The 57671-nt window shown below is 74.3% G+C and carries 40 protein-coding genes (1 of these 40 running past the window's edge); 20 read left to right on the top strand and 20 right to left on the bottom strand.

Features of this window, described 5'->3' with window-relative positions; all coding sequences use genetic code 11:
* The 8 genes from AC0B61_RS17570 to AC0B61_RS17535 all read left to right on the top strand — a co-directional run.
* A protein-coding gene (locus AC0B61_RS17570) for an ABC transporter substrate-binding protein (protein ID WP_471741568.1) crosses the window boundary here: on the top strand, positions 1 to 1136 show its 3' portion. It extends 157 nt beyond the left edge of the window; only the last 1136 of its 1293 coding nucleotides appear in the window; the start codon falls outside the window, past its left edge; its stop codon occupies positions 1134 to 1136.
* Positions 1133 to 2053 carry a carbohydrate ABC transporter permease gene (locus AC0B61_RS17565; RefSeq protein ID WP_471741567.1) on the top strand — a complete coding sequence of 307 codons (921 nt, stop codon included), beginning with the start codon at positions 1133 to 1135 and terminating at the stop codon, positions 2051 to 2053. The genes AC0B61_RS17570 and AC0B61_RS17565 overlap by 4 nt, the downstream gene beginning before the upstream one ends.
* Positions 2054 to 2098: 45 nt before the next feature.
* Positions 2099 to 2917: a carbohydrate ABC transporter permease gene (locus AC0B61_RS17560; RefSeq protein ID WP_471741566.1), complete on the top strand. Its 819-nt coding sequence runs from the start codon at positions 2099 to 2101 to the stop codon at positions 2915 to 2917.
* A 23-nt stretch (positions 2918 to 2940) separates the two neighbouring features.
* Positions 2941 to 5346 (top strand): beta-xylosidase/alpha-l-arabinosidase, encoded by a 2406-nt coding sequence (locus AC0B61_RS17555; protein ID WP_471741565.1) that lies wholly within the window; start codon positions 2941 to 2943, stop codon positions 5344 to 5346.
* Positions 5347 to 5469: 123 nt separating this feature from the next.
* A complete protein-coding gene (locus AC0B61_RS17550) occupies positions 5470 to 7764 on the top strand; it encodes an ATP-binding SpoIIE family protein phosphatase (protein WP_471741564.1) in 2295 nt (764 codons plus the stop codon).
* A gap of 170 nt (positions 7765 to 7934) precedes the next feature.
* The gene (locus tag AC0B61_RS17545) at positions 7935 to 8639 is read left to right on the top strand and encodes a FadR/GntR family transcriptional regulator (protein ID WP_471741563.1); all 705 of its coding nucleotides are present in this window, start codon (positions 7935 to 7937) and stop codon (positions 8637 to 8639) included.
* 113 nt (positions 8640 to 8752) lie between these two features.
* Positions 8753 to 9646, top strand: a complete 894-nt coding sequence (locus AC0B61_RS17540; RefSeq protein WP_471741562.1) for an amidohydrolase family protein — start codon at positions 8753 to 8755, stop codon at positions 9644 to 9646.
* Positions 9647 to 9758: 112 nt separating this feature from the next.
* On the top strand, positions 9759 to 12242 hold the full coding sequence (locus AC0B61_RS17535; protein WP_471741561.1) for a glycoside hydrolase family 95 protein: 2484 nt from the start codon (positions 9759 to 9761) through the stop codon (positions 12240 to 12242).
* 13 nt (positions 12243 to 12255) lie between these two features.
* On the opposite strand, the gene AC0B61_RS17530 is transcribed toward AC0B61_RS17535, so the two are convergent.
* From AC0B61_RS17530 to AC0B61_RS17495, 8 genes are all read right to left on the bottom strand, one after another.
* Complete coding sequence (locus AC0B61_RS17530) at positions 12256 to 12756, bottom strand: universal stress protein (protein WP_471741560.1); 501 nt, start codon at positions 12754 to 12756, stop codon at positions 12256 to 12258.
* A 49-nt stretch (positions 12757 to 12805) separates the two neighbouring features.
* Entirely contained in the window at positions 12806 to 14062 is a 1257-nt protein-coding gene (locus AC0B61_RS17525) for an SLC13 family permease (RefSeq protein WP_471741748.1), read from the bottom strand.
* Positions 14063 to 14217: 155 nt separating this feature from the next.
* Positions 14218 to 15339: a lactonase family protein gene (locus tag AC0B61_RS17520; RefSeq protein WP_471741559.1), complete on the bottom strand. Its 1122-nt coding sequence runs from the start codon at positions 15337 to 15339 to the stop codon at positions 14218 to 14220.
* Positions 15340 to 15531: 192 nt separating this feature from the next.
* Positions 15532 to 16491: a Gfo/Idh/MocA family protein gene (locus tag AC0B61_RS17515; RefSeq protein WP_471741558.1), complete on the bottom strand. Its 960-nt coding sequence runs from the start codon at positions 16489 to 16491 to the stop codon at positions 15532 to 15534.
* 1 nt (position 16492) lies between these two features.
* Complete coding sequence (locus tag AC0B61_RS17510; RefSeq protein WP_471741557.1) at positions 16493 to 17899, bottom strand: amylo-alpha-1,6-glucosidase; 1407 nt, start codon at positions 17897 to 17899, stop codon at positions 16493 to 16495.
* Positions 17886 to 19160, bottom strand: coding sequence for an MFS transporter (locus AC0B61_RS17505; RefSeq protein WP_471741556.1), 1275 nt, complete (start codon positions 19158 to 19160; stop codon positions 17886 to 17888). The genes AC0B61_RS17510 and AC0B61_RS17505 overlap by 14 nt, the downstream gene beginning before the upstream one ends.
* Positions 19157 to 20416: a zinc-dependent alcohol dehydrogenase gene (locus AC0B61_RS17500; protein ID WP_471741555.1), complete on the bottom strand. Its 1260-nt coding sequence runs from the start codon at positions 20414 to 20416 to the stop codon at positions 19157 to 19159. The genes AC0B61_RS17505 and AC0B61_RS17500 overlap by 4 nt, the downstream gene beginning before the upstream one ends.
* A 208-nt stretch (positions 20417 to 20624) precedes the next feature.
* A complete protein-coding gene (locus AC0B61_RS17495) occupies positions 20625 to 21338 on the bottom strand; it encodes a GntR family transcriptional regulator (protein ID WP_471741553.1) in 714 nt (237 codons plus the stop codon).
* Positions 21339 to 21595: 257 nt separating this feature from the next.
* Here AC0B61_RS17495 and deoC point away from each other — a divergent pair, with 257 nt between their 5' ends.
* Entirely contained in the window at positions 21596 to 22288 is a 693-nt protein-coding gene (gene deoC, locus AC0B61_RS17490; RefSeq protein WP_471741552.1) for a deoxyribose-phosphate aldolase, read from the top strand.
* 36 nt (positions 22289 to 22324) lie between these two features.
* On the opposite strand, the gene AC0B61_RS17485 is transcribed toward deoC, so the two are convergent.
* The 3 genes from AC0B61_RS17485 to AC0B61_RS17475 all read right to left on the bottom strand — a co-directional run bounded on the left by AC0B61_RS17485 (position 22325) and on the right by AC0B61_RS17475 (position 27495).
* Complete coding sequence (locus AC0B61_RS17485; protein ID WP_471741747.1) at positions 22325 to 23752, bottom strand: GH1 family beta-glucosidase; 1428 nt, start codon at positions 23750 to 23752, stop codon at positions 22325 to 22327.
* A 278-nt stretch (positions 23753 to 24030) separates the two neighbouring features.
* On the bottom strand, positions 24031 to 25857 hold the full coding sequence (locus AC0B61_RS17480) for a glycoside hydrolase family 6 protein (protein WP_471741551.1): 1827 nt from the start codon (positions 25855 to 25857) through the stop codon (positions 24031 to 24033).
* Positions 25858 to 25923: 66 nt separating this feature from the next.
* The gene (locus tag AC0B61_RS17475; RefSeq protein ID WP_471741550.1) at positions 25924 to 27495 is read right to left on the bottom strand and encodes a cellulase family glycosylhydrolase; all 1572 of its coding nucleotides are present in this window, start codon (positions 27493 to 27495) and stop codon (positions 25924 to 25926) included.
* 395 nt (positions 27496 to 27890) lie between these two features.
* Here AC0B61_RS17475 and AC0B61_RS17470 point away from each other — a divergent pair, with 395 nt between their 5' ends.
* The gene (locus AC0B61_RS17470; protein WP_471741549.1) at positions 27891 to 28529 is read left to right on the top strand and encodes an ATP-dependent Clp protease proteolytic subunit; all 639 of its coding nucleotides are present in this window, start codon (positions 27891 to 27893) and stop codon (positions 28527 to 28529) included.
* 1 nt (position 28530) lies between these two features.
* Complete coding sequence (locus tag AC0B61_RS17465) at positions 28531 to 29133, top strand: ClpP family protease (RefSeq protein WP_471741548.1); 603 nt, start codon at positions 28531 to 28533, stop codon at positions 29131 to 29133.
* 85 nt (positions 29134 to 29218) lie between these two features.
* Here the strand turns inward: AC0B61_RS17465 and AC0B61_RS17460 are convergent, their stop codons facing one another.
* Positions 29219 to 29674 carry a helix-turn-helix domain-containing protein gene (locus tag AC0B61_RS17460; RefSeq protein ID WP_471741547.1) on the bottom strand — a complete coding sequence of 152 codons (456 nt, stop codon included), beginning with the start codon at positions 29672 to 29674 and terminating at the stop codon, positions 29219 to 29221.
* Between the two features lie 206 nt (positions 29675 to 29880).
* Here AC0B61_RS17460 and AC0B61_RS17455 point away from each other — a divergent pair, with 206 nt between their 5' ends.
* A complete protein-coding gene (locus AC0B61_RS17455; protein ID WP_471741546.1) occupies positions 29881 to 30141 on the top strand; it encodes a GlsB/YeaQ/YmgE family stress response membrane protein in 261 nt (86 codons plus the stop codon).
* 27 nt (positions 30142 to 30168) lie between these two features.
* Here AC0B61_RS17455 and AC0B61_RS17450 read toward each other — a convergent pair whose 3' ends face one another.
* Both AC0B61_RS17450 and AC0B61_RS17445 read right to left on the bottom strand, forming a co-directional pair.
* A complete protein-coding gene (locus AC0B61_RS17450; protein ID WP_471741545.1) occupies positions 30169 to 31668 on the bottom strand; it encodes an FAD-binding oxidoreductase in 1500 nt (499 codons plus the stop codon).
* A 513-nt stretch (positions 31669 to 32181) separates the two neighbouring features.
* Positions 32182 to 33615, bottom strand: coding sequence for an amidase family protein (locus AC0B61_RS17445; RefSeq protein WP_471741544.1), 1434 nt, complete (start codon positions 33613 to 33615; stop codon positions 32182 to 32184).
* A gap of 261 nt (positions 33616 to 33876) precedes the next feature.
* On the opposite strand from AC0B61_RS17445, the gene AC0B61_RS17440 reads away from it, so the two are divergent.
* The gene (locus AC0B61_RS17440) at positions 33877 to 34710 is read left to right on the top strand and encodes a nuclear transport factor 2 family protein (protein ID WP_471741543.1); all 834 of its coding nucleotides are present in this window, start codon (positions 33877 to 33879) and stop codon (positions 34708 to 34710) included.
* A gap of 88 nt (positions 34711 to 34798) precedes the next feature.
* On the opposite strand, the gene AC0B61_RS17435 is transcribed toward AC0B61_RS17440, so the two are convergent.
* Both AC0B61_RS17435 and AC0B61_RS17430 read right to left on the bottom strand, forming a co-directional pair.
* Positions 34799 to 36265: a sensor histidine kinase gene (locus AC0B61_RS17435; protein ID WP_471741542.1), complete on the bottom strand. Its 1467-nt coding sequence runs from the start codon at positions 36263 to 36265 to the stop codon at positions 34799 to 34801.
* The gene (locus tag AC0B61_RS17430; protein ID WP_471741541.1) at positions 36258 to 36935 is read right to left on the bottom strand and encodes a response regulator transcription factor; all 678 of its coding nucleotides are present in this window, start codon (positions 36933 to 36935) and stop codon (positions 36258 to 36260) included. The genes AC0B61_RS17435 and AC0B61_RS17430 overlap by 8 nt, the downstream gene beginning before the upstream one ends.
* Positions 36936 to 37076: 141 nt before the next feature.
* Here AC0B61_RS17430 and AC0B61_RS17425 point away from each other — a divergent pair, with 141 nt between their 5' ends.
* The 3 genes from AC0B61_RS17425 (at position 37077) to AC0B61_RS17415 (ending at position 39444) form a co-directional block, all read left to right on the top strand.
* The gene (locus AC0B61_RS17425) at positions 37077 to 37688 is read left to right on the top strand and encodes a hypothetical protein (protein ID WP_471741540.1); all 612 of its coding nucleotides are present in this window, start codon (positions 37077 to 37079) and stop codon (positions 37686 to 37688) included.
* A gap of 71 nt (positions 37689 to 37759) precedes the next feature.
* Positions 37760 to 38542 carry a COG4705 family protein gene (locus AC0B61_RS17420; protein ID WP_471741746.1) on the top strand — a complete coding sequence of 261 codons (783 nt, stop codon included), beginning with the start codon at positions 37760 to 37762 and terminating at the stop codon, positions 38540 to 38542.
* Positions 38543 to 38694: 152 nt separating this feature from the next.
* Positions 38695 to 39444 (top strand): STAS domain-containing protein, encoded by a 750-nt coding sequence (locus AC0B61_RS17415; RefSeq protein ID WP_471741745.1) that lies wholly within the window; start codon positions 38695 to 38697, stop codon positions 39442 to 39444.
* 29 nt (positions 39445 to 39473) lie between these two features.
* Here the strand turns inward: AC0B61_RS17415 and AC0B61_RS17410 are convergent, their stop codons facing one another.
* Positions 39474 to 40691, bottom strand: a complete 1218-nt coding sequence (locus AC0B61_RS17410; protein ID WP_471741539.1) for a PP2C family protein-serine/threonine phosphatase — start codon at positions 40689 to 40691, stop codon at positions 39474 to 39476.
* A gap of 279 nt (positions 40692 to 40970) precedes the next feature.
* Between AC0B61_RS17410 and AC0B61_RS17405 the strand changes: the two genes are divergently transcribed.
* Both AC0B61_RS17405 and AC0B61_RS17400 read left to right on the top strand, forming a co-directional pair.
* The gene (locus AC0B61_RS17405; protein WP_471741538.1) at positions 40971 to 41534 is read left to right on the top strand and encodes a papain-like cysteine protease family protein; all 564 of its coding nucleotides are present in this window, start codon (positions 40971 to 40973) and stop codon (positions 41532 to 41534) included.
* Between the two features lie 10 nt (positions 41535 to 41544).
* Entirely contained in the window at positions 41545 to 42414 is an 870-nt protein-coding gene (locus AC0B61_RS17400) for an LPXTG cell wall anchor domain-containing protein (RefSeq protein ID WP_471741537.1), read from the top strand.
* A 148-nt stretch (positions 42415 to 42562) separates the two neighbouring features.
* Here AC0B61_RS17400 and AC0B61_RS17395 read toward each other — a convergent pair whose 3' ends face one another.
* Positions 42563 to 43153: an NADPH-dependent FMN reductase gene (locus tag AC0B61_RS17395; protein ID WP_471741536.1), complete on the bottom strand. Its 591-nt coding sequence runs from the start codon at positions 43151 to 43153 to the stop codon at positions 42563 to 42565.
* Between the two features lie 245 nt (positions 43154 to 43398).
* Here AC0B61_RS17395 and AC0B61_RS17390 point away from each other — a divergent pair, with 245 nt between their 5' ends.
* Positions 43399 to 44586 (top strand): acyl-CoA dehydrogenase family protein, encoded by a 1188-nt coding sequence (locus tag AC0B61_RS17390; RefSeq protein ID WP_471741535.1) that lies wholly within the window; start codon positions 43399 to 43401, stop codon positions 44584 to 44586.
* A gap of 113 nt (positions 44587 to 44699) precedes the next feature.
* Here the strand turns inward: AC0B61_RS17390 and AC0B61_RS17385 are convergent, their stop codons facing one another.
* Both AC0B61_RS17385 and ccrA read right to left on the bottom strand, forming a co-directional pair.
* Entirely contained in the window at positions 44700 to 46868 is a 2169-nt protein-coding gene (locus tag AC0B61_RS17385; protein ID WP_471741534.1) for an aspartate aminotransferase family protein, read from the bottom strand.
* A gap of 31 nt (positions 46869 to 46899) precedes the next feature.
* The gene (gene ccrA / locus AC0B61_RS17380; protein WP_471741533.1) at positions 46900 to 48249 is read right to left on the bottom strand and encodes a crotonyl-CoA carboxylase/reductase; all 1350 of its coding nucleotides are present in this window, start codon (positions 48247 to 48249) and stop codon (positions 46900 to 46902) included.
* A gap of 135 nt (positions 48250 to 48384) precedes the next feature.
* On the opposite strand from ccrA, the gene AC0B61_RS17375 reads away from it, so the two are divergent.
* Positions 48385 to 57671, top strand: a 9287-nt coding sequence (locus AC0B61_RS17375) for a type I polyketide synthase (protein WP_471741532.1), incomplete at its 3' end; no start/stop codon positions are given.

Raw genomic sequence — 57671 nt, 5'->3', positions numbered from 1 at the left:
TCGAGACCTTCAACAAGACCTCCAAGGTCAAGGCGGTGCTCGACACCGTCCCCGGCGCGGACTACCAGCAGAAGCTGCAGACCGTGATCAACACCCCGCGGGCCCCGGACGTCTTCTTCAACTGGGGCGGCGGCTCCATCCAGCCGTTCGTCAAGGCCGACCTGCTGCTTCCGCTGGACGACTTCATCGCCAAGGACCCGGGCCTGAAGGACAACTTCCTGCCCTCGGTGTTCAACTCGGCGGTGGTGGACGGCAAACCGTACGGCGTGCCGATGCGCGGCACCCAGCCGGTGCTGCTGTTCCACAACAAGAAGGTGCTCGCGGACGCCGGCCTCACCCCGCCGAAGACCTGGGACGACCTGCTCGCCGCCACCAGGGCGTTGAAGGCCAAGGGCCTCACCCCGATCGCGCTCGGCGGCGGCGACCAGTGGCCCACCCTGATGTGGTTCGAGTACCTGTACGACCGGATCGCCGGCCCCGGTCTGTTCCAGCGGGCGCTGGGCGGTGACCGCGAGGCCTGGGCGAGCGAGGACAGCCGCAAGGCGCTGGCCGCCCTCAAACAGCTGGTCGACGCCGGGGCGTTCGGGACCAACGCCGACTCCGTGAAGTTCACCGACGGCGGCTCCCCGGCCCTGGTCGCCAAGGGCAGGGCCGCCTTCGAGCTGATGGGCTCCTGGTACTACTCCACCCAGCAGGACGCCAACCCCGACTTCGCCGCGTCCGGCCTCGGCTACACCGGCTTCCCGGCCCTGAGCGGCGGCAAGGGCGACGCGGCCGCCGTGGTCGGCAACACCAACAACTTCTACTCGGTGCTGAAGAAGACCAAGCACCAGGAGGCCGCCGCGGCATTCCTCAAGCTGATGTACTCCGACGAGTTCGTGAAGGCCCAGCTCGCCATCGGGAACCTGCCGACCACCACCAGCACCGCCGACTTCCTCGACCTCTCGGCCAGTCCCGCGTACTCCAAGGCCCAGTACGAACTGGTCAAGGCCGCGCCCTCGTTCCAGCTCTCCTGGGACCAGGCCTACCCGCCGAGCGCCATGACCCCGATGCACACCGCCGTCCAGCAGTTCTTCGGCGGCAGGATCGACGCCGACGGCTTCATCAAGGCCATGCAGGCCTTGCCGACCTCATGACGCGCGGTTCGCGGCCCGGAACACGGCCCGGTTCGCGGCCCGGTACGGGGGTGACCCGCCCGGGCTTCGTCTGGGCGGCGCCCGCGGCGGTGTTCTTCACACTGTTCGCGGTCCTGCCGCTGCTGCTGGTCGTCGTGCTCTCCTTCACCAGCTGGGACGGCATCGGCGAGCCGCGCTTCAACGGCCTCGCCAACTGGACCGCCCTGATCCACGACCCGGTGATGGTCCAGTCCGTCTGGACCACCCTGCTGCTCACCGTGCTCGGCGTGGCGACCCAGACACCGATCAGCATCCTGCTCGGCGTCTGGGCCGCCGGGCAGCAGCGCAACCGGGCCGTGCTCTCGGCGATCTACTTCGTGCCGCTGCTGCTCTCGGCGACCGCCGTCTCGGTGGTGTGGCGGGCCGTCCTCGACCCCAACTTCGGCGTCCCGGCCCAACTCACCTGGCTGTTCGGCGACGGCAACCTGCTCGGCAGCAGGAGCGGCGCGATCGGGGTGCTGACCTTCGTCGGCGTGTGGCAGTTCACCCCGCTGCACGCGCTGATCTACCAGGGCGGCGCCCGGGCCATCCCGCCGGTGCTCTACCAGGCGGCCGCCGTCGACGGGGCGGGCACCGTCCGCCAGTTCTTCCACATCACCCTGCCGCAGCTGCGCAACACCGTCATCACCTCGGTGATCCTGATGGTGGTCGGCGGCCTGACCACCTTCGACACGGTGCTGATCCTCACCCAGGGCGGCCCCGGCACGGACACCACCGTCACCGCCTACTACATGTACCAGAAGGCCTTCAAGGGCTTCGACTTCGGCACCGGATCGGCCATCGCGCTGGTCCTGGTGGTGGTCGCCACCCTGATCTCGCTCGCGGTGGTCCGGATCTCCGGCTACGACCGGATGCGCGGCACGGCGGAGGGCCTGTGACGAGAACGACGGAGGGCCCGTGACGAGAGAGACGGAGGGCCCGTGATGCGCCGGCGCCCCAACCACCTGGCCGGGATCGGCTCCCTGCTGTGGCTGCTGCTGGTCGGCCTGCCGCTGTACGTGCTGCTGATCGCCACCTTCCGCACCCGCTCTGACTACTCCACCGGGGGCCCGCTGACGCTGCCCGCCCAGTGGACCCTGCAGAACTACCTGACCGACTTCTCCAACGGCTTCGGCCGGGACTTCCTCAACACCCTGACCGTCACCGTCGGCGTGGTCGCCATCGTGCTGCTGGTCGTCCCCCCGCTCGCCTACGCCATCGTGCGCGCCCGCGGCCGGGCCACCGGCTGGGTGTTCCGGCTGTTCCTGCTGGGCCTGGCGATCCCCGCCCAGGCGGTGATCGTGCCGATGTTCTACGTCATCAGCAAGACCGGCCTGTACGACCACCTGATCGGCGTCATCCTCCCGACCGCCGCCTTCTGCCTGCCGGTCTGCACCCTCGTCCTGACCGGCGCCATGCGCGACATCAGCCCCGAGCTGTACGAGGCGATGGCGGTCGACGGCGCCTCCCCGGCACGGGTGTTCCGCCGGCTCGTACTGCCGCTGTCCAAGGGCGGCCTGTCCTCGATCGTGGTCTTCGCCGCCCTCCAGGCCTGGAACGGATTCCTCTTCCCGTTGATCCTCACCCAGTCCGACTCCGCCAAGGTCATCACCCTCGGCCTGTACGAGTTCCAGACCGAACACGGCGTGGACGTGCCCGGACTGCTCAGTGCCGTGGTGCTTTCCATGCTCCCCGTCTTCGTCGTCTACCTGTTCGCTCGCCGGGCCCTGGTCCAGGGCCTGATGGGAGTGGGAGGAAAGTGAACCACCGTCAGAATCACGCGACCGTGCCCGAGTCCCTGCCGGAGCCGGCACCCGCCTGGCGGGACACCGCGCTGGCCCCGGAGGCCAGGGCGGACGCCCTGATCGCGGCGATGACCCTGCGGGAGAAGACCGCCCAACTGGTCGGCGTCTGGGTGGGTGCCAGTGACGAGGGCGGCGAAGTCGCCCCGCACCAGCACGAGATGGAACCGCCGCCCGACCTCGACACCCTCCTGCCGCACGGCCTCGGCCAGTTGACCCGCCCGTTCGGCACCGCCCCGGTCGACCCGGCGCTCGGCGCGCTCTCCCTGCTGCGCACCCAGCGGCGGATCGCCGCCGCCAACCGCTTCGGCATCCCGGCCCTCGCCCACGAGGAGTGCCTGGCCGGCTTCGCCGCCTGGGGCGCCACCGCCTACCCCGTGCCACTGTCCTGGGGCGCCACCTTCAACCCCGAGCTGGTCCGGACGATGGCCGCCGCCATCGGGCGCGACCTGCGGGCCGTCGGCGTGCACCAGGGCCTCGCCCCGGTGCTCGACGTGGTCCGCGACGCCCGCTGGGGGCGGGTCGAGGAGACGATCGGGGAGGACCCGTACCTGGTCGGCACCGTCGCCACCGCCTACGTGCAGGGCCTGGAGTCGGCCGGGATCGTCGCCACCCTCAAGCACTTCGCCGGGTACTCGGCCTCCCGCGCCGGACGCAACCTCGCCCCCGTCTCGATGGGCCCGCGCGAGCGCGCCGACGTCATCCTGCCGCCCTTCGAGATGGCCGTCCGCGAAGGCCGCCCCCGCTCGGTCATGCACGCCTACACCGACACCGACGGCCTGCCCTCCGCCGCCGACGAGGCCCTGCTCACCGGACTGCTCCGGGACACCTGGGGGTTCACCGGCACGGTCGTCGCCGACTACTTCGGCATCGCCTTCCTCAAGACCCTGCACGGCGTGGCCGAGGACTGGTCCGCCGCCGCCGCCCTGGCCCTGGATAGCGGAGTCGACGTCGAGCTGCCCACCGTGAACACCTTCGGGCAGCCGCTGCTCGACGCCGTCGCGGCGGGCACCGTCCCGGAGGAGCTGATCGACCGGGCCCTGCGCCGCGTCCTCGCGCAGAAAGCCGGGCTGGGGCTGCTGGACGCGGACTGGAACCCGGTGCCCGCCGCCCTCGCCGATGTCGATTCCCCTACCGGCGCCGACCCGGGCGACCCCGAGGCGCTGCGCGGCCTGGTCGACCTCGACCGGCCCGCCAACCGCGCCATCGCCGCCGAACTCGCCGAGCAGGCCGTGGTCCTGCTGCGCAACGACGGCCTGCTGCCGCTGCACCGCCCCGCCCGGATCGCCCTGATCGGCCCGAACGCCGACGAACCCACCGCCGTGCTCGGCTGCTACTCCTTTCCCGTGCACGTCGGCTCCCAGCACCCGAAGGTCCCGCTCGGCATCGAACTCCACACCCTGCGCGAGGCGTTGGCCGCCGAGTTCCCCGGCAGCGAGCTGCGGACGGTGCGCGGTGTGACGGTCGACGGCGAGGACACCGACGGCATCGCGGAGGCGGTCCTGGCCGCCCGGCAGGCCGACGTCGTGGTCCTCGCCCTCGGCGACCGGGCCGGGCTCTTCGGACGCGGCACCAGTGGCGAGGGCTGCGACGCCGCCTCGCTCGAACTACCCGGCCGACAGGCGCAGTTGCTGGAGGCCCTGCTGGACACCGGGACACCGGTGGTGCTCACCCTGCTGGCCGGACGGCCGTACGCGCTCGGGCGCGCGGCCGCCGAGGCGGCAGGGATCGTCCAGTGCTTCTTCCCCGGTGAGGAGGGCACCCGGGCCCTCGCGGGCGTGCTCAGCGGGCGGGTCAACCCGTCCGGACGGCTGCCGGTCTCCGTCCCCGCGCACCCCGCCGTCCAGCCGTCCACGTACCTGGCCGCCCGGCTGGCCCAGGCCGGCGACGTCTCCAGCACCGATCCGACACCCGCCTTCGGCTTCGGACACGGGCTCGGCTACAGCGAGTTCACCTGGTCGGGCCTCGCGGCGGACGTTACCGAGACCGGCACCGACGGCGAGTTCCGGCTCGCCTTCGAGGTGCGCAACACCGGCGCGCGGGCAGGCACCGAAGTCGTGCAGTGCTACCTGCACGACCCGGTGGCCGCGGTGGTGCAGCCGGTGCAGCGGCTGATCGGCTACCGGCGGATCCCGCTGGAAGCCGGAGCCGGCTGCCGGGTGGAGCTGACGATCCCCGCCGACCTGGCCTCGTTCACCGGTCGCGACGGCCGGCGGATCGTCGAACCCGGCGCGCTCGACCTGCGGATCTCCGCCTCCAGCACCGACGCCCGCTTCACCGTGCCGCTGCGCCTCACCGGCCCGGTCCGCCCGCTCGACCACACCCGCCGACTCCACCCGACCGTCACCGTCCAGGACCTTCCACCCCGGTCAGCGGCCGTGGACCGCTGACCGGACGGCCCCCACCGCCCGCTTCTCGACCGGGGCGCGGGTGGTGGGGGCCGGACCTACGCTGGAACCAGGCGCCGGAATCCCGTTCCGGCGCGGACGGCTGCCCGGACGGAGGCGTGGCGCGTGGATTCGGCCGGCAATCAGGACGCACCCACGGCCGTTGTCGTGGTCGACCCGGACGGCACGGTGAGCGGCTGGAGCGAAGGCGGGCGGCTGCTGCTGGGCTGGACGGCGGAGGAGACCGTCGGACGCCCCGTGACCGACCTGCTGATCGACCCCCCGCCCGGGTTCCCCGAGAACAGCTTCCCCGACGGCGGCGTTCCCAGGGGCGGCACTCCCGGGGGCGGCGTTTCCGAGGACGGCGTCCCCGAGGGCGGCGATACCGGCCCCGACCCCACGAGCCTGATCACCCTGCGTCACCGGGACGGCTCCGCGGTGGACGCGGTGGTGACGGCGCACGACCTGCACGGCACCGGCGGCCGGGTGCTGGGCCGCGTCGTCACCGTCCAGCGCTGGGGGCGACGTCCGGTGATCGCCGACCGGGCCTTCGAGCAGTGCCCGTTCGCCCTGGGCGTCTACGACCCCGAGCTGCGGTTCCTGTGGGTCAACGCCGCCGCCTGCCGGGTGATGGCGCACTCGGAGGACCAGGTGCTCGGCGAGAAGTACCGCGAGCTGTTCCCCGAACTGGACGACAAGGCGTACACCGACCGGCTCTCCGAGGTGGCCCGGACGGGCGAGCCCGCGCGTCTGATCACCGTCTTCCGCCCGCTGGGCAGTGCCTACGCCAACGCCTGGGCCACCGCCGCGTTCGCCGTCGCCGGCACGATCGTGCTCGGCCGCGCCGCCCGGCACGACGGGAAGCAGGCCGCGGACCGGCGGCCCGGGCCCGCGACGCCGGTCCACTACGCCTCCGGGTCCATCGCCGCCCGCTGCATGGCCACCGGCCGGTCCATGGTGCAGCTCGCCGCCGCCCCCGACCAGGGCGGCGAATGGGCCTTCGGCCCCGGGCTCGCCGCCGACTCCGCCCACTGGCCGCCGGGCACCCCGCTGATCGACCAGTCCATCGCCGCCCAGGGGCTGACCGGCCGGATCACCGTGCCGCTGCTGGCGCGCGGCGCCCTGCTCGGCGTCGTCGCCTTCGCCCGCCGGGACCGACCCGAGGCCTTCACCGCCGACGACCTGATCCTCGCCGAGGAACTGGCCGCCAAGGCCGCCGTCGCCATCGACAACGCCCGCCGCTACACGCGCGAGCACACGACCGCGCTGACCCTGCAACGCAGCCTGCTCCCGCAGCGGCTGCCCAGCCACGAGGCGGTCGAGGCGGCCTCCGGCTACCTGCCCGCCGGGGCCGGTGCGGGCGTGGGCGGTGACTGGTTCGACGTCATCCCGCTGTCCGGCGCCCGCGTCGCCCTGGTCGTCGGCGACGTCGTCGGCCACGGCCTGCACGCCTCGGCCAGCATGGGCCGGCTGCGCACGGCCGTCCGTACGCTGGCCGACGTGGACCTGCCGCCGGACGAACTGCTGACCCACCTGGACGACCTGGTCCTCCACCTGTCCGGCGACCGCCGGCCCGAAAGCGGCTTCGAGTCGACCGGCGAGGCCGGCGCCACCTGCCTGTACGCCGTCTACGACCCGGTGGCGCGGCGCTGCGCACTGGCGAGCGCGGGCCATCCGCTGCCGCTCGTCATCCTGCCGGACGGCACCAGCACCCCGGTCCTGGCGCAGCCGGGGCCGCCGCTCGGCGTCGGCGGGCTGCCGTTCGAGGCGGCCGAGTTCGAGCTGCCCGAGGGCAGCCTGCTCGCCCTCTACACCAACGGGCTCGTGGGGAGCCGCGGCCACGACGCCGAGCAGGGGACCGCCGAACTGCTCAAGATCCTGACCAGGCCGGTCACTCCACCCGTCACACCATCGGCCGCCGCACCGGCCACCGCCCCCTCCGCCGCACTGCAGGCGCTCTGCGACGCGGCGATGGAGGCCATGCTCCCCGATCACCGCACCGACGACGCCGCCCTGCTGCTCGCCCGCACCCGCGCGCTGGACCCGGACCACGTCGCCGACTGGGACATCGAACCCGACTTCGCCCAGGTGCCGCACGCCCGGCAGCTGGCCACCGACCGACTGCTCGCCTGGGGCCTGGAGGCGGCGGCGTTCGTCACGGAGCTGGTCGTCAGCGAGCTGGTCACCAACGCCATCAAGTACGGCGAGCCGCCGATCAGGCTGCGGCTGATCCGCAACACCTCGCTGATCTGCGAGGTCTCCGACGCCAGCGACACCACCCCACACCTACGCCGGGCGCGTGCCTTCGACGAGGGCGGCCGCGGTCTGATGCTCGTCGCCCAGCTCACCCAGGGCTGGGGCACCCGGCACGGCACCCACGGCAAGACGATCTGGTGCGCACAGACCATCGGTCTGATGTAGGCGACGACCGTGGACGGCGACAGCCTTCGTCCGTCCTTCGGCCCATACATGGGATGGATTTCTCGCGGCAAGTGGTGAGGGTCTGACCAAGAGCCAGGTCGCAGTCGATGCCCGTCGGAAAGGACGGCAAATGCCTTCCAGGACATGGGATCTCCTGCTACGTTGACGCCGTGTCGCTGACTGACAAGGCCATCGCCCGCATCCGCCGGGTGATCCGGGACGGCGAACTTCCCCCGGGATCGAAGCTGCCCCCCGAGCAGCAACTCGCGGCCGAGCTCGGCCTGTCACGCAACCTGATGCGCGAGGCGGTCAAGACGCTCGTCGTCGCCCGGGTCCTGGAGATCCGGCGCGGCGACGGCACCTACGTGACCAGCCTGGCGCCCGGCCTGCTGCTGGAAGGGCTGGGCGGCGCGGTCGAACTGCTGCAGGGCGACACCGTCCTGGAGCTCACCGAGGTGCGCAGGCTCTTCGAGCCGGCCGCCACCGGACTGGCCGCCACCCGCATCACCGACGAGGACCTCGCCGAGGTGGGCCGGCAGCTGTCGGCCATGCGGGACGCCCGGGACGACGTGGAACGCCTGACCCACCACGACGCGGCCTTCCACCGGGCGGTGATCCACGCCACCGGCAACGAGACCCTGGCCACGCTGCTGGAGCACATCTCCGGCCGCACCCTGAACGCCCGGATCCGGCGCGGACAGGTCGACGCCGAGGCCGCCGACCGCACCATCGCCGAGCACGAGGCGATCCACGACGCCCTCGCGGCCCGCGACTCCGATCTCGCCCGGGCCGCCGCCCTGATGCACGTCCACACCACCGAGCGCTGGCTCCGCGACCAGCTGGCCGGGGGAGCGCGGATCCCCGTCGGCCCGTAGGGCCCCCGTGCCCGGCGGGCCAAGCGCACCCGGCGCACCCGACGTGCCCGGCGCACCCGGCGCACCCGGCGTTCCTGACGCACCGTCAACCACCCAGTGAGGAGCGATCGCGCGTGATAGTCGACGCGCACCACCACGTATGGGAGTTGGGCCGTCGCCCGCAGAACTGGCTGGACGCACCGGAGTCGGCCGCCATCCGGCGGGACTTCCGTCCGGCCGACCTCGCCCCCCACGCCCGGGCGGCAGGCATCGACCGCACGGTCCTGGTGCAGGTCCTGCCGGACCTCGCCGAGACCCGGGAGTTCCTCGCTCTGGCCGCCGCCGAACCGCTGGTCGCCGGCGTCGTCGGCTGGGTCGACCTCACCTCGCCCGGGATCGCCGACACCCTCGCCGACCTGCGGCAGGGGCCGGGCGGCGACCGGCTCGTCGGCGTACGCCACCTGGTCCAGGGCGAGACCGACCCGGCCTGGCTCGCCCGTCCCGACGTCCGGCGCGCACTGCGCGCGGTCGGCGACGCCGGGCTCTGCTACGACCTGCTCGTCCTGCCCCACCAACTCCCCGCCGCCATCGAGGCCGTACGGGCCCTGCCGGACCAGCCGTTCGTCCTCGACCACCTCGCCAAGCCGCCGATCGCGCGCGGCGAGCCGGAACCGTGGGCCGGACGGCTGCGTGAACTGGCCCGCGAGCCCAACGTCTTCTGCAAGCTCTCCGGCCTGGTCGCGGAGGCCCGCCGGGACGGCTGGACCGTCGCCGATCTGCGCCCCTACGCCGAGACCGCCCTCGACGCCTTCGGGCCCGACCGCGTCATGTTCGGCTCCGACTGGCCGGTCTGCCTGCTGGCCGCCTCGTACGGGCAAGCCGTCGCTGCCGCCGAGGAGTTGACGAGCGGACTGGAACCACGCGAGCGCGCACAGGTCTTCGGCGGCACGGCGGCCCGGGCGTACGGGCTGCCCGAGCCGGCACCGGCCGGCCCGGCGGAGGCGCCGACAGGCCGGTCCGCCGGCTGAGGATCCCGGCTGCCCGTACCGCCCCCTGACCGCATTCCTCCGGCCCGCCCACCTCAGTGCCGGGCCCCGCCCTCCCCATGCCCCCCGCGACCCCCGCGACAGGAGAGACGCTGTGCCCACCGACACCCACCGGTCCCCTGAGGAGACGCTCTGGTACCGGCGCCCCGCCGACGGCTTCCTGGAGGCGCTGCCGCTCGGCAACGGACGGTTAGGCGCCATGACGTACGGCGGTGTCCCCACCGAGCGGATCGAGCTCAACGCGGACACCCTGTGGTCCGGCGGGCCCGGCCCCCGGGACCGCGCCGCCGCCGAGCACCTGGCCGCCCTGCGGACAGCGGTGTTACGCGACCGCGACCACGCCCGGGCCCACGCGATAGCCGCCACCCACTTCCCCGGCCCCGGCGTCGAGGGGTACCAGCCGTTGGCCACCCTGCTACTGACCTTCCCGCCGGGCGCGGCGGATGACCCCGCCGACTACCGGCGCGCGCTGCGCCTCGACGAGGCCGTGCACACCGTGGAGTTCACGGTCGGGGGAGTGCACTACCAGCGGGAGAGCTTCGTCTCCGCCCCGGCGGGCGTGCTGGTCGTCCGCCTCCGGACGGACACCCCCGGTGCCCTCTCCTTCCGCGCCGGCCTCACGACCCCCCACCCCGCCGCGCGCCCGGCGTTCGACCCCGCGACCGGCACCCTGTCGATCGACGGCCGCGTCCCCACCCAGCTCCCCCCTCGGGACCAGGACGAGCCCCTGACGTACCGGGCGGACGACGGCATGGGATACGCGGCCGCCCTGCGGGTGCGCACGCCGAACGGACGCGTCAGTGTCAGCGGCGACCACGGCGACCACGGCGGCGCCGACAAACCCGGCGACGGCGACGGCGGCGCGATCGACGTCACCGCCGCCGACGAGGCGGTCCTCCTGATCGCCGTCGGCACCGGCTACCGGGACTGGCGACAGCGGCCCGACGGCCCCGAGGCGGCGCTCGCCGAGGCACGCCGGTGGTTGGACGGGACCGACGGGCAGGACTTCGACACCCTGCGCGCCGCCCACCTGGCCGACCACCGGCGCCTCTTCGGCGCGGCCGCCCTCCGGCTCCACGGACCGGCGGCGGCAGCGGACCGGCCGACCGACGAACGCCTCGCCGCCGCGAACGCGGGCGCCGAGGACCCGGGCCTCGCGGCCCTGCTCTTCGCCTACGGCCGCTACCTGCTGATCGCCTCCTCGCGGCCCGGCACCCAGCCCGCGAACCTCCAGGGGATCTGGAACAACGACGTCACGCCGCCCTGGAACTCCAACTGGACGTCGAACATCAACCTCCAGATGAACTACTGGCCCGCCGAGACCACCGGCCTGGCCGAATGCCACGAGCCGCTGTTCGACCTCGTCGCCGGCCTCGCCGAGACGGGGCGCTCCACCGCGCGCGCCTACTACGACGCGCCGGGCTGGTGCTGCCACCACAACGTCGACATCTGGCGCGCCACCAACCCCGTCGCCGGAGACCCGGTCTGGGCGCACTGGCCGATGGCGGGCCCCTGGCTCGCGGCGCACCTGTGGGACCACCACCTCTTCCACGGCGACCGCGCCCACCTCGCCTACCCGGTCATGCGCGAGGCCGCCCGCTTCCTCACCCACCTCCTGGTCGAGGACCCCGACGGCACCCTGGTCACCTGCCCGTCCACCTCGCCCGAGCACCACTTCCGGCTCCCCGACGCCACCATGGCCGCCGTCGACGCCGGCTGCACCATGGACTACTGGCTCGCCGCCGAGCTGCTCGACAACACCGTCGCCGCCGCCCGCGAACTCGGGGTCGACCACGAACTGGCCGCCGAACTGACCGACGTCCGCGCCCGGCTCCGGCGCCCGGCCCTCGCCGCCGACGGGCGCCTGCTGGAGTGGCGGGACGACCTCCCCGAGGAGGACCCCGGCCACCGCCACCTCTCCCACCTCTACGGCCTCTACCCGGGCAGCGCCGTCGACCCGCTCGGCGACGACACCTTGCTGGACCCGGCCCGCCGCGCCCTGGACCGCCGCCTGGCACACGGCGGAGGCGGCACCGGCTGGAGCCTCGCCTGGGTCGCCGCGCTCGCCGCCCGCCTCGGCGACGGACCCCTCGCCGGGCAGGCCGTGGCGCGCCTGCTCGAAACCTCGATCGCGCCCAACCTCCTCGACCTGCACCCGCCGCAGCTCTTCCAGATCGACGGCAACTTCGGCATCACCGCCGCCATCGCCGAAACGCTGCTGCAGAGCCACAACGGCGTCCTGCGGTTGCTGCCCGCGCTGCCGCCGTCCTGGCCGGACGGCGACGTGCGCGGGCTGCGCGCGCGGGGCGGGCTCACCGTCGGCCTGAGCTGGCGCCGGGGAGTGCTGACCGGAGCCGAACTGCGGGCCGCCCGCGACACGCTGATCGACCTACGGCTGCCCGAACGGGAGGGCCACCCCGTCCTCACCGACCACGAGGGCACGCTCGTCGCGACCGCCGAGAACGCCGGGGCCGCCGAGAACGCCGGGGCCGTCGGGGACGGGCGGCGGCTGCGCGGCCACCTTCCGGCGGGCAGCCGGTACCGGCTCTCCTACCCTGACCCGGACATCGGGCACTGAACGAGGCGCCGCGCTACGGCCGGCCGGGCGGGGGCGGGGGCGGGGGCGGGGGCGTCGCGGTGCCCGGCGCCGGCTCCGGCCAGACCAGCAGCACCGGGCAGGGCGCGTGGTCGACGACGAAGCGGGTCGCCGGGGCGAGGCTGTGCGGCCCGAGACGGGTGCGGTCGCCGTCGCGGGCGAGGACAAGCAGCTCGGCGCCTTCGGCCGCCGCGACGACCTCCCGTTCGACCCGGCCGCTGCGCTCCACGTGGGTGCAGGGCCGCCCGAGGCGTTCGGCCGCAGCAGCGAGGAGGTCCTGGGCGGAGGCGGCCGCCAGGACCTCCACCCGGGTGCCGGGATCGCGCTCGCGGTGGCCGCGTCCGAGTAGCCCGGCGAACGCGCCGTGCGCGACGCCGGGCACCTCCGGACCGCTGACGTGGAGCAGGACGACCTCCGCGTCCTGCGGCGCGTGCACGCGGGCCGCGTCGACGCAGACGGGCCAGGTGCCTTCGGTGATCCAGACGACGACGGTCACGGCCTCGTCCCTCTCATCGGCTTCATCCGCTTCATCTGCTGCATCCGCTTCATCCTCCGATGATCCGCAGTGAACCCCACAGTGCCACCACGGCCAGTGCCAGGGCAGCCGGAACGACGAGCAGGCCGAGGCGGGTGAACTCGCCCAGCCCGATGTCGGTGTCGTGCTCGCGGACGATGCGCCGCCACAACAGGGTGGCCAGGGAGCCGGCGTAGGTGAGGTTGGGGCCGATGTTCACCCCGAGCAGCACCGCCAGGACCGCGCCGGCGCCGGACGGCACGGCCAGCGGCAGCAGGACGAGGGTGGCGGGCAGGTTGTTGATGACGTTCGCCAGGACCGCCGCCAGCGCCGCCACGCCGAGCAGCGCGGGCAGCGAGGTGCCGTGCGGGACGAGGTGCCCGAGCGCGGAGGACAGCCCGTTGTCGACGACGGCCCGGACCACGACGCCCAGCGCCAGGACGAAGGCCAGGAACGGCACGGCGGCCGAGCGCACGATCGCCACCGGCGTGGTGCGGCGCCGCACCAGGGCCCGGGCGGCGAGCACCAGCGCGCCGGCCAGGGCCGCCCAGGCCGGATCGACCCCGACGATCGAGGTCAGGACGAACCCGGCGAGCGTGCAGGCGACGGTGACGAGGGCGAAGAGCGGCAGCTGCGGCGCCGCCGCGTCAGCCGCGGGCGGGGCACCCGTCACCAGGTCGGCGGCGAAGAACCGGCGCAGCACCACGTACTCGACGGCGATGGCCGCCAGCCACGGCAGCGCCATCAGCGCGGCGAACCGCGTGAAGCTCAGCCCGCTCGCGGCGAAGGCCAGCAGATTGGTGAGGTTCGAGACCGGCAGCAGCAGCGACGCGGTGTTCGACAGGTGGGTGCAGGCGTAGACGTGCGGCTTGGGCCGGGCACCGAGGCGGGCCGCGGTGACGAACACCACCGGGGTGAGCAGCACCACGGTGGCATCCAGGCTGAGCACGGCCGTGACCACCGAGGCGACCACGAACACCTGCGCCAGCAGCCGCCGCGGACTGCCCGCGGACGCCCGGGCCATCCACGCCCCGCAGGCGCGGAACAAGCCCTCGTCGTCGCACAGTTGCGCCAGCACCAGGACGGCGGCGAGGAACCCGATCACCGGCCCCAGCCGCTCCGCCTCGGCCAGCGCGTGGGCCGGCGAGATCGCGCCGACACCCACCAGCAATGCGGCCGCCGGGACCGCGACCACGGCCTCCGGCCAGCCCCACGGCCGCACCACCGCGCAGACCAGCACCAGCACCAGCAGCCCGATGGACAGCGCTTCCGCGAACGACGTACTCAGGGTCTGCTCCTTGCAGGCGACGTTTCAGCGCACTCGACCGGGCCGGAACCGCCTGGTCACGGCGCACCGGTGCAGCCCAACGGTACGGGCTGCGACCTGCGGCCTCCTCCTCGGCGCCGACTCCGCGGTCGCGTCGAGGGGCCGGATTCCGCCGCTCAGGGGCCGATCGGCAGGACGGAGGTGGGCTCGGTGATCGCGAGGGGTGCTCCGGCGGGGGTCAGGTGCCCGGAGGCCGGGTCGCGGTGGAAGGCCGTGAGCGTGTCGGAGCGCTGGTTGGCGCAGAACAGGAGCCGCCCGTCGGGGGTGAGGGCGATGTCCCGGGGCCAGACGCCGCCGCACGGAACGGTGGCGATCAGCTCGGCGGACGCGCCGTCATCGCGGACGGCGTGCACGGCGATCGCGTCGTCGCCGCGGTTGGTCGTGTAGAGGAACCGGCCGTCCGCGGACAGCCGGACGGCGGCCGCGTAGTTGGCGTGGGGCGCGTCGGGGTCCTGCCGCGTCTCCAGCTCCACGGTGGGTTCGAGGCGGCCGGCGAGCGCGTCCCAGGTGCAGACGGTGAGGGTCGAGGAGAGCTCGTTGAGGACGTGGACGTGCCGGGCCGAGGGGTGGAACACGAGGTGCCGGGGGCCCCTGCCCGGCGGCAGTTGGACCGTCTGGTGCGCTCTGAGCCGACCGGTGGCCGGCGCGAAGGCGTAGACGTGGATCCGGTCCGTGCCGAGGTCGGTGCAGAGGAGGAACCGTCCGTCGGGCGAGGGGGCGGCCATGTGGGCGTGGGGGGAGGTCAGCAGCTCACCCGAGGGCTCCCGGCCGGGGTGGCGAATGGTCTGGACCGGCTCGGCGGTGACCAGGCCGTCGGCGCCGGTGGGGATGACCGACAGGACACCGTCGCCGTAGTGGGCCGCGAAGACGTGTGACCCGCTGGGGTGGACCGCGAGGTGGCAGGGGCCCGCGCCGCCGCTCGCGCTGGCCGCGTTGTTGGCGGTGGCTGTGTTGGTGGCGGAGGTGGCGGTGCCGGGCAGGCTGAGTATCCCGGTCCCGGGATCGACTCGGAGGGACAGGATCCGCCCGGAGTCCTCCTCCAGGACGGCGTGCAGGGCCGGGCGCGTCGGGTCGAGGGCCGCGTAGGAGGGGTGGCCGACCGGCAGCGTCCGGACGAGGGTCATGGCGCCGGTGCCGTCGTAGCGGACGGTGGAGAGCCCGGCGCCGGGGGCGTCGGCCGGGGCGGCGCTGCCGATGACCAGCGAGCCGCCGGACGGCGTCGTCGGGAGGTGGTTCAAGGATGCCTGCTCTCTGTCCACCCCGCGGTGAACGGTCCGTCAGGGGCGCCACCCGGGCGGCGGTGTCCGAGATCGGCATCCTACGGACGGCGGACGCACCGAGTCGACGCAGGACCGGGGGTACGGTCGTGCGTCGACTCGGCATCGGAGTCGGCATCGGAGTCGGACCGGCCCGAGCGGGCAGTCGGTCGGTCAGGCACCTCCAGGTACGAGACGGCTCCGGACGGAGTCCAGGGTGGTGGCGATGAGGAGCGACTCCGTGAGCGGGACGAGGTGGGCGGAGGTGTCGCCCCCTGCCGCGGCGTCCACCGCCTCGACCATGAGGCGGTACGGGTTCTGGGGCGGGTAGTGGCGCCGGCCCTCGCCGGTGGCGGTGAGCGTGCTGGGGGCCGCGCCGGCGCAGAAGGCCGGCGGGATGAGCGTGATCGAACCGCCGGTGCCGGTGGTGGTGAAGACCTCGGACGTGTCGCCCACGAGCGAGCAGCCGACCTCCGCCGTCCCCTGGCCGGGGAACTCCAGCAGGAAGCGGGTGGCCGAGTCGGCGGAGCCGGGCCCCCAGTGGTCCTGTTCGGCCCGGACGACGCTCGGCGTCCGCCAGCCGAACGCGGCGAGCGCGGCGGAGACAGCGTAGTAGCCGACGTCGTAGAGCGCGCCGCCGCCGAGGGCGGCGTCGAGGCGGTAGTTGCCGGGGGCGGGCGCGAGGCCGTCGAACCTGGCGGTGACGGTGTGGACGGTGCCGATCGCACCGCGGGTGATCAGGGACTCCAGGTCGCGGGTGCGCGGGTGCCAGCGGTTCCAGGCCGCCTCGACGAGGAGCCGTCCGGTGGCGCGGGCGGTGGCCGCCATGGCGGCGACCTCGGCGGCGGTCAGTCCGAGCGGCTTCTCGCACAGGACGTGCTTGCCCGCGCGCAGGGCGCGCTCCACCCAGAGGCGGTGGGCGCTGTTGTGGAGGGCGATGTAGACGACGTCGACGGCGGGGTCGTCCAGCAGTTCCTCGTAGCGGGTGTACACCCGTGCCGGGTCGAGGGCCCGGGCCCGTCGGGCGTCGGTCGCGGCGACGGCGTGCAGGCGCGGCCGGTCGGCCGCGTGGACGGCGGGTGCGAGGCTGGAGGCGGCGATCGAACCGGCGCCCAGGAAACCCCAGTTGGCCATGTCAGCCCTCCTCCGCCGTGCTGGTCGCGCCCGCCGGTGCTGTCGCGCCCGCCGGTCCTGTCGTGAGTGTCGGGTCCGTCGTGGGTGTCGGATCCGCCGTCGTGGCGGCGGCCAGGTCCAGGACGAGGGAGCTCCAGCCGAAGGACCGCGCGCCGTGCCCTTCGGCGTCCTCCGGGCCGTAGCATTCCCGGGTGCCCGAGGCCGCGACGAGCGCGCGGGTGCGCGCCGCGAGCGTGTCGGCTTCCGCGCGGTAGCCGCGTCGGAGCAGGCCCCAGTACAGGTACCAGTTGAGGTTGACCCAGCTGGAGCCGCGGAAGATGGCCCCGGTGCGGAACGAGGCGTCGTAGGACGGTTCGGTGGCGGCGACGCTGGGGACCGGATGGGGCCGCCAGAACTCCCGCTCGTTCAGCAGGTGTTGCTCGATGACCCGGCGCGCGGCGGTGTCCGGCACCGAGTCGAGGAGAATGGGCAGCAGCGAACTGGCGGTGAGGACTCCACTGCGTTTTCCGGCGACGAGGTCGAGGTCGTGGAAGGCGCCGGCGGTCTCGTCCCAGCAGTGCCGCATCAGCGCGGCGCCGATCGCCCGGGACTCCTCGGCCAGCCGGTCCGCCGTCCGCCCGTTCGGTTCGACCGTCCGGGCGAGGCGCGCCAGGCAGGCCAGCCCGTCGGCGTAGACGGTGTTGACGAGCACGTCGTTCCAGACGAACAGCCTCCGGTCGCGGAGCGGGGTCTCCGGCGTGCGGGCCGGGGAGGCGTAGGCCGTGATCAGCGACCGCATCGCGCTGTGCCAGGCGGTGCGCACGCCGTCCTCCCCGGCCGCCTCGATGCCGAGCGCGGCATCGTACTTGGGACTGCTGTCCAGCCCGGACTCGTCCGGCTGGTAGATCTCCAGCAGGCCGGTGCCGGGGCTCGTGCGGTGGTCCCGGAGCCAGCCGAAGAAGGCGAGCGTCGGTGGCAGGACGCGGCGCAGCCAGAGGTCGTCGCCGGTGGCCCGGTACACTCGCTCGACGGCCCGGGCCACCACGGGCGGCGCGATGGTGACGGACCGCCAGCCCTCCCACAGGTCGATCCGGAAGTCCGCCGTGGCACGCGGCCGGAGGTCGTCCTGCCAGAGGACCATGTGCGGCAGGAAGCCGGTGGGCGTGATCGCGCTGAGCAGGGAGCGCACCTCGTCCCGGGCCCGGCGGGTGTCGACGTGGGTGAGGGCGATCGCGTGGAAGCTGCTGTCCCAGGCCCACTGGAAGGGGTAGCTGTCGGGGGAGGGGCAGGTGAAGTCGAAGTGGCGCTGGGCCGCCCGGGAGAACCCGGTGCGGTGGTTGCGGGCGAGGGTGTCGCGGGCCCGGGCGGAGCTCTCAGCGCTGCTGCCAGCGCCGGTCCGCGCATTCGCCGCGCTCTCAGTGACGGACATGTGGGGTGACTCCCGAGGAGGACGCGTCGGCGGGGGCCGGCTGCTGTCGCCCGGCGGCGAGCAGCAGCGCGGCGATGGGCAGCAGGCAGCCGGCGAGGCCGAAGGCCGAGCGGACGCCGAGGTGGTCGGACAGGGTGCCGAGCAGCAGGGGCGCCAGCATGATGCAGGTGCTGACGGTGAGTTGGACGCGGGCCGTGGCCTGGTCGGTGCGGCCGGGCGCCGCGCTCACCGCGAGGGAGAGGGTCAGCGGGAAGAGGTTGGCGATCCCCAGCCCGCCGAGGGCCAGGCCCAGCAGGGCGAGCCAGGTGGTGGAGGCGAGCCACAGGGCGAGGAAGCCCGCGGCGGCCACGGTCAGGGATCCGGCCACCAGCGCGGCCGAGCGGGCGGACCGGGCGCCGGTCGCCAGCCGGCTCCCCGCCAGTCGGCCCACCAGCTCGCTCCCGTAGAACAGGGCCAGTGCCGCCGATGCCTGACTGTCCGTCAGGTGAAGGTGGCTGGTGAGCAGGGGCGCGGCGTAGTAGGCGAGGCAGAACTCGAAGCCGACGACGAGACCGCACAGGGCGGCGCGGAGCGGGAACGCGCCGGTCGGCCGGTCGGCCTGCGCCTCGCGGACGGCGGCCTTGGCGGCGGGCGCGCCGCGCGGGCGCAGCGGCTCGGCACGCAGCGCCGGGTACATGGCCGCCAGCGCGAGGGCGGGCAGCAGCAGGCACCAGTTCCACGACGCCCCGGCGCTCTGCAGACCGCTGATGACCAGGGGCGCGGCGAGTGCGCTGACGCTCGCGGCCGCGTTGGCCTCGACCAGGGCACGGGCCCGCAGCGACTCGTCCGCGCCGTGGTGCTCGGCCAGCACCGCCAGGGCCGTGGTCTGCAGCAGCGCCCCGCCGACGCCGCCCAGGACCGCCGCACCGAGGGTGACGGCGGCCGACAGCTCGGTCGCGAGGAGGAGCGAGCCCAGCGCGAGGACCGCGAGCGCGGTCCAGAAGAGCACCCGGTGGCCCGCCCGCGACCGCAGGCGGCGGAACAGCAGGTTGGTGAGGATCGCACCGGCCGCGAAGGCCGCGGAGTGCAGGCTCATCAGCGCGTAACTGAGCCGCAGGTCCTGGCGCAGGAGCGGCAGCAGCGGGCCGAGCGCGTACAGGAGGTAGGCGTACACGGCCAGTCCGCCGTAGGCCGTGAGGGTCAGCCGGTCGCGGACGAAGACGGGGGTCCGGTGGTCGGGGGGCCGGTGGTCGGGGGCGAGCGGTGGGGCGGTGCCGGTCACCCGGGTATCCCGGCCTGCTCGACGAAGGCCCCGCCGGCCGGGGCGATGCCGACGGGCGTGGTGCCGACGGGCGTGGTGCCGAGCGGTGTCGTACCGACGGGCACGACGGGCACGGTACCGACGGGCACGGCGCCGGCGGTGGCGGCAGTGCGCCGCACGTGGTCAAGGAGGACGGAGGGGGCGAGCAGCGAGGTCTTCATCGACGCTCCCCGCCCGTACCCGGTGAACGCCTCGCGGACGGCCTCCTCGTCGTCCAGGCAGGCCCGGGTGGTGATCAGCGGGGCCGGGTCGACCAGGCCCGACTCGACGAGCCGCAGGGCCACGGCGGTGACGTGCGCGGAGCGGGCCATCGGGAACGAGCGGACGTCGAAGGGGGTGGACAGCAGCCGCAGGCCCTTGGCCAGGATCATCCAGGTGTTGAGCCGCTGCGGGACGGCCGTGGCGCCGTAGATGACGTACGAGCCGCCGGGCCGCAGCAGGCCCATCGCGAGTTCGCGGATGTCCTTGCCCGGGGCGTCGTCCGCTCCGGACGGGCGGCCCGGCGCCGAGATGTGGGGCAGCGCGTCGAACACGTAGTCCGCGTACTGGTCGTGGTGGTCGCGTACGTACGCTTCCAGCTCCGCCGCCTGGGTGTCCGGGTTGAAGGCGTGCGAGGCCCCGTGCCGCAGCGCGACGTCCATCCGGTCGCCGTTGCGGTCGAGCACGGTGATCGGGCCGGCGCCGAGGTGGCGGTGGAGCACCTGGACGGCCAGCTGGGCGCTGGGGCCGCAGCCGAGGACGACACAGGTGTCGCCCGGCTTCGGCGGGTTGAGCAGTAACGACCGCAGGACCGAGGTCAGCGGTTCGATCACGGAGGCCAGGTCCGAGGGCACGCCCGGCGGCAGGACGACGGCCGCGGCCTGGTCGGCGTCGTAGAAGTTGCGCCCGGTGTACCAGGCCGTCTCCACGCCGAGCCGGCCGGGGAAGAGCGGCCGGATCGACCGGTACTCGGCCATCCCGCCGAAGTCGGTCTGTCCCCAGTAGGTCACCCGGTCGCCCGGCCGCACGTCGTCCCGGAGCCGTTTCCCGACCTCGACGACCTTTCCCACGTATTCGTGCCCGGGAATGATCGGCCAGGCCTCCGGAAAGAGGTGGCCGCGGAAGTAGGAGACGTCGGTCGAGCAGATGGAAACCGCTTCGGTCTGCAGCAGGATCTCATCCTCGCGACATTCCGGATCGGGCACCAGGGTTCGGGTGATTTCCCCGGGAGAAGTCATCAGGTATGCGTACACGGCTTTCCCTCCATGGCTGCCTGTCATTCCACTACCGGAATCGGACCGGGCCGCGCCGCCCGCCGATGGTGCAGTTCCCCGTCGGAATTCCTCCCGCGTGGTGCCGTCGGCGTCGTTGCTCGACTCGCGGGTCGTACGGATGGCCGGATGACCGGACGGCCCGGTGACCAAAGGGCAGCCTCAGGGGATCGCCTCAGGAATCCACTTCGAAGGCGACGTCGAGGGCGTACCGGTCGCCCACGTACCGGGACTCGGCGAGTTCCAGGGGTTGCTCGTCCTGGTCCACGATGAGTCGCTCCTCGACCAGCAGGGCGGTACCCGGGGCCACGGCCAGCAGCTCCGCGTCCTGCTCACCGGCCACGGCGGCCCTGATGGACGAGTGCCCGCGGGTCGGTGTCCGGCCGAGCCCGGCGAGCGCCTCGTGCATCGACGCCGTGCGGAAGTCGACCTCCAGCAGGGCGGCGAGGCCCTCCGGGAACACCGCCCGTTCCAGCGCGGTCGGGATCCCGTCGGCCAACCGCACCCGACGGACCTCCACCACCTGGGCGGACTTCCGCAGCCGGAGCCGGTGGACCTCCTCCGGCAGAGCGGCCCGCAGGCTCGCCGAGATCAGTCGCGAGGAAGGTCTCCGGCCCTGTCTGCGCATTTCCTCGCTGAATCGGACCAGGTTTTCCGCGCGGCGGTGGGTCGGCGGTTCCGCGACGAAAGTCCCGCGCCCGGAGATCCGGTACACCAGGCCTTCCGTGACGAGCCGTTGAACGGCCGCTCGGGCGGTCATGCGGCTCACCCCGAATTCCTCGCACAACTCCGCCTCCGACGGAAGGGGATCGTGCGGTCGATGCTCGGCGATCCGATTTCGGAGGACCAGTTCGATCTGGTGGTACCTGGGCGAGAAATCCGTTTCCAAAAGAGGTCCTCCGAAATTGAGGTTACGCCGTCTAGCTGTCTAGTCAACCAGCGTAGACCAGTGCAGATCGGGGCATCTCGCAGCGAACCGCACCAAGAGCAAGGGGCGTGCAGCGTGATTCCCGTCACATCGCGGCCCGGGGGGCGCGCCGCGTGCCTGTATAGACAGCTAGACAGCTGATGACTATCGTCGGAGTCGTCCGCGCTGTCGCACCCTCACCGGTGGGACGCGAAACGCCGCACTCCTGGGACAGGCTCATGGACTCCACCGACATCGACGTCCGGCAGCTCGCCAAGATGATCGACCACTCGCTCCTGCGGCCCGAACTGACCACCACCGAAGTCCTGCACGGCTGCGAACTCGCCGCGGCCTACGACGTCGCCGCGGTCTGCGTGCGCCCCGCCGACGTCGCCCTGGCGGTCAAGGCGCTCGCCGGTACCGCGGTCGCCGTCGGCACCGTCATCGGCTTCCCGCACGGCGGGTCCACCGCGACGGCCAAGGCGGGCGAAGCCGTCGACGCCCTGGCGGAGGGCGCGGCCGAACTCGACATGGTGCTCAACATCGGCCTGCTGCGCAGCGGCGAGGACGACGCCGTGCGGGAGGACATCGCCGCCGTCGTCGACGCCGTGGCGGGCGCCGCCCTCGTCAAGGTGATCTTCGAGAACGCCTACCTCGACGACGAGGAAAAGGTCCGCGCCTGCCGCCTCAGCGCGCTGGCGGGCGCGGACTTCGTCAAGACCTCGACCGGCTTCGCACCCGGCGGTGCGACCCTGGAGGACGTCCGGCTGATGCGGGCGAACGTCCCCGCGCACATGAGGGTCAAGGCGGCGGGCGGGGTCCGCACCCTCGACCGCATGCTGGAGTTCGTGGCCGCCGGCGCCGAACGGTTCGGGGCGACCGCCACCTCCACCATCCTGGACGACCTGACCGCCCGTCGGGCCGACGCCTGATCTCCCCTGATCCCCCGCCCGCGCCGCCGGCGGGCCCTACGGGCCGACCGGCGGGTGGAGCTCTCCGGTACGGGCCACCCGGGCGTACCAGCGGGCGCTGGACTTCGGGGTGCGGGCCCGGGTGGAGTGGTCGACGTGGATCAGGCCGAAGCGCTTCGCGTAGCCGTACGCCCACTCGAAGTTGTCCAGCAGGGACCAGGCGAAGTAGCCGCGCAGGTCCGCGCCGTCGGCGGCCGCCCGGTGGACGGCCGCCAGGTGGGCGTGGAGGTAGGCGGTGCGTTCCGGGTCGTCGACCGTGCCGTCCTCGCCGACCAAGTCGTCGTAGGCCGCGCCGTTCTCGGTGACCATCAGCGGCAGGCCCGGGTGGCGCCGGGCAAGTCCGGTCAGCAGCTCGTGCAGGCCGGTGGGGTCGACGGCCCACCCCATCGCGGTCCGCTCGCCCGGCGCCGGGTGGAAGCCGACCCGGTCCGCGCCCGGCCAGGGCGAGGCCGTACCGCCGCCGTGGCCGTCCTCACGGGCCGGGGCGGCGCCCTCGGCGGTCGCGGAGACGACGGTGGGCGTGTAGTAGTTGACGCCCAGCCAGTCCAGCGGCTGCTGGATCTCCTTCGGATCGCCGGGGCGGACGAACGCCCAGTCGGTGAGGTGGGCCGTGTCGGCCAGCAGGTCCTCCGGGTAGGCACCCGCCAGCATCGGACCGAGGAACACCCGGTTGCCGACGGCGTCGATGCGGCGCACCGCGTCCCGGTCGGCGGCGGACGGGGTGAGCGGGCGCACGGCGTGCAGGTTGAGCGAGACCGACAGCCGGGCGGTGGCGGGCAGCAGGCCGCGCAGTGCGGTCACGGCCAGGCCGTGGCCGAGGTTGAGGTGGTGGGCGGCGCGCAGGGCGGCCACCGGGTCGGTCCGGCCGGGGGCGTGGACGCCCGAGCCGTAGCCGAGGAAGGCGCTGCACCAGGGCTCGTTGAGGGTGGTCCAGTGGCCGACCCGGTCGCCGAGCGCCTCGCCCACCAGCGCGGCGTATTCGGCGAACCGCTCGGCGGTCGTGCGCTCCGGCCAGCCGCCGGCCGACTCCAACTCCTGCGGGAGGTCCCAGTGGTAGAGCGTGGCGACGGGGGCTATCCCGGCGGCGAGCAGTTCGTCGGTGAGGCGGCGGTAGAAGTCCAGGCCCCGCTGGACGGCTGGGCCGTGGCCGGTGGGCTGGACGCGCGGCCAGGAGACGGAGAAGCGGTAGGCGGTGAGCCCGAGTTCGGCCATCAACCGGACGTCCTCGCGGAAGCGGTGGTAGTGGTCGGCCGCGACGTCGCCGGTCTGGCCCTCGAAGACCTTGCCCGGGGTGCCGCAGAAGGTGTCCCAGATCGAGGGGGTGCGGCCGTCCTCGGTGGCGGCGCCTTCCACCTGGTAGGCGGAGGTGGCCGCTCCCCAGAGGAAACCGGCCGGGAACCGGGGCAGGGCCGCGGTGGAGTTCAGGGCGGTGGCAGGGGTGGCAGGGGTGGCAGGGGTGGCAGGGGGAAGGGGCACGGGCTGCTCCGAGTGGCGAGGGATTTCGGTTCGTGGCGGCGGTCCAGTTCCTGACGGCGGTTCGGTTCCTGACGGCACCGGTGATGAGGCCGCCCACGATGTGCTTGCCCAGCCACGCGAAGACCGATAGCCGCGAACGGCCGCGAAGACCACTGGCGGCGGCGCCACGACGGCCCGCCGACCGTCCGGAAGCCCGCCGGCTTCCGGACGGTCGGCGGCGTCCGGTGCTACAGCGCCGGGTAGGCGTTCTTCATCAACTCCTGGAACTGGGCCGAGAACCACTCCCCGGCCAGCGGTGCGTCCGGCAGCGCACCGGACATGCTGTTGTTGTTCCGCGGGTTGCCGGTGTACGTCGGGTCGCACATCCGGTCGAAGCCCTTGCCGTCGTTGTTCGGAATCGCCTTGCTGGCCCCGTCCGACTCACCCGGCGGCTTCATCCACACGTACGCGTCGATGCCCGGCGCCGGGGCGGCCTGCGGCCGTTCGCCGAGGCCCGCGCCCGCCTGGTTGCACCAGTTCCCGGTCTGGAACCGCCGGTCGTAGCGCCCGCCGTCCACGTACGCGTCGACGCTGGTCTTCGGCCCCGGGCCGGCGGGCCGGGCGGTGCCGCCCCAGCCGTTGCGGGAGGTGTCGATCAGCATGCCCAGGTTGGGGTCGAAGCCCAGCGTGACCAGCTTGGCCCGCATCGCCTGCGCGTAGGAGAGCTCGTCGACGTAGCGGTTCCAGTCCACCCACTTGGACTGGCGGACGGAGGTGCCGTTGACGCTGTCGTCGATGGTGAAGTTGTTCTCCTTGAGCGCGCTGTAGTTGGCGGTGTTGACGATGAAGCCGTGCACGTTGGAGAGGGTGGAGCCCTCGGCCGTCGCCGCCTGCTTGAACAGGTCGGCCGAGGCGCCGAGGTTGTCGTCCCAGCCGAGCCAGCCGTGGTGGCCGGCGTCGACGTAGTTGTACACGTTGGGCACGGCGCCCAGCTTCTTCAGCGCGTAGCCGACGCCCGCGATGTAGTTGCCGTTGGCCTTCATCACGTCGCAGGCGGGGGTCGCGGTGGCGCGCGGCGTGGTGTTGGTGGCCAGGTTCGGCAGCGAGTCGATCTCGACGGCCGTGACGATCCGCAGCCCCGCGTACTTCGGGTCGGCGAGGATCGCCGCGATCGGATCGATGAACTCCGTCTTGTACCGGCCGATCTCGGTCGGGCCGAGTTCGCCGTTGGAGGCGAGCGCGGAGCAGTCCCGGCCGGGCAGGTCGTAGATCACCAGCTGGACGACGAGCTCGCCGCTGCCCTTCTGGCGCAGCGCTTCGTCGAGGTGGGCGCGCAGGCCCATCTTGCCGTTGGCGCCGGCGATGGCGGCGATCCGGTCCACCCAGATGCCGGTGGGTTGGCCGGCGACCTTGGCGCCGCCGGGCTCCGCGGCGGCGTGCGCGGACCACTCGGGGTTCACGTAGACCTTCGCGCCCGCGTACGGGTTGTCGACGCGGGTGCCGGTCGGGGTGCCGGTGGGCGTGCCGGTCGGGGTGCCCGTAGGTGTGCCGGTCGGCGTGCCCGTGGGCGTGGGCGTGGCGGTGGGGCTGGGCGTCGAGGTGTCGCCGTTGCACAGCACGCCGTTGAGCTTGAAGGCGGTGGGCGCGGGGTTGGTGCCGCTGTACGAGGCGTTGAAGCCGAAGGAGGTGGAACCGCCGGTCGCCAGGCTGCCGTTGTACGAGACGTTCCGGGCGGTGACGGCGGCCCCGGACTGGCTGACGGTCGCGTTCCAGCCCTGGGTGACCTGCTGGTTGCCGGCGTACGTCCACTCCAGGGTCCAGGAGCTCAGCGGGTCACCGGTGTTGGTGATGGTGACGTTGGCGCCGAAGCCGGTGTCCCACTGGTTGGAGACCTGGTAGGCGATCTGGCAGCCGGCCGTGGCGGCGCCGGCCGAGGTGGACAGCACGGTGGCGCTGGCGCCGGTCGCGGCGAGCAGGCCCAGAGCGGTGAACAGGGCGGTCCGGTTGTTGCGCAGCCGGGTGAAGCCGGGGCGCGCGGGGTCGGCGGGTCGGATGGGGCGGGTGGTGCGGCTCATGGTGGGGGGCCCTTTCGGTGTGTTTCGGTGTGTCTCGGTGTTGTTCGGTGTGCGGTCGGCGGGTGCTCAGTGAGCGGTCAGGGCGCGCAGGTGGTCGCGGAGCCCGGTGCCGAATGCGGTGGGGGTGCCGTCGTAACCGCTGATCAGGGCAGGACCGGAGGAGCAGTCCCAGGTGTTCCAGGTCCAGCCCAGGTAGGAGAGCCCGCGGTCGTCGGACCACTTCATGACGCGGTCGACGAACGCGTGCCCGCAGGTGTTCTCACCGATCTCGCCCGCCACGAGCGGGGCGCGGGCGGCGACCGGGTCCAGGGTGGCGGTCCAGCAGGCTTCGCCGGCACAGGAGTTGAAGTTGTAGACGTGCCAGGCGGCGGCCAGATTGCCGGTCGGGTCGGAAGGGGCGTGGGCGAGCCAGCCGCTCAGGTCGTTCGCGTAGGCGATCCCGGGGACGAGGACGACGTTGCGCGCGCCGGTGGCCCGGACGGCGTCCACGAGGTCCTGCATGCCGGCCACCGGGTAGCCGATGCCCGGGCAGGTGCCGCCGTCGCGCCAGCAGGCCCAGGCCTGCTCGGTGGTGGCGGCGGCCCGGTCCGGGTAGGGCTCGTTGAACAGGTCGAAGACCACCCGGCGGTCGTCCTTGAAGGCGTTCGCCACCGAGGTCCAGAAGGCCGGGGCGTAGCGGGCGTCCGGCATCGGCTTCTGGCAGGTGGCGTGCTCGTCCGGGCAGCCCGCCGAGTTGCCGGTGTACTGGCCGTACGTCCAGTGGAGTTCGACCACGGGGGTCATCCCGTGCGCGAGGACGCGGGCCACCAGCTCCTTGACGGCGCTGACGTACGCGGCGCCCCGGTACTCGGGCCGGACGTTGTCCAGGCCGAGCCAGCACTCCTCGTTGAGCGTGATCCGGACGGTGTTGGCCTGCCAGTCGGCGATGGCCTGGACGGCGGCATCGTCGACCGGGCCGTCGAAGATGCCGTGGCCCTGGACGCACATGAACTCGCCGCCGGAGCGGTTGACGCCGAGCAGGCGGCGGGTGGTGCCGCTCGGGTCGGTCAGCCGGTTGCCGTCGACGCTCAGCTCGGGCGCGCCCGGGGGCGTGGTGGGTGTCGGGGTCGGGGTGCCGGTCGGCGTGGCGGTCGGGCTGGCCGTGGGTGTGGCCGTGGGTGTGGCCGTCGGCGTCGGGGACGAACCGTCGGAGCAGGCAAGCCCGTTGAGGGTGAACCCGGTCGGCGCGGGGTTGCCGCCGGACCAGGAGCCGGTGAGCCCGAGGGTGACGCTCCCGCCGGTCCCCAGCGAGCCGTTCCAACTCTCGTTCGCGGCCGTGACCTTGCTGCCGGACTGGGACCAGGTGGCGCCCCAGCCCTGAGCGAGGTGCTGACCGCCGGTGAAGTCGAAGCCGAGGCGCCAACTGCTGGTCGGAGCACCGTTGTTGGTGACGACCATGGAGGCCTGGAAGCCGCCGGTCCACTGGTTGACCGTGGCGTAGGCCACGGAACAGCCGGGCGGGGCCGGGGCGCCCGAGCCCGTACCCGCCACTGCTGACACGGCGGACACGGATGGCGCGGATGACACGGCGGACACGGCGCTCACCAGGGTGAGCGCGATGCCGCACAGCAGTGCTGTCGAACGAGGAGGGTGACGCATGAGCGACTCCTTGCCGAGGACACGCCGCTCACGGCGCGTCGACTGACGGAATCGCTCCCACTGGTGGCCACTGACCGTAGCGCCAACTGCCGCCAAGGAAAAGAGGAGTTGCCGGGTTTTGTCGGCTGATGCGTTCGAGTGTTCAAGCCTCTTGACCGGCTCGCGGGGATCCCGCACAGTGGGAGCGCTCCCACTGGTCTGGGCGCTGTCCTTGATGAACAGTACGCACGGCGGGCCGGCTCGGCCGGGTGGGGTCACACCGGTCGAGCGGGCCCGGGCGTCCTTCCGTCCGCTCTGCCCGTGGCGAATCTGCGGCGGGCAGAGAAACCACGATCGGGAAGCCCCCCGGGGCAAGAGTGGTGTCGACGGCATCCCCACCTCGACAAGGAGACCCGATGACCCCGCTCACCGCGCTCCCGCCCCGTGCGGGCGAGGGCGACACCCCGCCCAGTCCCTTCGACGACCACCTCGCGGCGCAGCTGCTCGCCCAGCGGATCGTCCTCCTCGGTACCCAGGTCGACGACGTGTCGGCCAACCGGGTGTGCGCGCAACTGCTGCTGCTGTCGGCGGAGGACCCGCGCACCGACATCTGCCTGTACATCAACAGCCCCGGCGGGTCGGTCACCGCGGGCCTCGCCGTCTACGACACCATGCGGCTCATCCCGAACGACGTCTCGACCCTGGCGATGGGATTCGCCGCCAGCATGGGGCAGTTCCTGCTCACCGTGGGGGCACTCGGCAAGCGGTTCGCGCTGCCGAACGCGCGGATCATGATGCACCAGCCCTCGGCGGGCATCGGTGGCACCGCCGCGGACATCGAGATCCAGGCGGAGAACCTCCAGTTCACCAAGAAGGCCATCGAGCGGATCACCGCTGAACACACCGGGCAGAGCGAGGAGACGATCGCGCGGGACGGCGACCGGGACCGCTGGTTCACGGCCGAACAGGCCAGGGAGTACGGGATCGTGGACCGGGTGGTGGAGTCGGTCACTGACATCCGCCCGGCCGCGTCGCGCCGACGGATGGGGCTGTGACATGGGGTCGTACACGGTTCCCTACGTCATCGAGCGGACCGCGCAGGGCGAGCGCTCCTACGACGTCTTCAGCCGACTGCTGAACGAGCGGATCATCTTCCTCGGCACCGAGATCGACGACGGGGTCGCCAACGTCGTCATCGCGCAACTCCTGCACCTGGAGTCGGAGAACCCGGAGCGCGAGATCTCGATCTACCTCAACTCGCCCGGCGGATCGTTCACTTCGCTGATGGCGATCTACGACACGATGACGTTCGTGCAGGCGCCGATCTCCACGTTCTGCGTCGGCCAGGCGGCGTCGACGGCGGCGGTGCTGCTGGCCGGCGGAGACCCCGGGCGGCGGTTCGTGCTCCAGCACGCCCGGGTGCTGCTCGGCCAGCCGGCCAGCGGCGGCCGACAGGGGACGGTCTCCGACCTCAGCCTGGCGGCCAAGGAGATGGTCCGCATCCGCTCGCAGGTGGAGGAGGTCCTGTCCCAGCACACCGGACACGACGTGGCGACACTGCGTGCCGACATGGACCGCGACAAGGTGCTCAGTGCCGAGGAAGCCGTCTCCTACGGGATCGCCGACCAGGTGCTGAGCCGACGGCACGCGTTCGTCTGACGGCGCGCGGCCGTGTGCCGGCCGGTACGGCGGAGGTTCCCCGCCGTACCGACCGCCAGGTACCAGCCGTCGGCTGCCGGCCCGGTCAGGCCGCGAGGCAGAGGCCGTCGTACTGCGCCCGGGTCGACGGCCGGCCACGGCCCACCGGGCCCCGGCCGACCCGGCCGACCCGGCTCCGGGCGTACCGGGCCAGCTCGTCCTGGGCGAGCGAGAGCACGTCGGAGAGCCCGAGCCCGAGAGCCCGGGCGGCGGCCGCCAGCACCTCGGACGAGGCCTCCTTGCGTCCGCGTTCCAGCTCCGACAGGTACGGCATCGAGATCCGGGCCGCCTCCGCGACGTCCTTCAGCGTGCGCTCCTGGGCGAGCCGTTCGCGCCGCAGCACATCGCCGACGACGTCGCGCCACAGGGGCTCCTTCGGCGCGGTCGCCGGCGGGGCTGCCGCCGGCTGCTGCCGGGTGCGGCTCGTCCCACCGGAGGCGGGCGGCGAGACCTGCGGGCGCAGGGGGATGACGCGGGCTTCGTTCGGCGCATGAGTGGTCACCCCTTCAGCCTAGGCATCCGGGGCGCCGGCGGAAGGGAGCGGCGTTCTGCCCTGGGTGAAGCGGCCGGGCAGGGAAGGCCGGGCGGGAACACCGCACAGGAAGACCGCACAGGAAGGCCGGGCATGGAAGCCGGGCATGGAAGCCGGGCCTGGGGGCACACGGTGGGAGTCCCAGTCAGAGTGGAACCAACTGAGGGGAGAAGGCTGTGACGATCCTGTGGGCCGTGGTCGCGGGGCTGGTGGTCGGTGTGTTGGCGAAGCTGGTGCTGCCGGGCCGCCAGCCCGTGCCGCTGTGGCTGACCATCCTGGTCGGCGCGGTCGGTGCGGTGCTCGGCAACGCCGCGGCGTCCTACTTCGGAGTGCGGCACACCGGCGGCATCGACTGGATCCGGCACGCGCTGCAGGTCGGTGTGGCCGCGGTGCTGATCGCACTGGTGTCGCCCGTCTACGCCGGACGGCAGCGCTGAGTCGGCCACCCGGCGGTGGTCGGCCGGCTAGGCGGCCGTCACGGACTGGGGGAAGGCGAAGACGCCGTCCGGGTCGTAGTGGCGGGCGGCGTCCTTCAGCCGGGGCAGGTTCCGGCCGTAGTAGGCGGTGCCCCAGTCCGGCAGCGTGCCGTCGATGTAGTTGACGTACGCGCCGTGCGCGCCGAGCCCGGCCAGTCCGTCGCGGATGGCGTCGACGGTGGTGCGGACCCGGTCCTCGCTGAGCGGGGTGGCACTGGCGTAGACCTGGGCGCCGGCGAGCGAGTCGCGGTGCGGGAAGGCGGTGGCGCCGGGGGCGAGTTCGCCGACGGCGCCGCCGAGGGAGTCGAGCAGCAGGTCGACGCCGGGGCGGCCGGCCATCAGCTCCGTGACTTTCGCCGGGTCCAGTGGTGCCGGGCCCAGCATCCGGGAGGCCGCGACGAAACCGGCCCGGGGCAGCACGCCGCCCTCCCAGGTGGGGTGGCACTGGGCGATGGTGTCGTGCGAGCAGCCCGCCATGAACGTCATGGCGCCCAGGTAGTCCTTGGGGGAGACGGTGCGCGAGCTCGGCGTGGTGCCGGCCGCCTGCACCAGGCGGTCGAGAAGGACGTCGGCGCCGGTGGGATCCCCCACGTAGCAGCCGACGATCCGGCAACCGGGCGGGGTGCCGCCGGAGATCTGGCAACTGGCCCAGAGCTCGACCGGGGCTCCGGCCACCCAGTGCTGCCAGGCCCCGAGCACCTGGGTCACCGAGCCGGCGGGGAAGCCGAGCACGAAGACGGTCAGGCCGGGTGCGGGGGCGGTGGCGAAGCCGAACCGGGTGACCACGCCGAAGTTGCCGCCACCGCCGCCGCGCAGCGCCCAGTACAGGTCGGGCTCCTCGGCGGGCGAGGCGGTGAGCAGGCGCGAGTCGGCGGTGACGACCTCGGCGGCGGCCAGCCGGTCGCAGGTGAGTCCGTAGGCGCGGGTCAGCACGCCGATGCCGCCGCCGAGGGTCAGGCCGCTGATGCCGACGGTCGGGCAGCTGCCGCCGGGGAGCAGCCGGCCCGCCTGCGCGAGCGCCGCGTACACCTCGATCAGGCGGGCACCGGCGCCGATCTCGGCGGTGCCGTCGGGGTGCACCCGGACGTCGGCCATTCCGCGCAGGTCGATCACCAGGCCCCGGGCGGGGATGCCGTAGCCCAGGTAGCCGTGGCCGCCGCTGCGGGCGGCGATCGGGATGCCGTGCCCGCGCGCCACGTCCAGGCAGGCCCGCACGTCGTCGGCCGACACGCACTGGGCGACGGCGGCCGGGAGTTGACCGTCGTTCAGCTTGTTGTAGCCGAGCCGGGCGGTCCCGTACCCGGGGTCGGCCGGGAGCACCAGCCGGGTTCCCAGGCGGGCCCGCAGCGCCCGCCAGTCCGGGGGTGCGGCCGCCCAGCCGCGGGCGCGTGCCGGGAAGGCGGTCAGCGCGCGGGCGGGGGTGCCGCGGACGGCGGCGAGGGCGGCGGCGCCGAGCGTGGTGAGGAAGCGGCGTCGGTCGACGGTCATGGCGTGCCCTTCTCCCGGGCGGAGGGCGCGCGGGTGCTGTCCTGCCGATCGTCAGGCAGGCGCGACACGCGGGCCTGCCAGGCTGCGCCTTCCGGCGCAGGTGGTGGGCAGGAGGCGTCGGACGGGCGGAGCGGGGCTGGGCAGGCGGCGCAGGGGCGGACGGGCAGCGGCCGGACGCGGGGCCGGATCGGGTTGGAAGAGATCGGCCGCCCGAGGTAGCGCTCGGTAGAGATGGCATGTACGCTGCGTGTCGCTGGTTGAGCAGGATACGGGCCCGGCCGCTACTCCGTGGGGGGAGTCGCGCCCAGGCCCGGTGGCCGGTTGGGGCCCGGTTGAACTCGTGGGGGAGTTTCAGCCGGGCCCTTCGCCGAATACTGCTGGTATGCCCGCCCCGGGGTTTCCCCAGACCTGACAATCGTCCAGTGGGAGAGCCGTTTCGGGCGCGTCCGTCCAGCGGGCGCCGAACCGGCAGGTGTGCCCGGGCTCCGCGGAAGAGGAAGCGCGCGAGCAGGCTCACCCGGTCTCCGCTTGGCCGCCGCGCAGGACGGCGTCGATCAGGGCGGCCGTGGACAGCAGGCCCCGGTCGGTCATGCGGGGCCCGATGAGCTGGACGCCGACGGGAGGGCACCCGGTGACCGGGAGGGGGAGCGTCACCGACGGCAGGCCCGCGGTGGCGGCGGGGGAGGTGTTGCGGATCAGCGTCGGGAACGTCGGCACAGCCCGCCCGTTGAGCGGGAGCGAGTCCTCGTGCCGGCCCAGCGGCCGGGCGCAAACCGGCACGGTGGGGCTCAGGATCGCGTCCAGTCCGTTCGCCGCGAAGAGGTCGGCGTACGCGGCCTGCATCGCTCGCCGCTCCGCGAGCGCCGCCCGCAGCGCGTCGGGCCCCAAGTAGCCCGGGCCGGTGGGCAGAGCGGTGGTCTTGAGCAGCTCGGCGATGACGGGGTCGCCGACCGCGTCGAGTACGTCGGCGGGCGTGAGTCCGGTGCGGTGGTCGTCGAGGTAGCGGCCGAGGGCGGTGGCGAACTCGCCGAAGACGAGGGGGAATCCGATCCTGGTGTCGTACCCGACGAGGTGCGCCGTGTCCACCGGGATCCAGACGGCGCGCTCGGCGGTGAGCCGGTCGACGGCCTGCTCCCAGGCGGCCCGGACCGGCTCCTCCAGGTCTTCGGTGAACACGTGCCTCGGCAGGCCGAGTCGGAGCGGGCGGCCGGGGTTCCGGGGGCTTCCGCCCTCCCCGGTGACGAGAGTGTCCAGGGCCGTCAGGAGCTCAAGGGTGTGCGCCATCGGCCCGGGTGTGTCCCGCGTGGTGGACAGGGGGGTGACACCGGCCGAGGGGTAGCGGCCGGCGCTGGGGCGCAGCCCGTAGATCCCGTTGAGCGCGGCGGGGATGGTGACGGAGCCGCCGGTGTCGCTGCCGAGCCCGGCGTCCGCGATGCCCGCGGCCACCGCGGCGGCCGTGCCGCCGCTGCTGCCGCCGGCGAACAGCGCCGGGTCCGTGCTGTTGCCGACGGGGCCGAAGGCGTGGTTGAACGAGGTGGCGCCCAGGGCCAGTTCGTGCATGTTGGTCTTGCCCAGGACGATCGCCCCGGACGAGCGCAGGGCGCGGACGACGGGGGCGTCGGCGGTGGGGACGAAGCCGGCGAGCCCGGGGGTGCCCGCGGTGTTGGGCAGGCCCGCGACATGGATGTTGTCCTTGACCACGAGGCACCAGGTCGCACGGCTGCCAGACTTGCCAGACTTGCCAGACTCGCCAGACTTGCCAGAGGCGCGGAGGGAGCCACGGCTGCCACGGGTGTCCTGGGTGTCCCGGCGGGCCGCCTCGGCGAGCGCCCCGTCGGCGTCGAGCGTGATGAACGCGTTGAGGTGTCGGGCTGCGGCGGCCCGGTCGAGCGCCGCCGACACCAGGTCCTGCGCGGGGGTGCGGCCTGCGGCCGTCGGCTCGGTCATGGGGCGGGCTCCTCGGTGCTCGGGCCGGCGCGGCGGCGGCGCGTCGATGGGGTCACCTGACTGTGCCTCGGATTGCCGCCACGGCGTGCGGAGAACGCCGGCTACCACCGCACCCCGCAGCCGCCCCACCCTGCTTCGACCGGCCGGTCCGTGTCCGACCCGCACGGTCCGAATCGCCTCCCGTGGCGGTAGGGTGGCGCCGGAGCCAGGGGGCCTGCGACCCGGAGGCCGGTGGCCCAGCGCCGAAGGGGGTCCGGAACAATGCAGTTGACGCAAGGTCAGGTGTTCCACCATCGGTGGTGCGCGGCGATGGCGGCGCAGGACGCGGCGGCGCTCCGGGAGTTGTACCACCCGGATGCCGTGATGGTGTCGGCGTCGACGGGTTCGGTCCGGGCCGGTGCCGAGCAGATCGCGGCCGGCTTCGAGGAGTTGTTCGGTGCGGCGGGCGCGGTGACCACGACGGTCGTCGAGAGGTTCACCGACCTGGGCGACGTGATCTGCGTGGAGTCCGTCCAGTCGACCGCCTTCGCCCGGATGCTGACGTACGAGGTCTTCGCCCTGGACGGCGGCCGGGTCCGGGTCCACGCCGGCGGGTCCATCGAGCCCCGGTCGCCGGCGCCCCCGTCCGCCCAGCACGCGATCCCCACGCCGGGGCAGGCGCTCTACCGGCGGGTCTGGGCCGCCATCGACGCGCGCGACGCGACGGCGCTGCGGTCCCTGTACGCCCCGGACGCCGTCCAGACCGTGTTCAGCGGAGTGCTCCGGGGCGCGGACGAGATCGTGCAGAACGCCTGGCAGCGATGGCAGGACGGCAACGCCACGCAGCTCAGGGCGGTGACCGCCTTCGTCGACGCTCCGCAGGCCGTGTGCGTGGAGGGCGTCGCCAACGTCGGCGTCCAGGGCACCCGCTTCGACGTGGCCTACTACGAGGTGTGGCTGGTCCGGTCCGGCCTGGTGACGCACACCGTTGCCGGTCTGATCTCCCCCCGCCCGGCGGAGCTGCGCCAGGGTCTCGACCGCCTGTCCGACGCCCAGCTCAAGGCCGCGCAGGCCATCACCCTCGGCATGGCGATGCGGATCCCCCGGTCCTGGTGACGGCGGCGCCGGGGGCGGGCGTCCGGTCGGACCTCGGCGCCGCTCACCCGCCCCGGAGCCGCTCACCCGCCTCAGGCCGCCGGGCCGCTCACCCGCCGCCGGGCAGGCGGGTGCGGAAGGTGGTGCCGTCGGGTGTGTCCTCGACGGTGAGGGTGCCGCCGTGGATGGTGGCGATGTCGCGGGCGATGGGCAGGCCGAGGCCGGTGCCGCCGTCGTCTCGGCTGCGGGCGTCGTCGAGCCGGGTGAACCGTTCGAAGATCCGCTCGCGGTCGGCAGGGGGGATGGCCGGGCCGTCGTTCGCGATGTCGAGGACGGTCTCGCCGGTGGCGCGGTCGGTGGACAGCCGTACGGTGATGAGGCCTCGGGCGTGCCGCCGGGCGTTGTCGAGGAGGTTGGTGAGGAGCCGCCCGAACCACAGTGGGTTGCCGGTGACGGTGACGGCCTCCGCCGCGTGGAGCGCCACCGTCGGGGGCCCGGGCCGGCCGGCGTCGACGGCGGCTCGGACGAGCGCGGTGAAGTCCACGGGCTCGTCGGTCCGTTGATGGCCGGTCGTGTCGAGCCGGGCGAGCAGCAGCAGGTCGGCGGTCAGCGCCTGGAGGCGTTCGGTGTCCTCCAGGGCCCCGGCCACCAACTCCGTGCCCACCTCGGGATCGGGGTGCGAGAGGGCGACTTCGAGCTGGGTGCGCAGGACGGCGAGGGGGCTGCGCAGTTCGTGGGAGGCGTCGGCGATGAAGCGGCGCTGGCGGCTGCCGGCGGCTTCGAGGCGGTCGAGCATGGCGTTCATGGTGTGGGCGAGGCGGGCGATCTCGTCGTCGCTGCGGGGCTCGGGGACGCGGCGGTCGAGCTCCCGGTCCCCGATGGCGGCGACCTCGGCGCGGATGGCTTCGACGGGGCGCAGGGCGCGGCCGGTGGCGCGCCAGGTGAGGGCGCCGACGGTGAGCAGCAGGACGGCGCTGAGCGCGGCGAGGGCGGCGGTGGTGAGGTCCTCGGCGGTGTCGGCGGTGCGCAGGGAGGCGCCGACGTGGATGGTGAGGGGCCCGCCGGGGGTGTCGGCGGTGAGGGTGGTGACGCGTTGGTGGTGTTCGTCGCCGAGGGGGCCGAGGTCGTAGGTGTGGTGTCCGGTCCGGGCGGGGGTGAGGGCGGGGTGTCCGGTGAGGTTCTGGCTGGCGGCGACGACCTTGCCGGTGGCGTCGCTGACCTGGATGTAGTCGGTGCCGTGGTCCAGGGGCAGTTGCGGGGGCAGGTGGCCGTCGGCGGCGAGCCGGGCGACGACCTGGGCCTGTTCGCGGGCGCCCGCCTCCACGGTGCGTTCCAGGTTGGCGCGCAGCAGCAGGACCACGGCGGCGGAGGCGGCGGCGAGGACGACGGCGACGCTGGCGCAGGCGGCGAGGGTGGTGCGGGCGCGGACCGAGCGCGGCGTCAGCCGGGCGGTGACGGCCGTGAGGGCGGCGCGGGGGCTGCGGGGTCTGCGGCCGGCGCGGGTGCGGAGCGCGGTGATGCGGGGGCTGAGCGCGGCGATGCGGCGGCGCCGGGTGGCCGGGGTCGGGTCAGCCACCGTCGGCCGCCAGCCGGTAGCCGGCGCCTCGGACGGTCTGCACCGCGGTCCGCCCGTACGGGGTGTCGATCTTGCGGCGCAGGGCGCTGATGTGGACCTCGACGGTGTTGGGGTCGCTGTCGGGGCCGCTGTCCCAGACCTGCTCGAGGATCTCGCGTTTGGAGACGGCCTCGCCGGCCCGGCGGGCGAGGTGGTCGAGGACGGCGAACTCGCGCGGGGTGAGCGCGACGGCGGTACCCGCGCGGGTGCAGGTGCGGGCGGCGGAGTCGACGACGAGGTCGCCGAGGACGGTGCGTCGTGGCGCGCGGCTGCCGATGCGGCGGGCGAGGGCCCTGAGGCGGGCGACGAGGACGACGAAGGAGAACGGCTTGGACAGGTAGTCGTCGGCGCCGGTGTCCAGTGCCTCGGCTTCGTCCCACTCGCCGTCCTTGGCGGTGAGCATGAGGATGCCGGCGTCGCTGCCGGCGGCCCGCAGGCGGGCGCAGACCCGGTAGCCGTTGAGCCCGGGCAGCATGATGTCCAGCACGATCACGTCGTAGGCGTGGTCCATGGCCCGGGCGAGGCCGGTGAGGCCGTCGTGGGCGAGGTCGACGGTGAATCCCTCGGCGGTGAGCCCGTGCTGCAGCGCCTGCGCCAGGCGGCGTTCGTCCTCGACAACCAGTACACGCATTCCCCCAGGGTGGCAGGTCCGCCGGTCGGGGGACGGCCGGGGTCCTGGGGTCTTCAGCTGGTCTTCAGCATCGTCCCGCCATGCTGGCCTCTCCGTCCGGGCGCTGGGCCCGGGCCGGGCCACACGATTGGGGTGGGCGCAGTGAGCGAGTCCATGGCGGGCGCGGAGCCGCAGGAGCCGCAGGTACCGGTGGAGCCGCAGGAAACGCAGGAGCCAGCGGCGGCGCGGGAGCGCGGCGGGCTGCGGTGGCTGCGCGGCCGTCCGGCGCGTTGGGTGGCGGCCGGTGCGGCGGCCGTGGTGGTGGTCGGCGGCGGCGCGGCCGCGGTGGCGCTCCACCACGAGGGCGAGGGCCACCGCGGCCGTACGGCGGCTGCCGGGGACGACCAGGGGCAGGACGGCGGCCACGAGGGCGGCCGGTCCCACGAGGGCGGCGCGGCCCGTGACGGCGGCCGTGACGGCGGCGGGGCCCAGGACGGTGGCCGGGGCCACGCGGGCCGCGAGGCCGGGTCGCGGAAGGGCGACGCGGCGCAGGCCGCGCCGGCGCCGCTGCCCGCCGTGGACGCGGCGGACGCGCTGGCCAAGGCCTCCTCCGGGGTGACCGGCGGCAAGGTCGAGTCGCTGCGGACGGTCACGGAGCAGGGCGGCGGCCGGGCCTGGCAGGCCGTGCTGGTCGGCCCCGACGGGGTGCGGCACCTGGTGACCGTCGACGGCACGAACGACACCATCACCGGCAACACGGTCCTGGGCAGCTGAGACATCGGAGCGGCGCGGTACGGCCGCGCCGTCGGGAAGGGAGTGCCGCCGCTGTGGGCGCCACCACGACAATGACACGCGGCGACCGCCGCCGGGCCGGGGTCTCCGGCGCCGCCTCCGGCTGGAGCAAGGTGCCGGAGGTGACGGCGGTGTTCTGGGCCGTCAAGATCCTCACCACCGGTATGGGCGAGACCACGTCCGACTACCTGGCCCGGGTCCTGGGGCCGGTGCCGGCGGTCGGCTCGGCCGGCCTGCTGCTGGCGGCCGCGCTGTTCGCTCAGGCCCGTACCCGCCGTTACGTCCCGGTCGTGTACTGGGCGGCGGTGATCATGGTGAGCGTGTTCGGCACCATGGCCGCCGATGTCGCACACGTCGCCTTCGGCGTGCCGTACGCGGCGTCCGCGGCCGCCTTCGCGGCCGCCCTCGCCCTGGTGTTCGTGCTCTGGCGCCGGACGGAGGGGACGCTCGCCGTCGAGGCGGTCGCGGGCGGGCGCCGCGAGGTCTTCTACTGGTGCGCGGTGATGGCCACCTTCGCGCTCGGCACGGCCGTCGGCGACCTGACCGCGGCCACCCTGGGCTGGGGCTACCTGCCTTCCGGGCTGCTGTTCGCCGCCCTGATCGCCCTGCCCGCGCTCGCCCACCGCTTCTCCCGGCTGTCGCCGGTCCTCACCTTCTGGTGGGCCTACGTCCTGACCCGGCCGCTCGGCGCGTGCTTCGCCGACTGGGCGGGCGTCAGCCACCAGCGCGGCGGCCTGGACCTGGGCACCGGTCCGGTCAGCCTGGTACTCGCCGTGTTCATCGTGGTGGCGGTGGCGTGGCTCCAGGCCGGTGAGCGGGCGGTGTCGCGGTCGTGAACCAGCGTTTCACGACCGGCAAAACACGACAATGAATTCGTGCAACGGTTGACATGTCTGCCGAATGGGCGAACAGTGGAGGGACATCCGCGCGCACCACCGCGACGGTTTCGCGCGGATGCCGTCCGACTGGAGGTGGCCCTGTGAGCCCGATGAGCCGGGAGGGGTTGGAACGGCTCGCGTCCGCGCTGGCCGAACGGGTCGGCGCGCTCGGCGACGAGGGCGAACACCCCGGGCATGTCGATCCGTTGCGCCGCCAGGTCCGGCACGCCGTCACCGGCATCGACGCCTATCTGACAGCCGTCGAAACCGGCAGCTGCGCGGCACCGGGCCTCTACGAACAGGCGCTCGGCCTCTGGCAGGGACTCGAACGCATCGCCGCGGCGTGGTCCGACGGCCCCGACGCGCCCGACGCCCGCCACACCGCTGACGCCCGCCACGCCCCCGACAGCCCCGACGCCCGCCACACCTTCGGTGGCGGGGCCCGCGTGCCCGCCCAGCAGGACGGCCGACCCGGCGGGCGAGGCGTCGCGACCGCGCCCCCCTGCCTGACGTCGGAGACCGTCCGGATCGGCGACGCCCTCGTGTGCTCCTTCGCCGGAGACCTGATCGTGGACAGCGAGCCCGCCGCCAGTCAGGCCCTGTGGGCCGCGCTCGACCAGCGCCCGGCCGTGTTGGCCGTCGACCTGGCGGCCGTGGAGCTGTTCACCTCCAGCGGGCTCAACGCGCTTCTGACCGTGCGCAAAGCGGCCCTGGACGAGAACGTCCGCCTCGTGCTGATCGCCCCGTCCCCGATGACCCGCAGGGTCCTGGAGATCACCGAGACCACCGAGCTGTTCCCCGTCTTCGCGACCGCCGAGGACGCCGCCCGAGGGCCCCTGCCGCACACCCCGTCCGCCTGACCCGTCACGGCGGGCCGCCGGCCGCCCCGTCAGGTGGCGCCGCGCCATTCGACGAGGAGGAGCGTCGCGTCGTCGCTGGTGATCCCGCCGCGCTGCTGCTTCAGCGTGTGCGAGAGCCTGCGCACCATCGTGCGCACGCCGCCACCGGTGGGCCCGATCCGGGAGACCGCGTCGATCAGCTGCTGCTCGCCGAACTGCTCGCCGCCGGACAGGTGTTCCTCGATCAGGCCGTCGGTGAAGAAGAGCAGGCGGTCGCCGCGCCGGAGCGACTGCTCGCTGATCCGGGGCTGCTCGCCGCCGAAGCCGACCGGCAGGGTGGTGGGGCCCTTCAGTTGCTGGACGACGTCGTGGTCGCGGATCAGCAGCGGTGCCGGGTGGCCGGCGTTGACCCACTGCAGCCGGCCCGATCTGACGTTCAGCCGCATCATGTGCGCGGTGACGAAGTGCTCGATGCCGAACTGGTCGGCGATGGCCGAGTCCATGAAGGCGTAGATCTCGGCGAGCCTGACGCCGGCGCGCCGGGAGTGCCGGTAGGCCCCGATGGCGACCGTGGCCATCACCGCGGCGTCCAGCCCGTGGCCCATCGCGTCGATCACGGCGACGTGCAGGACGTCCCCGTTGAGGGCGTAGTCGAAGCTGTCGCCCGCGACCTCGTAGGCGGGTTCCAGGATGCCGGCGACCTCGACCTCGGGGGTGGACATGGTCAGGGGAGGCAGCAGTGACCACTGGATCTCGGCGGCGGTGGACATCGGGCTGCTGCGGCGGGCGAGGGAGAACTGGTCGGTGTAGCCGTTCTTGGTGGCGATCAGGTCGGCCACTAGAGCGGCGAGCCGGCCCAGCAGCCGCCGGTCGCCCTCGTCCACGGCGTCGAGGGTCAGGACCAGCACCCCCACCGGCCCGCTGCCGGCCGGCAGTGGGAGGAACATCCGTACGCAGTCGCCCTGCGGGACTTCGGTGGGGACCATGCTCAGGAAGGCCGCGCCCGCGGGAGAACCGTCGATCGGGTGGGGGCCCTCCCGGATCAGGCCGGGGCCCGGCAGCGGAACGAGCATCAGCTGCTCGTGGTCCTGCAGCAGGATCGACACGTCCCGGCCGCCCAGGGCGCGGATCTGTTCGGCGACCAACGGGGCGATCAGTCGTGGCGGCGTTTCGTACGCCCGCTCCAGCAGTTCGCCCACCATCCGTTCGCCGAACCCCTCGGCCCGCTCCGCCGCACCTCTGCGAGGCTCTTTCCCTGCCCGTGCCATGGCCCAACTCCACCACAGCCGCGGTGGCTCCCCGGGCGAACACGCAGGTGGCAGGCGTCGGCACGGCGCCGGCCGGGGCTCTGACAGCCCCGCCGGGTCGTCATCGCCCCGAGCCGTCCCACGCCATGCGATCACGGACAGGGAAATAAACGCCTATCTGACGAATCACCCTCACGGGCATAGTTCCTGCACTTACCATGTGCGCCCCCGGAAGACCGTGCTGTCATAGCTCTGCCAGATTTCCCGGCACGCATCGCACTTACGCGGGAAGGCAGGAAGATGGGCAGATCCACGTTCGCGACCACGGCTTCGGCGGTCGTACTGGCGGCCTCGGGGTTGCTCGCCGCCGCAGGGGGCCCGGCCCACGCCGAGGCCGGGCAGGACAACATCGGCATGTACAAGCAGGAGAAGACCCAGTGGTGCTGGGCCGCCTCCGGGCTGACGATCGCCAAGTTCCAGGGCTACGGCAGCACGCAGACGGACTTCTGCAACCGCGCCCAGCCGTCCTACGGCTGCAACAACCAGCCCGCCACGCTCGACGACATGGCCAGGGGCTGGAGCAGCCTCGGCATGGCCCACCCCGGCTCGGGCCTGAGCAGCGCGGCCACGTTCAACCAGGTCTACACCGACGTCAAGGCGGCCCGGCCGGTCGCCGCCCGCATCGGGTGGACGTCCGGCGGCGGCCACATGAACGTCGTCTACGGCTTCGACACGGCGAACAACACCATCGGCGTCGCCGACCCGTGGCCGGACACCGCCACCTACACGTGGTGGAACTACAGCGACTACGTCAGCAACAGCTCGTTCAAGTGGACCCACTCCCGGATCGGCATCTCCCGTTAAGGCAGGCAGCATGCACGGAAACAGAACGTCCAGCGTGCGGGCGGCCCTGCGCCGTTCCCGCCGCGCGGCCGCCCTCGCCCTGGGCGCGGCCGCACTGCTGACCGTCGCCGGCCCCGTCCACGCGGCCCCGGCCAAGGACCCGCTCCCGGCCGACATCCCGGACTACCAGGCCGCCCTGGACCTGGTGAAGTCCACCGCCGTCCACGACGCCGTCTGCCGCTTCCTCAGCGTCCCGGTGCCCCAGGGCGACGTGGGCGGGGCGCCGCAGCCGATGCCTGCCACGGCCGACCCGTGCGAGGGCATGCCGGCGTTCACCGTCAGGGATCCGATGGCCCTGAACGAGATCACCCCCGGCTTCGTCGCCGGGACGTCCCTGCCGATCCCCTCCGAGGCGATCAGGATGAGCCATCTGGTCTCCGCACTGAACGCCCCGGTCAACGGACGGAACGCCACCGTCATGCTCGCCCCCACCCAGGGCGGTGGCTGGCACCTGGCGGCCGTGCGCGACGGCGACGGCGACGCCACGTACGCCGGCAAGGCCACGACCGGGACGCTGGTGTTCACCGAGCCGCAGATCCGCGGCTGGTACCAGCTGAAGCTCACCACGGTCGAACCGCTCAACGACCAGGCCCGGCAAGGCCTGGCCGGCCGGTCATCGGCCTCGCTGAGCGAGTACCAGAAGCTGGTCAAGGCTCGGTACGCCGACAAGCTGCCCGGCTCGGAGTACGACACCGTGGGCATGTCCAGCGGCTACGGCACCGCGAAGCACACCGGCGACGCCCCGTCGGCGACGCCGATGCTCGTCGGCGGTGCGAGCGCCGCGCTGGCACTCGCGGGCGGCGCCTTCGTCGTCCGCCGCCGGCGCAAGACCACCGGCTGAAGCCGGTCGTGCGCCCCGGCCCCGGCTCCCCGCCGAGGGCCGGGGCGCCTCTGTCCGCGGGGAAGTCGTCGCGGCCTGCAGCCGTAACTCGGCGCTTTCCCGGCCGAGTTGCAGGCGGTACGCGCGGCCGGGGTTCAGAGCCCGGGGTTCAGGGCCCGGTCGGGCGCGTCCGGGCGAAGTCCACGACCTGGCGCGCCATCGTCTCGATCTGCTCCTGCACCCGGGGGTCGGCGCAGTCGCCGTCCTCGGTGAAGCCGCCCACCGAGGTGTTCAGCACCACGCCCAGCGGCGTGGGCCAGCCCCGCAGCGCGTGCACGATCGTCCGCAGGGTGGCGAGGGTGGACACGCCGCTCTGCCAGCCCTGCGCCACGGCCAGGCACCCGACGGCACGCTCGCTGAGGTAGGGGCGGGCGTCGCCGCGCAGTTCCTCGACGTAGTCCAGGGCGTTCTTCACCAGTCCCGAGGTGCTGCCGTGGTAGGCGGGGGAGGCGATCAGCAGGCCGTCCGCCTCGGCCAGGGCGGCCAACAGCCGCTTGGCGGGCGCCGACGGGGACCGGCCCGCGGGGTCGTACATCGGCAGGACGAGGTCGGCGCCGACGATGGCGGACACGGCCGCACCGTGCCGGGCCGCGGCCGAGAGCGCGGCGTGCAGGGCCCGTTCGGAGGAGGAACCCCGCCGGGTGGAGCCGCCGATACCGAGGATGCGGACCTGTCGTCCGGAATGTATTCCGCCATTCACGCGCACACCCTAACCCGGGCTTTCCCACTGCCCGTTCTGTGGCCGGTAACCGGGAATTCCGGCTCGGTGGAACGGTCGGTTACGGCGCCGTGGACGGCACTCCGGAGACGACCGCTAGCGTGAGCCGGCATGGGCATTCGCGCGGGTCTCGGAACCTCCGGGCCGACGGCCCGGAACCGATTCGCGGAAATCCCATGGGCGCGGAACCACGCCACCTCGCGATCGGCCCCGAGAAGGGAACCAGCATGTCCGAGTTCACCGCCGAAAAGGCCCCCACCCGGGAGGAGTTGATCGGCCGGGCCCAGGGCCTCATCCCCCTGCTGCGCCGCAACGCCGACCGGACCGAACAGGAGTCGAAGGTCCCGGCCGAGAACGTGGCCGCGCTGCGCGAGGCGGGCCTGCTGCGGCTCAGCACGCCCCGCGCGTGGGGCGGCTGGGAGCTGCCGATGCGCCACCAGGTGGAGGTGCTGTCGGAATTGGGCCGGGGCTGCCCGTCTACCGGCTGGATCGCGGCCAACCACGCGGCCTCGGTCGACCTGGTGATGCTGATGCCCGAGCCCGGGCTGAACGAGATCTACGGCGCCGACCCGGACGCCGTGATGCTCTCGGCCGCGAGCCTCGACCCCACGCTGCGCGCCGACGCCGTGCCCGGCGGGGTGAAGGTGAACGGCCGCTTCCCGTACGCGTCGGGCTGCGAACTCTCCGACTGGGCGTTCCTGGCCTGGGTGCCGGTCCACGACGAGGACGGCAAGCAGACGGGCGTGGCGAACCTGCTGGCGCCGCCGGGTGAACTGCGGATCGAGCACACCTGGAAGGTCGCCGGGCTGCTCGGCACCGGCACCCACGCGATGGTGGCCGAGGACCTGTTCGTCCCCGACCGCTTCGTGCAGTTCGCGCCGCTCCAGCCGTCCGGCGAGCCGCTCTCCCCGATCCCGGCCACCGTCCTGATCAAGGGCAACCTGCACTCCCTGTCCTCGCTCGTGGGCGCGGCCCGCGGCGCGCTCGACCTGGTCCGCGCGAAGCTGGAGGAGCACAAGCCGCTCGCCTTCTCCACCTACTCCCGCGCCGTCGACTCGGCGGCGGTGCAGCAGGCGTTCGCCGAGGCGACGCACCTGATCGACACCGGGGTGCTGCACATGCTGGCCGTCGCGGACGGATTCGACGCCGTGCCCGAGGGGGAGGACGCGACCCCGGCCGAACGGGCCCGGCTGCGCATGCACATGGTCTCCTCGCTGGAGCGGTGCCGCGAGGCCATGCAGCGCCTGCTGGACCTGGCGGGCACCAGCGGCTTCGCGCAGAGCAACCCGGTCCAGCGGTACTGGCGGGACCTGGAGATCGGCAGCCGGCACACCGCCCTGAACCGGCCGATGATCTTCGAGGACTACGCGCGGTCGCTGCTCGGCACCGGCGCCCCGGTCTCCCTGCTGTTCTGACCGGACGGCCGTCCGCGCGCCGTTCCGACCGGACGGCCGTCCCCCCGGGACGCACACCACAGCGGCCCTGCCCCGGAGCACCGCCCCGGGGCAGGGCCGCCGCAGTGGATCCGTCAGCCCGCCGACACCGCCCGGGACGAGGCCTCGGACAGTGCCTCGGACAACGCCTCGAACAGCTCGACGGGCAGCAGCGCCGGATCGCCGTCCGTCCCGAAGCCGGCCGGCAGGGCGAAACCGGCCGGGCCGCGCACGGCCTCCCCGCGGGCCGGCGCCCCGGTCAGCCCGCGCAGCCGGGGGCTGACCACCACCACCGGGTGGCCGGCGGCGCGGGCCGCGCCGACCTGTGCCGCGACATCGGTCGCGAGCGTGCCCGCGCCGGGCTCCTCCTCGACCAGCAGCGGGAAGACGGTCACCTCGGCACCGCCACCCTGCGCAGCCGCACCGCCGCCCTGCCCGGCTGAGCCGCCGCCCGCGCACCGGACGGGCGGCAGCGCCGCCATGGCGCGCACCGGGGCCGACCGCGCCACGAAGGCCCGGAGCGTCGCGTCGTCCAGGTCGGCCAGGCTCGGGTCGAAGCGGCGCAGCGAGTCCGGGGTGTCCAGCTCCGCCACGTAGGCGATCCGGACGGCGGGGGCCCCGGCGGTCCCGTCCGCCGGCGGCGCGGTGCGGAAGTCCCGGGTGTCCTCGCGGGGTGCCGGGGTGTCCACGCCGGTCAGCGCGTGCACCAGGCGCAGCGCGTCCTGGCCGCGCAGTAGCGCGCAGACGTCCCGAAGGCCGTCCGCCAGCCGGTCGACGGCCTCGTCGGCGATCGCGTACGAGGGCTGGATCCGCAGTGTGTGCGGGGCACTGCCGGTCGGCATCAGCCGCAGGCCGTGCCGGCGCAGCAGGAAACCCGCCACCGCGAAGCCGAAGAAGCCGCTGCGGGCGTAGTGGCGGATCACCGGGGAGACGGCGCCCGACTGGTCGGCGAACTCGAAGCCGACCAGCAGGCCGCGCCCGCGGACGGCGCGCACCACGTCGCCGAACTCGGCCCGGACCTCCTCCAGCGCCGCCCGCAGGCGCGCCCCGCGTTCGGCGGCCTGCCGGTAGGCGGCGCCGCCGTCGCGCTCCAGCAGCTCCAGGACCTTCTCGGTGACCGCGCAGGAGAAGCTGTCCTTGGCGTACGTCGAGCTGTGCAGCAGCTCGAACTCCCTGACGTAGCGGGACCGGCGGACCAGCAGCAGCGAGGTCTTCGCCAGGCCGCCGCCGACGCTCTTGGCCAGCGTGTAGTAGTCGCCGGTCAGCCCGATCGCCGCGCTCGCGAAGAACGCCCCGGTCCGACCGGCGCCGCTCTGGATCTCGTCGACGATCAGCGGGCACTCCAGGGCCCGGCAGACCTCGGCGATCCGCGCCGCCTGCTCCGCCGTCAGCTCGTGGATGCCGCCCTCGCCCTGGATCGGCTCCACGACGAACCCGGCCACGAAGGGCACCGGCCGCCGCCGCACCCGCACCACACCGTCCTGCAGCAGCACGTCCAGCGCGTACGGCTGCTCCGCCGTCGCGTACTTCAGCGCCGCCTCCGGCTCCCCGGCCGGCACGAAGCGCGCCCGGGCGCCCAGCCCCGCGAACGGCAGCCGGAACGTCGGGTTGTGGGTGAGCTGGAGGCTGCCGACGAGCTTGCCGTGGAACCCGCCCTCCAGGGCGAAGAACTCCGGCGGCCGGCTCAGCGCCTCCTCGTTGTGCCGCGCCGCCGCCGCGAGCACCGCCGCCGCGTCCGCGCCGGGCCCGGCCAGTTCGACCGCCTCCGGGGCCAGTTCGAGCGCCCCGCCGGCCGGCCCCGTACCCGCTCCGGCCGCCGCCGCCACCTCGCCCGCGTGCGCCGCCAGCTCCGCGGACAGGGCGCCCAGCCGGAAGACCCGCGCCAGCTCGGCGTGCTTCATGGCCGCCTCGACGGCTTCCGCCCCGCTGTTGGCGAAGACCACCTCGTAGGGTTCCCCCGCGTCCAGCTCCCGCGCGGTGACCGCGTTCAGGGCCGCGGCGACCCGCTGCGCCTCGGTGCGCCGGGAGAGCTGCGCGTGGCTGGGCGTACCCGCCACCAGCAGGGCAGTGGCGTGCGCGACCAGCTCCGGGTGGTTGTGGCCGAAGAACAGCGAGCCGAAGCCGCCGACGAAGTCGACGACCGGGCGCTGCCCGCCGTCGGGGTGCGACAGGTACATCGTGTCGCCCTCGGCCCGGACGTACTCAACGTCCAGGCCCCACACGGACAGGGCCTGACTCAGGTACCGCTCCGCCAGCTCTTCCATCAGTGCGCTCCTCGCATCGACAGGCCTGCTCTCACAGGGAGGACGCGGGCGCGAAGTCCCGCAGGGGGTTGATCCGGTCCGCGCCGAGCCGCGCGCGCAGCTGCGGCGCGGTGACGCCCAGGCCCGGCTCCGGGGCCAGGCACAGCACGCCGACCTTGCCGACGTGCTCGTTGCGCTGGACCAGCCGGGTCGCCTCGCCCACCTCGGCGAGCGGGTACAGCGCGGACAGCGTGGGGGAGATGGCGCCGGTGGCGACCAGCCGGCCGGTCTCCAACTGCTCCTGGAGGTTGGCGCCGTGGCTGCCGACCACCCGCTTCAGCCGCATCCACAGGTACCGGTTGTCGAACTCGTGGTGGTAGCCGGTGCTGGAGCCGCAGGTGACCACCGTCCCGCCGCGCCCGGCGACGAACACCGAGATGCCGAAGGTGGCGCGGCCGACGTGCTCGAAGACGATGTCAGCGTCCCGCCCGGTCTCCCGGCGGATGATGCCGCCCAGCCGCTTGCCCGCCGCCAGCACGTCCGCGGGCGAGGGGTCGGGGTCGTCGCTCAACCCGATCTCGGACCGGTCGATCACCACCTCGCAGCCCAGCCGGCGCACCGCCTCCGCCTTGCGCTCCGAGCCGACGACCGCCACCGGGATGCCGCCGCCGTTGCGGACGAACTGCACCGCGTACGCGCCCAGGCCGCCGGCCGCGCCCCAGACCAGCACCACGTCGCCCTGCTTCATCCGGGCCCCGTGGCGGCCGACCAGCATCCGGTAGGCGGTGCTGCCGCACATCGGGGTGACGGCCGCCTCCTCCCAGGTCAGGTGGGGCGGCTTGGGGACGAGCATGCTGGCGCGGGCGACCGCGAACTCGCCGAGCCCGCCGTAGTTGGTCTCGTAGCCCCAGGCCCGCATGTCGGTGCCGAGCATCGCGTCCTCGTGGGTGACCGGTTCCTGCTCGTCCACGTGCACCGGGTGCACCACGACGTGGTCGCCGACCTGCCAGCGGCGCACGCCCGAGCCGATCCGGACCACCACGCCGGCCGCGTCCGAGCCGACCACCTGGAACGGCCGGTCGTGCCGCGCCGCCCAGCCGCCCTGCGCGCCGTAGCGGCGCAGGAACTCGAAGGTCGGGACCGGCTCGAAGGTGGCCGACCACACGGTGTTGTAGTTGATCGAACTGGCCATCACCGCGACGACCACCTCGTCCGGGGCCAACTCCGGCATGGCCACCGGACCGACGCGCAGCGACTTGCGGACGTCCTTGTCGGACGTGCCCCGGAACATCCCGGTCTCATCGGCGCGCAGGTGCGCGGCCACGTATTCGCCCGGCAGCTCCAGGCGTTCGAGGGCCTCCGCCGGCCGATTCTCGACGATCGCTTCCAAAAAAGGGTTCACGGCAGCTCCCGGCATCGTCTGGTCCGGTGCGCAACCTAGTTCGGGCGGGGTAATCGCCGGTTCACCGGGAAAGCGCACCGGCCGAATTCCAGCGAGTTGCCGGACGGTGGAAAGCCGCGCCTATCGTCGTTCGGCGTGGCCGTCAATACGCACCTCGCATCCCCCGAGTCCGTCGAATCCCCGGAGCCCGTCGCCGTCATCGGCATCGCCTGCCGACTGCCCGGCGCGCCCGACCCCGACGCGTTCTGGCAGCTGCTGCGCGACGGGCGCAGCGCGATCACCCGGACCCCCGCCGACCGCTGGCGGGACGCCGCCGTCCGCACCCCGCGCGGCGGCTTCCTCGACCGGGTCGCCGACTTCGACGCGGACTTCTTCGGCGTCACCCCCCGGGAAGCCGCCGCGATGGACCCGCAGCAGCGGCTGGCGCTGGAACTGGGCTGGGAGTCCCTGGAGAGCGCCGGGATCGTCCCCGCCCGGGTGCGCGGCAGCCGGCTCGGCGTCTTCCTCGGCGCGATCGCCGACGACTACGCCCGGCTGACCGCCCAGGCCGGGCCTGAGGCCCTCTCCCCGCACACCCTGGCCGGGACCAACCGCAGCCTCATCGCCAACCGGCTGTCCTACCTGCTGGGGGCACGCGGGGTCAGCATGGTCGTGGACACCGGCCAGTCGTCGTCCCTGGTCGCCGTGCACCGCGCCTGCGAGAGCCTGTGGTCCGGGGAGTCGGACCTCGCCCTGGCGGGCGGCGTGCAGCTGAACCTGGCCGGCGCGACAACCGTCGGTGTCGAACACTTCGGGGCGCTGTCCCCGGACGGCGAGTGCCGGACCTTCGACGCGCAGGCCGACGGCTACGTCCGCGGCGAGGGCGGCGGGCTCGTCGTGCTCAAACCGCTGGGCCGGGCCCTCGCCGACGGGGACGACGTCTGGTGCGTGATCCGCGGCGGCGCCGTCAACAACGATGGCGGCGGACCGGAGTTGACCTCACCCGACCCGCAGGCGCAGCGCGAGGTGATCGAGGCCGCCTACCGGCGGGCCGGGGTCGCACCCGGCGACGTCGGCTACGTCGAACTGCACGGCACCGGGACCAAGGCCGGCGACCCGGTCGAGGCCCGGGCCCTCGGCGCGGCCCTCGGCCGGCACCGCGACGCCGACCGGCCGCTGCCCGTCGGCTCGGTGAAGACCAACGTGGGACACCTGGAGGGTGCCGCCGGGATCACCGGGCTGCTCAAGGTGGTGCTCGCACTGCGGGCCGGGGAACTGCCCGCGAGCCTCAACTACCGCACCCCCAACCCGCTCATCCCGCTGGCGGAGCTGCGGCTGCGGGTCCACGACCGGCTCGGCCCCTGGCCGCGCGCCGAGGCGTTGCGGTCCGTCGGGGGTGCGGAGGAGTCGCGGGCCGTCGGGGGCGTGGAGGCGCCGCGGATCGCCGGGGTCAGCTCGTTCGGGATGGGCGGGACCAACTGCCACCTGGTGCTGTCCTCCGGGCCGGCCACCGCCGCGGCGTCAGGCCCGGACGAGCCGCGCCCGCACGGGCTGCCGCTGCCGTTCCCGGTCTCGGGCCGGGACGAACCGGCGCTCCGGGCGCAGGCCGGCCGGCTGGCGCAGTGGATCCGGGACCGGCCGGACCTGCCGCCGGCCGATCTCGCCGACTCGCTCGCCACCACCAGGACGGCCTTCCCGGCCCGCGCCGTCGTGGTCGCCCAGGACCGGGACGCGCTGCTCACCCGGCTGGACGCGCTGAGCGGGGGAGCAGCCGGCGCGGGAACCGTCCTCGGCGAGGCCGGGGAGGCCGGCGAGGCCGGAGCGACCGGCTCGGTGGCCCTGCTGTTCACCGGCCAGGGCGCCCAACGCCTAGGGATGGGGCGGGCGTTGTACGACGCGCACCCGGCGTTCGCGGCGGCTTTCGACGACGTGTGCGCCCACCTGGACGCCGTGCTGGCCCGGCCGCTGCGCGAGGTGCTCTGGGCCGAACCCGGCACCGCCGAAGCGGAACTGATCCACCGGACGGAGTTCGCCCAGCCCGGCCTGTTCGCGATCGAGGTGGCCCTCCACCGGTTCGTCACCGGCCTCGGGGTGCGGCCCGCGTTCCTGCTGGGCCACTCGATCGGCGAACTGGCGGCGGCGCACGCCGCCGGCGTGCTGTCCCTGCCCGACGCGTGCACGCTGGTCGCCGCCCGCGGCCGGCTGATGCAGGCACTGCCGACGACCGGCGCGATGGTGGCGGTCGAGGCGGGCGAGGAGGAGGTGGCAGCCGAACTGGCCGAACTGGCAGGCCGGGTGGGGCTCGCCGCGGTGAACGGGCCGCGCGCCGTCGTGCTGTCCGGCGACGCCGACGCGGTCGGCGCCCTCGCCGACCGGTGGCGGGAGCGGGGCCGGCGCACCCGGCGGCTGCGGGTCAGCCACGCCTTCCACTCCCACCTGATGGACGGGATGCTCGACGAGTTCGGCACCGTCGCCCGGTCCCTGACGTACCGGCCGCCCCGGCTCGCGGTCGTCTCCAACCTCACGGGGGACCTCGCCACCGCCGCCGAGCTGTGCGACCCCGAGTACTGGGTGCGGCACGTGCGCGAGTGCGTCCGGTTCCTCGACGGTGTCCGCCGCCTCGACGCGGCGGGCGTCACCGGCTACCTGGAGCTCGGGCCGGACGCCGTCCTGGCGCCCGCCGCCCGCTCGGCGCTCCCGGACGGCCGCTCCTTCCTCAGCGCCCTGACCGCCGACCGGCCGGAGCCCACGACACTGGTCGAGGCCCTGGGCGGACTGCACGCGGCCGGGGCCGCGGTGGACCTGTCCGCCGTGATCGGCGGCGGCCGTCGGGCAGCCCTGCCCACGTACGCGTTCCGGCGGCGCCGGTACTGGCTCCCCGAGCCGAGCGCTGCCGCAGCCGTTGCCGCAGCCGCACCTGCGTCCGCACCTGCACCCGTAGCCGCATCCGGACCCGCCGGGCCCGGGGCCGAGCAGGAGACCGTACCCGGCACACCGGAGCGCGACCCGCTCGACCTGGTGCGGCAGCACACCGCGGCCGTCCTCGGCTCCGACACCCCCGACGCGATCGCGCCGGACGTGGCGTTCCGGGACCTCGGCCTCACCTCGGCCACCGGCCTGGAGCTGCGCGCCCGGCTGGCCGCCGCCACCGGGCTGCCGCTGCCGGACACCCTGGTCTACGAGCACCCCACCCCCGGCCTGCTCGCCCGTCACCTGGCCCGCGGCACCGGCACCGGCACCGGCGCCGACAGCGCCAGCGGAAGCGAGAGCGACAATGAAACCGCCAGCGAGACCGCCAGCGACCGCGCGGGCTCCGGCGACGACGACCCGGTGGTCATCGTCGGCATGGCCTGCCGCCTCCCCGGCGGCGTCGGCTCCCCCGAGGACCTGTGGCGCGTGGTGTCCGAGGGCGTCGACGCCATCGGCGGGTTCCCCACCGACCGCGGCTGGGACGTGGAGGCGCTGTACGACCCCGACCCGGCGCGCCGCGGCTCCTCGTACGTCCGGGAGGGCGGCTTCCTGGCCGACGTGGCCGGATTCGACGCCGCGTTCTTCGGGATCAGCCCCCGCGAGGCCGCCGCCCTGGACCCGCAGCAGCGCCTGCTGCTGGAGACGTCCTGGGAGTGCCTGGAACACGCCGGCATCGACCCCGCCGCCCTGCGGGACAGCGACACCGGCGTCTTCGTCGGCGCCACCGCCCAGGAGTACGGGCCCCGGCTGGGCGAGCCGAGCGACGGCTCCGACGGCTACCTCTACACCGGCAGCACCCCGAGCGTCGCCTCCGGCCGGATCGCCTACGTCCTCGGCCTGCGCGGCCCGGCCGTCACCGTGGACACCGCCTGCTCGGCCTCCCTCGTCGCCGTGCACTCCGCCGCGCAGGCGCTGCGCGCCGGGGAGTGCGAGCTGGCCCTCGCGGGCGGCGTGACGGTGATGCCGACCCCCGGCGTGTTCGCCGAGCTGAGCCGCCTCGGCGGGCTCTCGCCGAACGGCCGCTCGAAGGCGTTCGCGGCCGCCGCCGACGGCACCGGCTGGGCCGAGGGCGCCGGACTGCTCGTCCTCGAACGGCTCTCCGCCGCCCGCCGGCACGGCCACCCGGTGCTGGCCGTGGTCCGCGGCTCGGCGGTCAACTCCGACGGCGCGTCCAACGGGCTGACCGCGCCGAACGGCGCCGCCCAGCAGCGGGTCATCCGCCGGGCGCTGCGCGCGGCCGGGCTGACCGGCGCCGACGTCGACGCGGTCGAGGCGCACGGCACCGGCACCCGGCTGGGCGACCCGATCGAGGCCCGGGCGCTGCTGGCGACGTACGGCCGGGACCGGCCCGCGGACCGGCCGCTGTGGCTGGGCTCCGTGAAGTCCAACATCGGGCACACCCAGAGCGCGGCCGGCGTGGCGGGCATCATCAAGATGGTCCAGGCCCTGCGGCACGCGGAGCTGCCGCGCACCCTCCACGTCGACGAGCCCACCCCGAGCGTGGACTGGAGCTCGGGCGCGGTGCGCCTGCTGACCGAGCCGGTCGACTGGCCCGGCGGTCCCGGACGGCCGCGCCGGGCGGGGGTGTCCTCGTTCGGCATCAGCGGGACCAACGCCCATCTGATCCTGGAGGAGGCGCCCCCGGCCCCCGAGCGGCGACGTGCCGCGTCCGTGCTGCCCGACACCGCGCCTGACGCAGCCTCGGTGCCTGACGCAGCTACCGCGCCCGACACGGCCTCGGTGCCCGACCCGGCACCGGTCGAGGTGCTCGCCTGGCCGCTGTCGGCACGGACACCCGACGCGCTGCGGGAGCAGGCCGCGCGCCTGCGGGCCCGCCTCGCCGAGGCCGCGCCGCCGGCCCCGGCCGACGTGGCCTTCTCCCTGGTCCACGGCCGCGCGGACCTCACCCACCGCGCCGTCGTCGTCGCCGCGGGCCCGGCCGGCCCCGCAGGCACAGACGGCTTCGCGCACGCCCTGGACGCGCTGGCGAGCGGCCTGCCGGACGCCGCCGTGGCGCTCGGTACCGCAGGCGACCCCGGCCGGACCGTCCTCGTCTTCCCCGGCCACGGCTCGCAGTGGCCCGGCATGGCCGCCGAACTGTACGCCCAGGCCCCCGCGTTCGCCGAACGGCTGCGGGCCTGCGCCGCCGCGATCGACCCGCTGGTGGAATGGTCGCTGCTGGACACCCTGCTCGGCGGCCCCGACGCCGCCACCGACCCCGAACGCACGGACGTGGCCCAGCCGGTGCTGTTCGCCATGATGGTCTCGCTGGCCGCCCTGTGGGAGGCGCACGGCGTGCGGCCCGACGCCGTCGTCGGCCACTCCCAGGGCGAGCTGGCCGCAGCCTGCGTCGCCGGCGTGCTGACCCTGCCGGACGCCGCGACCGTGGTCGTGCGCCGCAGCCGGCTGTGGGCCGCGGAGCTGCCGGGCCGCGGCATGATGGCCGCCGTCGAGCTCTCCGCCGCCGCCGCCCGGGAGCGCATCGCCGAGCGGACGGCCCGCCTCGACCTCGCCGTGGTGAACGGTCCGCTCGCCGTCACCGTCGCCGGCGAGCCCGACGAGGTCGAACGCTTCGTCACCGACTGCAAGGCCGACGGCATCCGAGCCCGCGTCGTGGTCCGGGCCGGAGCCTCGCACTGCGCCCTGGTCGAGCCGCTGCGCGAGCCGCTGCACGCGCTGATCGGCGACGTCCCGCACCACCCGCCGGTCACCGCCTTCTACTCCACGGTGACCGCCGACCGGCTCGGCGCCGCCGAGCTCGACGCGTCCTACTGGTTCCGCAACGCCCGGGAGCCGGTGGACTTCCAGGGCGCCGTGACGGCCCTGCTGCGCGACGGCCACCGCACGTTCGTGGAGTGCAGCCCGCACCCGCTGCTCACCTCGGCGCTGACCGACACGGCCGAGGAGGCCGGACACCAGCCGACGGCCCTGGGCACCCTGCGGCGCGACGAGGGCGGCCGGCGGCGGTTCCTGCGCTCGCTCGCCGAGGCGCACGTCCGGGGCGTCGCCGTGGACTGGGCCCCGACCCTCGCCGGGACCGGAGCCCGCCGCACCGAACTGCCCACGTACCCCTTCGAGCGGCGCCGGCACTGGCTCGAGCCCGGCACCGGCACCGCCGACGTCCGGGCGGCCGGTCTCGCGCCCGCCGACCACCCGCTGCTCGGCGCGGTGCTCGGCTCCGTCGACGGCGACGGCGTCGTCCTGAGCGGTCGCCTGTCGTCCCGCGCGCCCGGCTGGCTCGCCGACCACGCCGTCGGCGGCACCGCACTGTTCCCCGGCACCGGCTTCGTCGAGCTCGCACTCCGCGCGGGCGACGAGGTGGGCTGCCCGCGGATCGAGGAACTGACCGTCGAACGCCCGCTGCTGCTCCCCGCCGCGGGCGCCGTCGAGCTGCGGGTGACGGTCGGCGCACCCGACCGGCACGGGGCCCGGCCGGTCACGGTGCACGCCCGCCCGGCGGCCGGCCAGACCGAGCCGTGGACCCGCCACGCCGTCGGAGCGCTGACCGACGCCGTCGTGGCGAACGCGGCCGTCCCGGCCCCCGCCGCCTGGCCCCCGCCCGGCGCGCAGCCCGTCGACGTCAGCGGCTTCTACCCGGACCGCGCGGCGGACGGGTACGGCTACGGGCCGGCGTTCCAGGGCCTGCGGGCCGCGTGGCGGCTGGGCGAGGAGCTGTACGCCGAGGTCGACCTCGACCCGGCGCACCACGCCGACGCCCTCCGCTACGCCGTCCACCCCGCCCTGCTCGACGCGGCCCTGCACGCCGAACTCCTGCGCGGCGCCGCCCCCGACCCGGGGCAGCTGCGGATGCCGTTCGCCTGGAGCGGCGTCGGCGTCCCGACGGCCGGCGCCACCGGACTGCGGGTGCGGGTCACACCGGCGGGCGGGGACGCGGTGCGGGTGAGCGCGCACGACGCCGCCGGCGCACTCGTGGTGGACGTGGAGTCCCTGCTGCTCCGGCCCGTCCCGGTGGCCGGCCTGACCGCCGGTCCGACCGGCGGCGGGGCGCTCTACGGCCTGGACTGGCAGCCGCTCCCGGCCCGCCCGGCCGACGAGGCCGCCCTCCTCCTGTTCGACGCCGCGCCGGTGGCGCCGCTCGCTCCGGCAGCCCCGGCCCCCCGAACAGCCGAGCCGGCGACCGCCGCCGTCCTGGCGCCCGTGCTCGCGGCCCTCCAGGCCCGGGCGGCCGACGAGGACCCGGCGGCGGCCCCGCTCGTGGTGGTGACCCGGGGCGCAGTCGCGGTCGACGGCGCCGCCGAGGAGACCGACCCGGCGCAGGGCGCGGTCTGGGGCCTGGTCCGCTCCGCCCAGGCGGAGCACCCGGACCGGTTCCTGCTGCTGGACGCCTCGCCCGGCGCCCGGGGCGGCGACGAGGCGGCCCTGAGCCGCGCGGCGACGCTCGCGCTGGCCGCCGGCGAGAGCCAGGCCGCACTGCGCGAGGGCACCGTCCTCGTCCCGCGGCTGGTCCGCACGGCCGGTGCGCCCCGACCCGCCATCTATCCCGACGGCACGGTACTGATCACCGGCGGCCTCGGCGGCCTCGGCACCGAACTGGCCCGGCACCTGGTCACCGCCGGTGCCCGGCACCTCGTCCTCACCGGCCGGCGCGGCGACCAGACCCCCGGCGCGGCCGAGCTGCGCGCCGAACTGACCGCCGCCGGCGCCGAGGTGGACATCCGCCGCTGCGACGCCGCCGACCGCTCCGCACTCGCCGCCCTGCTCGCCGACCTCCCGGCCGAGCACCCCCTCACCGGCGTCTACCACCTGGCGGCCGCCGTCGACGACGCACCGCTCGACGCCATGACGCCCGAGCGCCTGGCAGCCGTCCTGCGCCCCAAGACCGACGGCGCGCTGCACCTCGACGAACTGACCCGCGGCCTCCCGCTGACGGACTTCGTGCTCTTCTCCTCCGCGGTCGGCGTGCTCGGCACGCCCGCGCAGGCGGCGTACGCGGCCGCCAACGCCGCCCTCGACGCGCTGGCCCACCGCCGCCGCGCCCAGGGCCTGCCCGGCCTCTCGCTGGCCTGGGGGCTGTGGGAGCGGACCAGCGGCCTCGGGAGCCTGGCCGGGACCGACCTGGCACGGCTGCGCCGCAGCGGCCTCGCCCCGCTGGCCACCGCGGACGGGCTCGCGCTGCTGACCGCGGCGCTCGGCTCCCGGCGGGCGCTGCTGGTGCCCGCCGACCTCGACCAGGCCGCGCTGCGCGACCGGGCCCGGGAGGGGGACCTGCCGCCGTTGCTGCGGGGACTCGTCCGGCTGCCGAACCGTACGGCGAGCGGCGCGTCCGGCCCGGCCGTCGCCGAACAGCACGGGCTGGCCGCCCGGTTGGCCGGGCTGTCCCGGCCGGACCAGGACCGCGAGCTGCTGGACCTGGTCCGCGCCCACGCCGCCACCGTGCTCGGCCACGACGCGGCCGACCGGGGCGCCGTCCCGGTGGACCGCGCCTTCCGGGAGTCCGGCTTCGACTCGCTGACCGTGGTGGAGCTGCGCAACCGCCTGCGCGCCGCGACCGGCCTGCCGCTGCCGACCACCCTGCTCTTCGACCACCCGACCCCGCAGGCCGTCGCCGACTACCTGCGCCGGCGGGTGCTCGGCGCCGACGGCCCGGAGGCGGGCCGGACGGCCCAGCCCGGCGGAACGGATCAGCCCGGCGGGACGGTTCGGGCCGACCGGTCGGCCGCCGTCGGCAGCACGCCCCCGGACGACGACCCGATCGCCGTCGTGGCGATGGCGGGCCGCTTCCCGGGCGGCGTGGCCGGCCCGGAGGACCTGTGGCGGCTGGTCGCCGAGGAGGTGGACGCGATCGGCGACTTCCCGGCCGACCGCGGCTGGGACACCGACCGGCTCTTCGGCCAGGACCCGGACCGGCCCGACCGGCCCGGCCGCTCGGCCACCCGGTACGGCGGATTCCTGCACGGCGCCGGGCAGTTCGACGCCGCCCTGTTCGGCATCAGCCCCCGCGAGGCGCTCGCCATGGACCCGCAGCAGCGGCTGCTGCTGGAGGTGTCCTGGGAGGCCTGGGAGCGGTCCGGCATCCCCGTCGCCGCCGCGCACGGCAGCCGTACCGGTGTCTTCATGGGCGTGGCCTACCACGACTACGCCGCCCGGGCCGAGCAGGTGCCGGAGGGCGTGGAGGGCTATCTGATGACGGGTGCCGCCGCGAGTGTGGCGTCGGGTCGGATCGCGTACGCGCTGGGGTTGCAGGGGCCGGCGATCACGGTGGACACGGCGTGCTCGTCGTCGTTGGTGGCGTTGCACCTGGCCGCGCAGTCGCTGCGGCGCGGCGAGTGCACGATGGCGCTCGCCGGCGGGGTCAGCGTCATGGCCACCCCGACCACCTTCGTCGAGTTCTCGCGTCAGCAGGGGTTGGCGGTGGACGGGCGGTGCAAGTCGTTCGGGGTGGGGGCGGATGGTACGGGGTGGTCGGAGGGGGTGGGGGTGTTGGTGGTGGAGCGGTTGTCGGATGCGCGGCG

The organism is Kitasatospora sp. NPDC023385 (genome assembly GCF_055664045.1).
The sequence above is the reverse complement of the archived record's forward strand: the minus strand, read 5'-3'. Positions and strand labels throughout refer to the sequence as shown.

What these genes read in the sequence shown, in the direction of transcription:
- AC0B61_RS17565 (WP_471741567.1), top strand. Translation starts at nt 1,133, where the DNA reads ATGACGCGCGGTTCGCGGCCCGGAACACGGCCCGGTTCGCGGCCCGGT.
- AC0B61_RS17560 (WP_471741566.1), top strand. Translation starts at nt 2,099, where the DNA reads ATGCGCCGGCGCCCCAACCACCTGGCCGGGATCGGCTCCCTGCTGTGG.
- AC0B61_RS17515 (WP_471741558.1), bottom strand. Translation starts at nt 16,491, where the DNA reads ATGGCCAACTGGGGTTTCCTGGGCGCCGGTTCGATCGCCGCCTCCAGC.
- AC0B61_RS17510 (WP_471741557.1), bottom strand. Translation starts at nt 17,899, where the DNA reads ATGTCCGTCACTGAGAGCGCGGCGAATGCGCGGACCGGCGCTGGCAGC.
- AC0B61_RS17500 (WP_471741555.1), bottom strand. Translation starts at nt 20,416, where the DNA reads ATGACTTCTCCCGGGGAAATCACCCGAACCCTGGTGCCCGATCCGGAA.
- deoC (WP_471741552.1), top strand. Translation starts at nt 21,596, where the DNA reads ATGGACTCCACCGACATCGACGTCCGGCAGCTCGCCAAGATGATCGAC.
- AC0B61_RS17480 (WP_471741551.1), bottom strand. Translation starts at nt 25,857, where the DNA reads ATGAGCCGCACCACCCGCCCCATCCGACCCGCCGACCCCGCGCGCCCC.
- AC0B61_RS17475 (WP_471741550.1), bottom strand. Translation starts at nt 27,495, where the DNA reads ATGCGTCACCCTCCTCGTTCGACAGCACTGCTGTGCGGCATCGCGCTC.
- AC0B61_RS17470 (WP_471741549.1), top strand. Translation starts at nt 27,891, where the DNA reads ATGACCCCGCTCACCGCGCTCCCGCCCCGTGCGGGCGAGGGCGACACC.
- AC0B61_RS17465 (WP_471741548.1), top strand. Translation starts at nt 28,531, where the DNA reads ATGGGGTCGTACACGGTTCCCTACGTCATCGAGCGGACCGCGCAGGGC.
- AC0B61_RS17450 (WP_471741545.1), bottom strand. Translation starts at nt 31,668, where the DNA reads ATGACCGTCGACCGACGCCGCTTCCTCACCACGCTCGGCGCCGCCGCC.
- AC0B61_RS17445 (WP_471741544.1), bottom strand. Translation starts at nt 33,615, where the DNA reads ATGACCGAGCCGACGGCCGCAGGCCGCACCCCCGCGCAGGACCTGGTG.
- AC0B61_RS17440 (WP_471741543.1), top strand. Translation starts at nt 33,877, where the DNA reads ATGCAGTTGACGCAAGGTCAGGTGTTCCACCATCGGTGGTGCGCGGCG.
- AC0B61_RS17430 (WP_471741541.1), bottom strand. Translation starts at nt 36,935, where the DNA reads ATGCGTGTACTGGTTGTCGAGGACGAACGCCGCCTGGCGCAGGCGCTG.
- AC0B61_RS17420 (WP_471741746.1), top strand. Translation starts at nt 37,760, where the DNA reads ATGACACGCGGCGACCGCCGCCGGGCCGGGGTCTCCGGCGCCGCCTCC.
- AC0B61_RS17415 (WP_471741745.1), top strand. Translation starts at nt 38,695, where the DNA reads ATGAGCCGGGAGGGGTTGGAACGGCTCGCGTCCGCGCTGGCCGAACGG.
- AC0B61_RS17410 (WP_471741539.1), bottom strand. Translation starts at nt 40,691, where the DNA reads ATGGCACGGGCAGGGAAAGAGCCTCGCAGAGGTGCGGCGGAGCGGGCC.
- AC0B61_RS17405 (WP_471741538.1), top strand. Translation starts at nt 40,971, where the DNA reads ATGGGCAGATCCACGTTCGCGACCACGGCTTCGGCGGTCGTACTGGCG.
- AC0B61_RS17400 (WP_471741537.1), top strand. Translation starts at nt 41,545, where the DNA reads ATGCACGGAAACAGAACGTCCAGCGTGCGGGCGGCCCTGCGCCGTTCC.
- AC0B61_RS17390 (WP_471741535.1), top strand. Translation starts at nt 43,399, where the DNA reads ATGTCCGAGTTCACCGCCGAAAAGGCCCCCACCCGGGAGGAGTTGATC.
- AC0B61_RS17385 (WP_471741534.1), bottom strand. Translation starts at nt 46,868, where the DNA reads ATGGAAGAGCTGGCGGAGCGGTACCTGAGTCAGGCCCTGTCCGTGTGG.